At 66.5% G+C, this 44,470-nt stretch carries 39 protein-coding genes; 20 read left to right on the top strand and 19 right to left on the bottom strand.

Annotated features, from left to right (window positions below; translation table 11 throughout):
• The 3 genes from AC1DO7_RS08675 to AC1DO7_RS08685 form a co-directional block, all read left to right on the top strand.
• On the top strand, positions 1 to 3,150 hold a 3,150-nt coding region (locus tag AC1DO7_RS08675), incomplete at its 5' end, for an efflux RND transporter permease subunit (protein ID WP_477116003.1).
• Positions 3,151 to 3,154: 4 nt separating this feature from the next.
• Positions 3,155 to 4,384 (top strand): efflux RND transporter periplasmic adaptor subunit, encoded by a 1,230-nt coding sequence (locus tag AC1DO7_RS08680; protein ID WP_477116004.1) that lies wholly within the window; start codon positions 3,155 to 3,157, stop codon positions 4,382 to 4,384.
• Positions 4,381 to 5,883 (top strand): efflux transporter outer membrane subunit, encoded by a 1,503-nt coding sequence (locus AC1DO7_RS08685; protein WP_441614293.1) that lies wholly within the window; start codon positions 4,381 to 4,383, stop codon positions 5,881 to 5,883. Before AC1DO7_RS08680 ends, AC1DO7_RS08685 begins: the two co-directional genes overlap by 4 nt.
• A 114-nt stretch (positions 5,884 to 5,997) precedes the next feature.
• On the opposite strand, the gene AC1DO7_RS08690 is transcribed toward AC1DO7_RS08685, so the two are convergent.
• Positions 5,998 to 7,278 carry an amidase gene (locus AC1DO7_RS08690; RefSeq protein WP_441614295.1) on the bottom strand — a complete coding sequence of 427 codons (1,281 nt, stop codon included), beginning with the start codon at positions 7,276 to 7,278 and terminating at the stop codon, positions 5,998 to 6,000.
• A gap of 13 nt (positions 7,279 to 7,291) precedes the next feature.
• A complete protein-coding gene (locus AC1DO7_RS08695) occupies positions 7,292 to 8,281 on the bottom strand; it encodes a tripartite tricarboxylate transporter substrate binding protein (RefSeq protein ID WP_441614297.1) in 990 nt (329 codons plus the stop codon).
• Positions 8,282 to 8,415: 134 nt separating this feature from the next.
• Here AC1DO7_RS08695 and AC1DO7_RS08700 point away from each other — a divergent pair, with 134 nt between their 5' ends.
• Positions 8,416 to 9,339 carry a LysR substrate-binding domain-containing protein gene (locus AC1DO7_RS08700; protein ID WP_441614299.1) on the top strand — a complete coding sequence of 308 codons (924 nt, stop codon included), beginning with the start codon at positions 8,416 to 8,418 and terminating at the stop codon, positions 9,337 to 9,339.
• A 24-nt stretch (positions 9,340 to 9,363) separates the two neighbouring features.
• Here the strand turns inward: AC1DO7_RS08700 and AC1DO7_RS08705 are convergent, their stop codons facing one another.
• The 3 genes from AC1DO7_RS08705 to AC1DO7_RS08715 form a co-directional block, all read right to left on the bottom strand.
• Positions 9,364 to 10,185 carry an anti-sigma factor family protein gene (locus AC1DO7_RS08705; protein ID WP_477116005.1) on the bottom strand — a complete coding sequence of 274 codons (822 nt, stop codon included), beginning with the start codon at positions 10,183 to 10,185 and terminating at the stop codon, positions 9,364 to 9,366.
• Entirely contained in the window at positions 10,182 to 10,700 is a 519-nt protein-coding gene (locus tag AC1DO7_RS08710; protein ID WP_441614303.1) for an RNA polymerase sigma factor, read from the bottom strand. The genes AC1DO7_RS08705 and AC1DO7_RS08710 overlap by 4 nt, the downstream gene beginning before the upstream one ends.
• A gap of 74 nt (positions 10,701 to 10,774) precedes the next feature.
• Positions 10,775 to 11,491, bottom strand: coding sequence for an anti-sigma factor family protein (locus AC1DO7_RS08715; RefSeq protein ID WP_441614305.1), 717 nt, complete (start codon positions 11,489 to 11,491; stop codon positions 10,775 to 10,777).
• 147 nt (positions 11,492 to 11,638) lie between these two features.
• On the opposite strand from AC1DO7_RS08715, the gene AC1DO7_RS08720 reads away from it, so the two are divergent.
• From AC1DO7_RS08720 to AC1DO7_RS08730, 3 genes are all read left to right on the top strand, one after another.
• The gene (locus tag AC1DO7_RS08720; protein ID WP_441649857.1) at positions 11,639 to 12,145 is read left to right on the top strand and encodes a DUF305 domain-containing protein; all 507 of its coding nucleotides are present in this window, start codon (positions 11,639 to 11,641) and stop codon (positions 12,143 to 12,145) included.
• On the top strand, positions 12,142 to 13,620 hold the full coding sequence (locus tag AC1DO7_RS08725; RefSeq protein ID WP_441614309.1) for a YncE family protein: 1,479 nt from the start codon (positions 12,142 to 12,144) through the stop codon (positions 13,618 to 13,620). The genes AC1DO7_RS08720 and AC1DO7_RS08725 overlap by 4 nt, the downstream gene beginning before the upstream one ends.
• A gap of 128 nt (positions 13,621 to 13,748) precedes the next feature.
• Positions 13,749 to 14,171 carry a hypothetical protein gene (locus tag AC1DO7_RS08730; RefSeq protein ID WP_441614311.1) on the top strand — a complete coding sequence of 141 codons (423 nt, stop codon included), beginning with the start codon at positions 13,749 to 13,751 and terminating at the stop codon, positions 14,169 to 14,171.
• A gap of 388 nt (positions 14,172 to 14,559) precedes the next feature.
• Here the strand turns inward: AC1DO7_RS08730 and AC1DO7_RS08735 are convergent, their stop codons facing one another.
• On the bottom strand, positions 14,560 to 14,832 hold the full coding sequence (locus AC1DO7_RS08735; protein WP_441614313.1) for a DUF4148 domain-containing protein: 273 nt from the start codon (positions 14,830 to 14,832) through the stop codon (positions 14,560 to 14,562).
• 53 nt (positions 14,833 to 14,885) lie between these two features.
• Complete coding sequence (locus AC1DO7_RS08740; RefSeq protein ID WP_441614315.1) at positions 14,886 to 15,122, bottom strand: hypothetical protein; 237 nt, start codon at positions 15,120 to 15,122, stop codon at positions 14,886 to 14,888.
• A 699-nt stretch (positions 15,123 to 15,821) separates the two neighbouring features.
• Here AC1DO7_RS08740 and AC1DO7_RS08745 point away from each other — a divergent pair.
• Together AC1DO7_RS08745 and AC1DO7_RS08750 are read left to right on the top strand one after the other, a co-directional pair.
• Positions 15,822 to 16,094: a hypothetical protein gene (locus AC1DO7_RS08745; RefSeq protein ID WP_441614316.1), complete on the top strand. Its 273-nt coding sequence runs from the start codon at positions 15,822 to 15,824 to the stop codon at positions 16,092 to 16,094.
• 144 nt (positions 16,095 to 16,238) lie between these two features.
• The gene (locus tag AC1DO7_RS08750; protein ID WP_477116011.1) at positions 16,239 to 17,291 is read left to right on the top strand and encodes an alpha/beta hydrolase; all 1,053 of its coding nucleotides are present in this window, start codon (positions 16,239 to 16,241) and stop codon (positions 17,289 to 17,291) included.
• 197 nt (positions 17,292 to 17,488) lie between these two features.
• On the opposite strand, the gene AC1DO7_RS08755 is transcribed toward AC1DO7_RS08750, so the two are convergent.
• The 3 genes from AC1DO7_RS08755 to AC1DO7_RS08765 form a co-directional block, all read right to left on the bottom strand.
• Complete coding sequence (locus AC1DO7_RS08755; RefSeq protein ID WP_441614318.1) at positions 17,489 to 18,301, bottom strand: MetQ/NlpA family ABC transporter substrate-binding protein; 813 nt, start codon at positions 18,299 to 18,301, stop codon at positions 17,489 to 17,491.
• Between the two features lie 219 nt (positions 18,302 to 18,520).
• Positions 18,521 to 19,795: an O-acetylhomoserine aminocarboxypropyltransferase/cysteine synthase family protein gene (locus AC1DO7_RS08760; RefSeq protein WP_441614320.1), complete on the bottom strand. Its 1,275-nt coding sequence runs from the start codon at positions 19,793 to 19,795 to the stop codon at positions 18,521 to 18,523.
• Between the two features lie 202 nt (positions 19,796 to 19,997).
• Entirely contained in the window at positions 19,998 to 20,981 is a 984-nt protein-coding gene (locus tag AC1DO7_RS08765) for an aliphatic sulfonate ABC transporter substrate-binding protein (RefSeq protein WP_441614322.1), read from the bottom strand.
• A 677-nt stretch (positions 20,982 to 21,658) separates the two neighbouring features.
• On the opposite strand from AC1DO7_RS08765, the gene cyoA reads away from it, so the two are divergent.
• From cyoA to AC1DO7_RS08785, 4 genes are read left to right on the top strand one after another with little or no spacing between them, the layout of a single operon-like run.
• On the top strand, positions 21,659 to 22,624 hold the full coding sequence (cyoA, locus tag AC1DO7_RS08770; RefSeq protein WP_441614324.1) for a ubiquinol oxidase subunit II: 966 nt from the start codon (positions 21,659 to 21,661) through the stop codon (positions 22,622 to 22,624).
• An 8-nt stretch (positions 22,625 to 22,632) separates the two neighbouring features.
• Entirely contained in the window at positions 22,633 to 24,609 is a 1,977-nt protein-coding gene (gene cyoB / locus AC1DO7_RS08775) for a cytochrome o ubiquinol oxidase subunit I (RefSeq protein WP_477116006.1), read from the top strand.
• Positions 24,610 to 24,614: 5 nt separating this feature from the next.
• Entirely contained in the window at positions 24,615 to 25,256 is a 642-nt protein-coding gene (cyoC, locus tag AC1DO7_RS08780; protein WP_441614328.1) for a cytochrome o ubiquinol oxidase subunit III, read from the top strand.
• Entirely contained in the window at positions 25,256 to 25,618 is a 363-nt protein-coding gene (locus AC1DO7_RS08785; RefSeq protein WP_441614330.1) for a cytochrome o ubiquinol oxidase subunit IV, read from the top strand. The genes cyoC and AC1DO7_RS08785 overlap by 1 nt, the downstream gene beginning before the upstream one ends.
• A gap of 206 nt (positions 25,619 to 25,824) precedes the next feature.
• Here the strand turns inward: AC1DO7_RS08785 and AC1DO7_RS08790 are convergent, their stop codons facing one another.
• The 6 genes from AC1DO7_RS08790 to AC1DO7_RS08815 all read right to left on the bottom strand — a co-directional run bounded on the left by AC1DO7_RS08790 (position 25,825) and on the right by AC1DO7_RS08815 (position 31,982).
• Positions 25,825 to 27,186 carry an LLM class flavin-dependent oxidoreductase gene (locus tag AC1DO7_RS08790; RefSeq protein WP_441614332.1) on the bottom strand — a complete coding sequence of 454 codons (1,362 nt, stop codon included), beginning with the start codon at positions 27,184 to 27,186 and terminating at the stop codon, positions 25,825 to 25,827.
• A 28-nt stretch (positions 27,187 to 27,214) separates the two neighbouring features.
• Positions 27,215 to 28,165, bottom strand: coding sequence for a TauD/TfdA dioxygenase family protein (locus tag AC1DO7_RS08795; RefSeq protein ID WP_477116007.1), 951 nt, complete (start codon positions 28,163 to 28,165; stop codon positions 27,215 to 27,217).
• A gap of 38 nt (positions 28,166 to 28,203) precedes the next feature.
• Positions 28,204 to 29,043 carry an ABC transporter ATP-binding protein gene (locus AC1DO7_RS08800; RefSeq protein ID WP_441614336.1) on the bottom strand — a complete coding sequence of 280 codons (840 nt, stop codon included), beginning with the start codon at positions 29,041 to 29,043 and terminating at the stop codon, positions 28,204 to 28,206.
• Between the two features lie 160 nt (positions 29,044 to 29,203).
• Positions 29,204 to 30,007: an ABC transporter permease gene (locus AC1DO7_RS08805; protein WP_441614338.1), complete on the bottom strand. Its 804-nt coding sequence runs from the start codon at positions 30,005 to 30,007 to the stop codon at positions 29,204 to 29,206.
• Positions 30,008 to 30,031: 24 nt separating this feature from the next.
• Positions 30,032 to 30,880 (bottom strand): ABC transporter permease, encoded by an 849-nt coding sequence (locus AC1DO7_RS08810; RefSeq protein WP_441614340.1) that lies wholly within the window; start codon positions 30,878 to 30,880, stop codon positions 30,032 to 30,034.
• 4 nt (positions 30,881 to 30,884) lie between these two features.
• Positions 30,885 to 31,982, bottom strand: coding sequence for an ABC transporter substrate-binding protein (locus AC1DO7_RS08815; RefSeq protein ID WP_441614342.1), 1,098 nt, complete (start codon positions 31,980 to 31,982; stop codon positions 30,885 to 30,887).
• Between the two features lie 254 nt (positions 31,983 to 32,236).
• Between AC1DO7_RS08815 and soxC the strand changes: the two genes are divergently transcribed.
• The 6 genes from soxC to AC1DO7_RS08845 all read left to right on the top strand — a co-directional run bounded on the left by soxC (position 32,237) and on the right by AC1DO7_RS08845 (position 38,079).
• Positions 32,237 to 33,526, top strand: coding sequence for a sulfite dehydrogenase (soxC, locus tag AC1DO7_RS08820; RefSeq protein ID WP_477116008.1), 1,290 nt, complete (start codon positions 32,237 to 32,239; stop codon positions 33,524 to 33,526).
• Complete coding sequence (locus AC1DO7_RS08825; protein ID WP_441615107.1) at positions 33,513 to 34,067, top strand: c-type cytochrome; 555 nt, start codon at positions 33,513 to 33,515, stop codon at positions 34,065 to 34,067. Before soxC ends, AC1DO7_RS08825 begins: the two co-directional genes overlap by 14 nt.
• Positions 34,068 to 34,288: 221 nt before the next feature.
• Positions 34,289 to 35,203, top strand: a complete 915-nt coding sequence (locus AC1DO7_RS08830; RefSeq protein WP_441615105.1) for a TauD/TfdA dioxygenase family protein — start codon at positions 34,289 to 34,291, stop codon at positions 35,201 to 35,203.
• A gap of 84 nt (positions 35,204 to 35,287) precedes the next feature.
• A complete protein-coding gene (locus AC1DO7_RS08835) occupies positions 35,288 to 36,322 on the top strand; it encodes an ABC transporter substrate-binding protein (RefSeq protein ID WP_441615103.1) in 1,035 nt (344 codons plus the stop codon).
• 1 nt (position 36,323) lies between these two features.
• On the top strand, positions 36,324 to 37,172 hold the full coding sequence (locus tag AC1DO7_RS08840; protein ID WP_441615101.1) for an ABC transporter ATP-binding protein: 849 nt from the start codon (positions 36,324 to 36,326) through the stop codon (positions 37,170 to 37,172).
• A gap of 19 nt (positions 37,173 to 37,191) precedes the next feature.
• Complete coding sequence (locus AC1DO7_RS08845) at positions 37,192 to 38,079, top strand: ABC transporter permease (RefSeq protein WP_441615099.1); 888 nt, start codon at positions 37,192 to 37,194, stop codon at positions 38,077 to 38,079.
• A gap of 44 nt (positions 38,080 to 38,123) precedes the next feature.
• Here AC1DO7_RS08845 and AC1DO7_RS08850 read toward each other — a convergent pair whose 3' ends face one another.
• A complete protein-coding gene (locus AC1DO7_RS08850; RefSeq protein WP_441615115.1) occupies positions 38,124 to 38,651 on the bottom strand; it encodes a shikimate kinase in 528 nt (175 codons plus the stop codon).
• Positions 38,652 to 38,934: 283 nt separating this feature from the next.
• Here AC1DO7_RS08850 and AC1DO7_RS08855 point away from each other — a divergent pair, with 283 nt between their 5' ends.
• Complete coding sequence (locus AC1DO7_RS08855) at positions 38,935 to 39,702, top strand: class I SAM-dependent methyltransferase (protein ID WP_477116009.1); 768 nt, start codon at positions 38,935 to 38,937, stop codon at positions 39,700 to 39,702.
• A 72-nt stretch (positions 39,703 to 39,774) separates the two neighbouring features.
• On the opposite strand, the gene AC1DO7_RS08860 is transcribed toward AC1DO7_RS08855, so the two are convergent.
• Positions 39,775 to 41,295, bottom strand: a complete 1,521-nt coding sequence (locus AC1DO7_RS08860) for an efflux transporter outer membrane subunit (protein WP_441615095.1) — start codon at positions 41,293 to 41,295, stop codon at positions 39,775 to 39,777.
• Position 41,296: 1 nt separating this feature from the next.
• On the bottom strand, positions 41,297 to 44,470 hold a 3,174-nt coding region (locus AC1DO7_RS08865; protein ID WP_477116010.1), incomplete at its 5' end, for an efflux RND transporter permease subunit.

Genomic DNA, 44,470 nt, shown 5'->3' on the forward strand with positions numbered 1-44,470 from the left:
CTGCTGAAGATGCCGACCGACATCTTTCCGGAAATCAACATCCCGGTCATCAGCATCATCTGGAACTACAACGGCCTGTCGCCCCAGGAGATGGGCCAGCGCATCTCGGCGCAGAACGAGCGCAGCCTGACCACTACCGTCTCCGACATCGAGCACATCGAGTCGACGTCGCTCAACGGCGTGGCGATCATCAAGATCTTCTTCCAGCCCACCGCCAACATCCAGACGGCGATCGCGCAGGTGGTGGCGGTGGAGCAGTCGCAGCTGCGGCAGCTGCCGCCCGGCATCACGCCGCCGCTGGTGATCAAGTACTCGGCCTCGAGCATCCCGGTGGTGCAGCTCGGCCTGTCCAGCCCCACGCTGCCGGAGCAGTCGCTGTTCGACGCCGCCGTGAACCTGCTGCGCCCGCAGCTCATCACCATCCCCGGCGTGGCGGTGCCGTTCCCGTACGGCGGCAAGAGCCGGCTGGTGTCGGTGGACCTCGACATGCAGGCGCTGCAGGCGCGCGGCCTCGCGCCGGCCGACGTGGTCAACGCGGTCAACCTGCAGAACCTGATCCTGCCGTCGGGCACGGCCAAGCTCGGCGAGACCGAGTTCAACGTCAAGATGAACGGCTCGCCCGACGCGATCGCCGGCCTCAACGACCTGCCGGTGCGCACCATCGGCAACAACACCACCTACCTGCGCGACGTGGCCTACGTGCGCGACGGCTTCTCGCCGCAGACCAATATCGTGCGCCAGGACGGCCAGCGCGGCGTGCTGCTGTCGTTGCTCAAGAACGGCGAGGCCTCCACGCTGGACATCGTCAGCAACCTGCGCGCGCTGCTGCCCCGCGCGCAGCAGATCCTGCCGCCGGACGTGAAGGTCACGCCGTTGTTCGACCAGTCGGTGTTCGTGAAGGCCGCCGTCAAGGGCGTGGTGTTCGAGGCGCTGATCGCCGCCGGCCTGACCGCCGCCATGGTGCTGCTGTTCCTCGGCAACTGGCGCAGCACGCTGATCATCGCGCTGACCATTCCGCTGTCGATCCTGGCGTCGGTGCTGATGCTGCACGCGCTCGGCGAAACCCTGAACCTGATGACGCTGGGGGGCCTGGCGCTCTCGGTCGGTATCCTGGTGGACCAGGCCATCGTCACCATCGAGAACATCGAGCGGCACCTGCACCTGGGCAAGCCGCTGCTGGAGGCCATCGACACCGGCGCCGGAGAAATCGGGGTGGCGGCGTTCGTGTCCACGCTGTGCATCTGCATCGTGTTCGTGCCGATGTTCTTCCTCGAGGGCGTCGCGCGCTTCCTGTTCGTGCCGCTGGCCGAGGCCGTGGTGTTCGCCATGGCGGCCTCCTATATCCTGTCGCGCACGCTGGTGCCGACGCTGGTGATGCTGCTGATGGGCGGCGCGCACACGCAGGGCGGCGACGGCAAGCCCAGCTTGCTGCAGCGGCTGTACCGCGGGTTCGACCGCCGCTTCGAGAACGTGCGGCGCGTCTACACGCTGGCGCTGTCGGCGCAGCTGGCCAACCGCAAGCGCTTCGCCACCGTGTTCCTGGGCTTCTGCGTGCTGTCGTGCGCGCTGATCCCGTTCCTCGGGCGCGACTTCTTCCCGACSGTGGACGCCGGCCAGATCCGCCTGCACMTGCGCRYGCCSACCGGCACCCGCATCGAGGARACCGCSCGCSTSRCCGACMAGGTGGAGGCSGCCATCCGCGAGATGATCCCGCCCGCCGAGCTGGAGACCATCCTCGACAACCTGGGCGTGCCCAATAGCGGCATCAACCTGTCCTACAGCAATGCCGGCACCATCGGCACGCTCGACGGCGAGATCCTGATGTCGCTGCGGGAGGGCCACCGGCCCACCGAGGAGTACGTCTCGCTGTTGCGCGCCGAGCTGCCCAGGCGCTTCCCCGGCGTGGAGTTCTTCTTCCAGCCGGCCGATATCGTCACGCAGATCCTGAACTTCGGGCTGCCGGCGGCCATCGACGTGCAGTTCACGGGCAACAACCTGCAGGCCAACGCCCAGCTCGCCGGCGAGCTGGTCAAGCAGATCCGCCAGATCCCCGGCGCCGTCGACGCGCACGTGCACCAGCGCAACGACTATCCCGCCATCAACCTGGACATGGACCGCACGCGCCTGCAGCAGCTCGGGCTGTCGGCGCAGAACGTCGGGCAGAACGTGCTGATCTCGCTGTCCGGCAGCTCGCAGACCGCGCCGGCGTTCTGGCTCAATCCGGGCAACGGCATCGTCTACAGCGTGGCGGTGCAGACGCCGCAGTACAAGATCGACTCGCTCGACACGCTGCTCAACCTGCCGGTGGGCGCCGCCGCGAATGCCGCGAGCCCCGCGGCCCCCGCGAACGCCGCCACCAGCCCGGGTGGCTCGCAACTGCTGGGCAACCTGGTGCAGGCCTCCACGTCGCGCCAGCCGGCGGTGGTGTCGCGCTACAACATCCTGCCGGCGATCGACATCTACGTGAGCGTGCAGGGCACCGACCTCGCCACCGTGGCGGGCAAGGTGCAGAAACTCGTGGACCAGATGCAGGGCAAGCTGCCGCGCGGCTCGCAGCTCGTGGTGCGCGGGCAGGTGCAGACCATGCAGTCGTCGTTCATCGGCCTCGGTGTCGGGCTGGCGATGGCGATCGTGCTGGTGTACCTGCTGGTGGTGGTGAACTTCCAGTCGTGGATCGACGCGGCGGTCATCGTCGCGGCGCTGCCCGCGGCGCTGGCCGGCATCGCCTGGATGCTGTTCATCACCGGCACCACGCTGAGCGTGCCCGCGCTGACCGGTGCGATCATGACGATGGGCGTGGCCACCGCCAACAGTATCTTGCTGGTGTCGTTCGCGCGGCAGCGGCTCGACGAGGGCGTGCCGCCGCTGTCGGCCGCGCTGGAGGCGGGCGCCACCCGCATCCGCCCGGTGCTGATGACGGCGCTGGCCATGATCATCGGCATGATCCCGATGGCGCTGGGCCTGGGCGAGGGCGCCGAGCAGAACGCGCCGCTGGGCCGCGCGGTGATCGGCGGGCTGCTGTTCGCCACCGTGTCGACACTGTTCTTCGTACCGGTGGTGTTCGCCGCCGTGCACCGCTGGCTGGCCGGGCGCAAGGCGCACCGGGGCGGGGCGCATCCGCCGCTGGCTCCCACACATCAAGAGGGTTGAGGCAATGACCGAACAACGCCATGCAGAGCTGGGCCTGCACATGGGCGATGCCGGCGGGGACGATCCGCACGAGCATTTGAAGCGCCGCGAGGTGGCGCGGCGCACGCGTATCGCGGCGCTGGTGGTGCTGGCGCTGCTGGCGGTGGGCGCCGGGCGCACGCTGATCAGCCGCTATGCCGACGCCAAGGCCCTGCGCGCGGGCACCGAAGAGCGCGCCAGGCAGTACGTGCTGACCGCGTTGCCGCAGGCCGGCAGCAGCCAGTCGCTGGCGCTGCCCGGTACGCTGCAGGGTTTCGTGCAGGCGCCCATCGCCGCGCGCGCCAACGGCTATGTGAAGCGCTGGACCAAGGACATCGGCGCGCATGTGGAGAAGGGCGAACTGCTGGCCGAGGTCGAGACACCCGAGATCGACCAGCAGCTCAGCCAGGCCATCGCCGCGCGCGAGCAGGCCGCGTCCAGCCTGGCGCTGGCGCGCAGCACGGTAGAGCGCTGGGAGGGGCTGCGCAAGAAGGACGTGGTGTCGCAGCAGGAACTCGACGAGCGCCGCAGCGCGGTCACGCAAGGCGTGGCCAACGTGGCCGCGGCCGATGCCAACGTGCAGCGCCTGCGCCAGCTCGAAGGCTTCAAGCGCGTGGTGGCGCCGTTCGCCGGCATCATCACCCGCCGCAGCGTTGACGTGGGCGACMTGATCGATGGCAACCGCCAATTGTTCCTGCTCTCGCAGACCGACCCGCTGCGCGTCTACGTGAACGTGCCGCAAAGCTATGCCAATCTCGTCAAGGCAGGGCAGGAAGTGGTGGTGACGCAGGCGGAGCTGCGTGGCCAGGCCTTCAAGGGGCAGGTGGCGCGCACCGCTGCGTCGATCGACGCCGCCACGCGGACCATGCAGGTGGAGGTCACGCTGCCCAACCGCGACGGCGTGCTGCTGCCCGGGGCCTACGTCACGGTCTCGCTGCCGCTCAAGAGCAGCCAGGCGTTGCAGGCGCCGAGCAACACGTTGCTGTTCCGCGCCGAGGGCACGCGCGTGGCCGTGGTCGACGCGCAGGGCAAGGTGACGCTGCGCCCGGTCACGCTGGGCCGCTACTACGGCGCCACCGTGGAGGTCCTCGACGGCGTGGGCGCACAGGACCGCCTGGTACTGAACCCGTCGGACTCGATCGCCGACGGCGACCGCGTGGCGCTGGCGCCGGCGTCACCGGCCTCCGCGCCCGCCGCCACGGAGGCCAGGCGATGAGGCTGCGGCGCAGCGCGCAAGCGATCGCACCGGCCGTGGCGCTGGCCGCCTTGCTCGGCGGCTGCGCGGCCGGGCCCGATTACCGCAAGCCCGAGGCCGACATGCCGGCGGCATGGAAGCTCGAGCCGCCGTGGCGCGAAAGCACGCCGGGCGACAGCGTGGCCAAGGGCAACTGGTGGGAGCGCTTCGGCGATCCGCGCCTGGACGCGCTGGAGCGCCAGGCGCTGGCCGCCAGCCCGACGCTCGCCGCCGCCAACGCGCGCCTGCTGCAGGCGCGCGCGCAGGCCAATGCCGCCAACGCCGGGCTGTTCCCGCAGATCGGCATCAATGCGCGCGAGCAGCGCGCGCGGATCTCGGCCAACCGGCCGCTGACCAACTACGCCGCGCCGAACTACTCGACGGTGCAGAACGACTTCACGGCCTCGTTCACCGTCGGCTACGAGCTTGACCTGGCCGGCCGCGTGCGGCGCACGATCGAGAGCGCACAGGCATCGGCGCAGCAGTCGCTCGCCGATTTCGAGAACGTGCGATTGCTGCTGACCACGGATCTCGCCGCCAACTACTACAACCTGCGCGCACTCGACGTAGAGGTCGACGTGCTGCGCCGCTCGATCGCGCTGCAGCGGCGCGCGCTGGACCTGGTCAATGCGCGCCACGACCTGGGCGCCGCGTCGGGCCTGGACCTGGCGCAGCAGCAGGCGCTGCTCGACGCCACGCTCACGCAGGTGGACGTGCTCGCGCGCCAGCGCGGCCAGTTCGAGCACGCCATCGCCACGCTGACCGGCACGCCCGCGCCGCTGTTCACGCTGGCGCCGGAGGGGGCCGAGCTGGTGCCGCCGGCGGTGCCGCTCGGCGTGCCGTCCGACGTGCTGGAGCGCCGCCCCGACGTGGCTTCGGCCGAGCGCGCGATGGCGGCCGCCAATGCGCAGATCGGCGTGGCGAAGTCAGCGTTCTATCCCAGCGTGATCCTGGGCTCGGCCATCGGCACGGAGACGCGATCGTTCGGCTCGCTGTTCGACCTGCCGAGCCTGGTGTGGTCGCTTGGGGCGTCGGCGGCGGTGACGCTGTTCGACGGCGGCAAGCTGCGGTCCAACCTGGACTTCGCGCGTGCTGGCTATGACGGCACGGTGGCCAACTACCGCCGCGTGGTGCTGACCGCGATGCAGGAAGTGGAGGACGGCATCACGGGCCTCGCCGCGCTGTCGCGCGCCAACGACCAGCAGCAGCGCGCCGTGGGCAGCGCCAGCAAGGTGCTCGACATGGCCACGGCCCGCTACGACGGCGGCGCCACCGGCTACCTGGACGTGATCACGGCCCAGCAGGGTTTGCTGGGCGCCGAGCGCACCGCCGTCCAGTTGCGGGGGCAGCAGATGCTGACCGCAGTGTTCCTGGTGAAGGCGCTGGGCGGGGACTGGGGCGGGGCGTCGACGCTGGCCGATGGCGGGAAGTCCGGCGGAAAGACTGGCGGGCAGGCTGGCGGGCAGGTGGCCAGCAAGTAGCCGCGCGGGCCGCTGCTGCGGGTCATGGCGCGCAGCGGCGGATGCCTGTCCAGCAAGAAGCTTGTTTGGTTACTTCGCTGGGCGGCCCAAGGCGCGCTCTCCTACCCCCTTCGCTTACTGATCGTAGCCTGCAATGCGCGCCAGGGCGCTTGCAACCGCGAGCAGGCGTGCGTCATCCGCATAGCGTCCGATCAGTTGGGCTCCAATTGGCAGCCCGGCGGGGCCAGTCCCTATGCGCAATGAAACCGTGGGCAGGTGCAGCGCTGTCCAGAGTGCGCCGAAACGTGGCGAGCCCGAGTCTGCCAGGCCCAGCTCGGCTTCGCCGTCCGCGGCGGGGTAGAGCAGCACGTCGAGATCGCCGAACATGGCATCGGCTTGTCGGGTGCCGGCGTGCATGCGGCTTCGTATTTGCAGGTAGGCCTCTGTGCTCACGGTCTCCCCACCGGCCAGGCGCGTTTGCAGGCGCGCACTGAGCTGCTCGTGATGTTGCGTACGTTCATGGGCGAGCGATTGCCTGGCCTCGTAGGCGAACATGCTGCTCTGCAGATCGATCAAGGCTTCCAGTTCCTGCGGCAGCCTGCAGCGCAGCACGCTTGCGCCGGCCCGCTCGGCGCGGGCGGCGATCGCGTCGAGGGCGGCGTGCGTTTCGGGGCTGGCATGCTGCCACTGACTCGACAGGCACACGCCAATGCGCGGCCTCAACCCCGGTTGTTCGACGGCGCGTGCCTGCGCCGGGCCAAGGCAGAAGAAGGCGGCGTCGGCGACGGTGCGGGTCAGCAGGCCCACCGTGTCCTGGGTATGGCTGAGGGTCTTCACGCCGGCACTACTGATGAGGCCGAAAGTCGGCTTGTAGCCGACCACGCCGCAGTACGCTGCCGGGCGGGTGATCGACCCGGTAGTCTGCGTACCGAACGCGACCGGCACCATGAAATCCGCGACGGCGGCTGCGGAACCGCTGGACGAGCCGCCCGGCGTGCGTTCCAGGTCGAGGGGGTTGCGCGTTGCGCTCGGCGTCTGCGTGGCGAATTCGCTGGTGGCAACCTTCCCAAGTATGACGGCACCGGCTTCATGCGCAGACGCAACGCAGCCGGCGTCTGCTGCAGGGCGATGCCCGGCATAGATCGCTGCCGAGCCGTAGGCCGTGTCGTAGCCGACGGTATCGATGATGTCCTTGACGGCGACAGGAATGCCGCGCAGCGGGCCACCCGGGCGGCGATCCGCCGCACGCGCCTGGGAGAGAGCCAGATCGGCATTGACGGCGACGAAGGCCTGCACCGCGCCGTTGCGTTCCTGTATGCGCTCGAGGCAGGCATGCGTCAGCGTTTCGGCGGTAAGGTTGCCTCGCTCGATCCGGGTGGCCGCCTCAAGGGCGGTGAGACGATTGGGGGCGCGCATGAGCTGGATGCTCCTAGTTTAAGGTGATGCCGGCATTGCGGATGACAGCCGCCCAGCGATCATGTTCCTTGCCCACGAAGACGGCAAAGGCTTCGGGCGTATCGCCGACGGGCTCCGCGCCCTGGGCCAGCAGTTGCTCGCGTGTCTTGGGATCTTTCAGGATGCGGACAACTTCCGCATTGATGCGGCTGACCACTTGTTTGGGCACGCCGGCTGGCGCAAACATGCCGAACCAGCCTTCCACCACGTAGCCGGGCAGGCCCGACTCGGAAATCGTGGGAACGTCGGGCAGCAGAGGCGATTTCCGCGCCGAGGTCACGCCGAGGGCAATGAGCTTGCCGGAGCGGATATGCGGCAGGCATAGCGGGAGGTTGCAGAACATCATTTGCACGCGCCCGGCGAGCAGATCGGTCAGCGCAGGGGCACCGCCCTTGTAAGGCACGTGAAGGATATCGGTCTTCGACATGGACTTGAATAATTCGGCCGACAGGTGCTGGCTGCCACCGGCGCCTCCCGAGGCATAGCTGTATTGCTGCCTGTGCAGCAGTGCCAGCAGTTCCTTGACTGAGCGCGCGGGAACGCTAGGCGGAACCACAAGCACATTGGGCACGCTGGCCACATTGACCACCGGCACGAAGTCGCGTTGGGGGTCGAACTTGAGGTTGGTGTGGAGGCTGGCATTGATCGCGTTGGTGCTGGCCGCGCCAAAGAGCAGCGTGTAGCCGTCGCGCTCCGCCGCGGCAACATAGCCTGTGCCGATGTTGCCGTCGGCGCCCGCCCGGTTGTCAACCACGACAGGCTGGCCCCAGGCCTCACTGAGCCTGGTTGCAATGATGCGCGCCAGGGTGTCGGTCACGCTGCCAGCGCCGAACGGCACAACCATATGGATCGGCTTGACCGGGTATTGCGAATGTTGTGCCATGGCGGGCAAAGGCAGGAGGGCGCTGAAGCACACTGCGGCGATACTTCCCGCCAGGGTACGGAACAGGGCTTTGGGATTCATGTTGGAGTTCCTATGGGCAAGAATCGCGGGGCTTTGAAGGGGATATCGAAGGCAATCTTATGCTGGTCTATTCGATAGATCCAATATAATATTCCAGAGTATTCATTCATTTTTATGTATCAATGGCTCTCTCGTTGCACGCGTTGCGCCTCTTTGTTGTGGTGGCCGAGGAACTGCATTTCGGACGTGCCGCGGCGCGGCTCCATATGGCACAGCCGCCTTTGAGCCAGCAAATCCGACAACTGGAAGCCAACGTTGGTGCGGACCTGTTTGCGCGAACGACGCGGTCGGTCCAGTTGACGGAGGCGGGCAGGGTGCTCTTCGACCGGGCAAGGCAACTGCTGGCCGATGCGGACGCCGCCGGGCAGGCAGTGCTCAGGGCAGCGCATGGCGAGACGGGACGGATCTCGCTGGGATTTACAAGTACCGCCGCGTACCGCCTCTTGCCACGCATACTGTCTGCGTACCGCAGCGCCTATCCTGCCGTCGCATTCGACTTCACGGAGGCAACGTCAGCCGAGCAGTGGGATGCCTTGCGCGCCGGCAAACTCGACGTGGCGCTGCTGCGCCTGTCCACACCGACGGTGGAAGCGGATTTCGATGCGTTCGAAGCCGATCGTGAGCCGATGTTGCTGGCGTTGCCACTCGGGCATCCGCTCGCCGCAGACGCCACGGTGGCGCCAGCGGCGCTGGATCGCCTTCCGATGGTTGGATTCAGCGCGGTCGGCTCAGCCTATTTTCGCGACCTGAGCCAGAAGATCTATCATGCGGCCGGCGTGCAGCCACGCATCGATCAGGAGAGCGTACTCCCGACCATGCTCGCCCTGGTCGAGGCCGGGCTTGGCGCCGCGCTGGTGCCCGCATCGGCTGCGGAAATGCGCTCGGCACGCGTGACATACCGGCCGTTGCAAGCGGCAAAGTCCAGGCGCGGCGGCACCGTCGATGCCGTGTTGCACTGTGCACGCCCGCATGCCAGCACCAACATGGCCGCGCTCGCATTTGTCAGGCTGCTTGCCACGATGAGCGCGTCGTCGGCTCCTGCAGGCCAGGCCGGATGAACGGAGGGAGCGCAGCCTGCTCGACTATTCATTCTTTCCAGGTGTCAGTTGGGCATAGACATCGTGCGAGATGTCGAGCAGCACCGTGTGATCGATTCCGCCGCTGACGGCATAGCCGAAGTCACCGTCCAGCCAGTAGAAGACATTGACCGGTCCGTCCTGGTACAGCTGGAACGCGGTGGTGTTCGCGCTCGTGGTCCGGTGGGATATGTAGAGGGTGATCCGTTCGCCCTTGGCGTTGCGATACATGAATTGTGCAACGCCCCCACCGGCATCGGGCAGCAAACGGCCGCCGACGAGTTCGAAGCCGACCCGTGTCAGCACCGGCGGGTGCACGTTGGTGCCGAGTCGGTTTGCCAGCCATTGCACAAAATCCTGCTCACGATCGGAACCGATCTCGGCCGGGCGGACAACGTCGGGCATGTAGACCACATGTGCCACGGCCGCATTGCGTGCAAGTCCGTCCTGGCCCTGCAGGCTGCCGATCGGCTCATTGCTCGCGAGTTGACCCGTCATGCGCGGCATCATCTGACTCCCGACACCGAGTGCAATGCCCAGCACCAGCGTGGCGGCGATACCCGCAAAGCGAGGCCAGTTGGCCGCTTCGCCCCGGCCCGGGTGCCTTGCAGATGATGGCTGAAGGCGTTTGGGCACCGGCTCGGCCAGGACCCTGTCATAGCGCTCGTGGAGCAGACTGTTCAGCGAGAAATAGTCACTGATCCTTGCCGCGAGGGCCGGGTCCTGCTCCAGGRCTCGCTCAACCTGGGCGCGGCGCTCTTCCGACAGCGCCCCGTCGGCGTAGGCATGAAGATCGTCTTCGGAAATGGAAATCCGTTGTTCGCTCATTGCACCACCCTGAGTCTTGCGCTGGATTGCGAGCCCGCCATCAGTGCCCGCAACCGTTCCCGGCCACGCGACAGGCGGGACATCACGGTGCCAATCGGGACATCAAGCGCAATCGCTACATCGGCGTAGCTCATTTCCTCCAGACCCACCAGGAGGACGACTTCACGCTGTTCCACAGGCAGGCGCTGCAACGCGTAGTCGAGATCGCGAATTTCCAGCGAGCGCATTTGCTCCGGGGGCACTGCGTATTCGCCCTCATCCACGGAATCATCGTCGACCGATACGTGCACCACGCGCTCGGAGGCCCGGCGAATCTGGTTGATAAAAAGATTATGCATAATTGAGAACAGCCAGGCGCGCAAGTCAGAACCTGGACGGAACTGCTCGGTTCGGCCCAACGCGCGTTCCAGCGTGTCTTGTACAAGGTCGTCGGCCAGGTCGTGATTGTGGATCAATGCCCTGGCATACCTGCGCATCCGTGGCACATGCTCGACCAACTCATCCTGGATTTTCATGGCCCGCTCCAGTCGGGAACTGTCGTTGCCGAGGCGATCCCATCTCACTCTAGTCCTTGTCGATGCGCTCGACGTCAGCGCGAAGTCATGAGATCGGCCGCCTGCATCAAGCGCGGGGTATTGGCGCTACCGGCGAGCACGTAGTGAGTGGTACCGGTCTTCCAGGTCAGCAAACGAACATCGCCAACCCGGCGTGCGGACCAATGTGGCGTTGCCGGATCAAAAGGCAGGGCGCGGGCCTCCAGCAGGACGATACGCCGCTGATTCGGGCCTTCATAGACCGATTGAAGCACTTCAGACACCGGCCCGATGCGAACCGGCTTTCGACTCATAAGACTGAATCCGACCGAATTCAGGTCGGGCGAGGGCCTGCCTCCGGCCATGTCGATCGCACTGGGATAAGCAGGTGCACTTATTGCCTCGACCAGTGCAAGTACCGCCACACTGTCCAGCTCCTTGTTCGACGCGCTTGCGCCAGCCAGCCACCCGCCCACTGCCGCCAGCAGCACCAGGCCGGATACGAGCATGCGGGCAACCCTGCGGGTGTACCTCACGGGCCGCTTGCTGGCCGAGCGAGAATCAGCTTCCCGCGCAACGTCGTGATGAGAATACGATTGTTTGATCTGCTCGTTGAGGCGCATGTAGAAGGCAATCCTGCCAGCTTCGCTGGGGTAGCCTTCAAGATACCTGTGGAGGCTGGCGGCCTTGCCGGGGGGCAGGAGACCATCGGCATGCGCCTGGATATCGACTTCCGAGAGCCGTTCGGTGTCGGGGGCGTTGTCAAGGTGCATGGCAGCGTGCCGTAGTTAGTCAAGGGGTCTTGATTCGTAAACACGCTGGCTTCGCTTTTATTCCCGTTGGTCTCGCGGCGTCATTTGCATATTCTCCTAAGATATTGATGCCGCTCCGAGTGGCGGCTCCTGCGAGGGGTTGCCGAAATGACTATGTCCGCTGCCAGAATCGCGTCAAGCCTTGTGGCGATGGGGTGGCTGACGCTTGCCATCCATGCAATGCCGGCTCGCGCGGCCGGCAGCACGGCGGACGACGAGGGGGAGCGCGCGTTCCTGGCCGAAAACGGCGCGGCCATGACCGCCATGATGAGGCACATGGAAATCACGCCGAGCGGCAATATCGATCGGGACTTTGTCTCCACGATGGCGCCACACCACCAGGGTGCGATCGATATGGCGCAGGCCTATCTGCGCTTTGGCCACAATGAGCAACTGCGTCGTCTGGCGCAGGAGATCATCGTTGAGCAGCAGCAGGAGATCCTTGCCATGCGTCTGGCGGTAGGGCTGCCGCTACCGCCCCCGGTTGCGGCCCCCACCGACATCGGCAGGCCGACCGGCATATCAGTGCCTGTGGAGGAAGCGCACCGTGAAGGCGGTGAGCGCGTCTTGCCCGTGCATGGCCACCAACCAGAGCAGTCGCAGGAGTCAAGATGAAATTCGAATCGCTCCTTGTCCTCGTCCTGACGGTCAGTGCCCTGGCGGCGGCGGCACCGTCATTGGCTGGGCAGGCCCCCGTATCCCAGTCCGAACCGGATATCCCTGTCAGCCACCGTGACCGCCTCTATGCCGCCGAGCAATTTTCGAACACGGTTTCCGTGGTGGACCCGGTCGATCATCGTCTGCTTGGCCTGATCCGGCTCGGGGATCCTTCGCCCGGAAATTTCAGTCCGCTCTACCGTGGACAGGTGCTGGTACATGGCATGGGCTTCTCACCAGACCATCGGACCCTGGCCATTGTCTCCATCGGTTCAAATTCGGTGACGTTCATCGATACGCAAACCAATGCGGTCAAGCACGCTACCTACGTCGGCAGGGCGCCGCATGAGGCGTTCTACACGCCAGACGGCAGCGAGGTCTGGGTTACCGTGCGCGGAGAAAACTATGTTGCGGTTCTCGATGCCAAAACCTTCGAAGAGAAGACCCGTATTGTCGTGCCCGCCGGACCTGGCATGCAGATCTTCTCGCCCGATGGCAAGTACGGCTACGTGTGCTCTTCATTCAATCCGGAAACCGAGGTGATCTCATTGGCCGAGCACAAGATCGTGGGTGCGGTGAAGCAGGACAGCCCGTTTTGTCCGAATATCGCCGCCACGCCGGACGGCAGGCAGGTCTGGTTCACACTCAAGGATACTGGAAGGGTTCAGGTCTTTGACGCACGTCCTCCATTCGCCCGCATCAAGAGCTTCGAAACCGGTCCCCTCACAAACCACGTGAACTTCGCGCGCAATGCCAAGGGCAGTTTYGCCTACGTGACTGTGGGCGGGTTGAATCAGGTAAAGGTCTTTCGTACCGATGATTTTTCACAGGTGGCTACCATTCCAACGGGGAGCCTGCCTCACGGCATCTGGCCCTCGGGCGATGGCAGCCGCATGTATGTGGGTCTGGAAAATGCCGATGCCATCGCTGCCATCGACACGCTGAGCAACAAGGTGATCGCGACGGTTCCGGTAGGCCAGGCACCGCAGGCGATTGCATATGTACCGAACGCAGTGACGCAAGGGGATGGAACGCAGAACCTGGAGCCGCTTGGCATTGCCGGGCAGGCAAGCCACCTGACGCTATTGGCGCCGAACAAGGGGCAGCCGGGCGGGAAGGCAGCCGCCGCGAGCAGCATTACGTTATTCGACCAGGGGTTGGTGCAGGTGCTGCAGGCGGCGGTGACCGGCCTTCAGCCGAGGCAACCTTATGTATTGGCGCTTGCGAACAAAGCTGACGGCGGTGGGCCGCTCGAGCCGCTTGCCGTGTTCATGACGAATCCGGCCGGCGCGGCCATCGTCAATACCATCGGGCCGATCCGGCAGGTCGTTGCGCCGGGAACAAGCGCCGCAGAGGACATGCGCCGCTACCTCGTGGTAGCCCCGCAGATCTCGGGAAAGCCTGGCGCTCCGGTTCAGGTGCAGGCTCCCTGATCGCGGCGGGACCACCGGGTGGCATCAGCAGCTGTGGGTGACACGCGGTGGTTGTCGCGAGTCATCCGCAGCGCTGCAAGGATTGCTGTCATTCCAGTCTGGCGAGTGATTGAGGCCCGTTGTCAGGCATGGGTTCCGTCGATGTAGGGATCGGCAGCGCTTGCGGGAGAAATAGACGTGCCCGTGCGATCCATGCCTGCAAGGGTTCGAGCGGCGTCGATACGATCATTCAGCGCCGAATTTCAGGCACCATCGGTGAATGCGTCACGCTGTCCGATGCGGGCGCCATCGGTGAATGCGTCGCGCTGTCCGATGCGGGCACCATCGGTGAATGCGTCACGCTGTCCGATGCGGGTGCCATCGGTGAATGCGTCACGCTGTCCGATGCGGGCGCCATCGGTGAATGCGTCACGCTGTCCGATGCGAGCGCCATCGGCATAGACGTCGCGGGGCGAATTGACAGCCGCACCGGCGGCTTGGGAAGCAAGGGCGGCGGCTGTGGCAATCAGCAGGGCAGCGCCGGAGATGTGGCCGAGGCGTTTCATGAGTAGCTCCTTGGGGCATGGATGGAAAAGCTTCAACGACCGGATCCGTGCGGCCTGCAGGAGCCGCGCCATGTTGCGATCGTTACTACCGTATACGCGCCGTTATCGCGAAATATTCCCGACGTCAGACTAAAAGTTTGAGTCGGTTTCATGGATGCCTGGTGTGCATCCGATGTGCGAAGTGAGCGGACACGGCGAGCGGGTATCCCGGTTGCAGTCGCCAAAGTGATGGAAGCTCGGCGTGACAACCCCGCGTCCAGGTTGATTTCCGTGGGCATCGCGCGCGCTATCAAACGCTACCAGTGGATTGAAGCCGCCGCATTCACTAATGTCCCCTTCCGGGGCCATTGTGAACGAGGCAGCCGAGGATCCGCGCTCTTCGAGGCAAAGCACGTTACCGCGAGGGCGCCTGCGACACCAACGCTGCGCCGGTATTTCCCTGGTGCGTTTTTGCTAGTTGCTGTAGTGCCGTTTGCAGATCGGCCGGATATTTGCCTTCTCTGCTTGGCTCGTATCCCAGGGCCGCCAGTTCCTGGACTTCACGGAGCAAATCCGCTCGCGTGACGTTAGGGGCTGTGACTTGTGCGTACTGCGCGAACACTGGAGTGGCAATGAGGGCCGTTACCGAGATGACTGCTGCACAGACAATACGAATAGGGTCTTTCATGATGACGTTCCTTCACAAGATGTTTGCTATCGCGCGCTGAAAGCCGCCGGTGCTCAGTTGCGGGCCCCGTCCGTATAGCCATCCCTCGAACTGATCCGCGCACCATCGGAAAACACGTCACGTTGTCCAACGCGCGCGCCATCCGTGAAGACATCGCGCTGGCCAATACGCGTGCCGTCGGTATAGACGTCGCGAGGCGAAGTGACTGCGGCAACGGCGGCCTGCGAGGCGAAGGTGGTAACGGTGGCAATCAGCAGGGCAGCACCGGAAATTTGACTGAGGCGTTTCATGATCGACTCCTTGGCGAACGATTACAGAGATGACAGTTCAACGACCGGACCTGCGAGGCTTTATGTGCAGCGCCATGTTGCGATCGTTACTGCGTATACGCCGCGAGATCGCGGAGCATTCCCGATGCAGGATTGAAATTTCAAATTGGCGCCATAGTGCCGCGCCGCGCAGCGCACGGGCCACCACGCGAGGCTGTGATGAATGCGGAGAACGTGAAGCCGGCGCCCGTCCGGCAGCTTCCAGAATGAGACTGCCGGTCTCGTCGGGAATGTGAGATCGACGATACGTGACTCGCCTTCAGCTCGAAGGTCCTGGCCCCCATGCGCTTGGCCATGAAGCTCTGGAGGCCAGGGTTGATGGTCCGGCCGCCCAAGGAAAACCGCGGCCCACTCGGGTCCGTCAGATCGCCATAGATAGACGCGTCTTTTTCCTTGCCGCCATCCGCGCCTGCAGCTCTCCGTGTGGCTCTTTCCACATCCCATTCATCACCGCCTCGCGTCGTGACCCGTGTGCTGCACCGCACGGCCCGACCGCGTGGCGTTATGACGGCAAATCAAAATTTCGATCTGACGACGGGAATGATTTCCGATCGCGCAGCGTATACGGCAGTAACGATCGCAACGTGGCGCTGCTGCTGCAGGCCTCTCGGATCCGGTCGTTGACTGTCATCTCTCTGTCCGGTTTTCAAGGAGCTACTCATGAAACGTCTCAGCCAATTCTCTGGTGCCGCCCTGCTGATTGCCACGGCCGCCACCTTTGCCTCGCAAGCCGCCGTGGCCGCGGTCAATTCGCCTCGTGACGTCTATACGGATGGCGCGCGTATCGGCCAGCGTGATGTCTTCACGGACGGCGCACGCATCGGAGCGCGCGATGTCTTTACCGATGGAGCACGCGTCGGACCGCGCGACGTGTTCTCCGATGGTGCCCGCGTCGATTCGAGGAACGTCTACACGGACGGCGCTCGCAACTAGGCCCTGGCGCTTTCCACGCACCCGTTAGCCAATGCCTTGCCGGGGAGAGGGTTGCGTGGTTCGAGTAGCGATCTTGGCTTTGCCGTCAAAGGTATCAGGGCTACGCAAAGCTCAATGACCTCGCTTGACGAGGTGGAGAGGAATATGTCAGAAAATATCAATTCGCGTCGTCGCGGCTTCATGGGCATGACAGCCGTGGCGCTTGCCGCTGCCCAGTTTGGCGTGCCGCGTTCCGCCAGGGGCCAGACACGTTCGCCGAATTCGTCGGTCGTGCCTTCGGCCTWGCCGGGTGCCCATACATCGTTTGCGTCAATGAAGCAGGTCGACGCCGCGCTGCTTAATGTCGGCTACGCCGAGGCGGGGCCGGTCGACGGACCCGCGGTCATCCTGCTGCACGGCTGGCCCTACGATATTCATAGTTTCGTTGACGTGGCGCCGCTGCTGGCGTCGCGCGGGTATCGCGTGCTTGTCCCGTATCTGCGCGGCTACGGTACTACGCGTTTCCTGTCGCAAGAGACGATGCGCAACGGGCAACCGACTGCCGTGGCCGCAGATATCGTCGCGCTGATGGATGCGCTCAATATCCGGCATGCGACACTCGCCGGGTTCGATTGGGGGGCGCGCACCGCCGATATCATCGCGGTGCTGTGGCCGGAGCGTTGCAAGGGGCTGGTGTCGGTAAGCGGCTACCTGATCGGGAGCCAGAAAGGCGGTGCGTTGCCGCTGCCGCCCGAGGCAGAGTTCCAGTGGTGGTACCAGTTCTACCTTGCAACCGATCGCGGGCGGGCCGGCTACGAACAATATACGCACGATTTTGCCAAGCTGATCTGGAGGCAAGCCTCACCGGGATGGAAGTTCGATGACGCCACGTTTGAGCGGAGTGCATCGGCCTTCAACAATCCAGACCATGTCGCCATTGCCGTCCACAACTATCGCTGGCGGCAAGGTCTTGCCTCTGGCGAAGCAAAGTATGACGCCTTTGAGCAGCGACTTTCCCTGGCGCCGTCCATTGGTGTGCCGACCATCACCATGGAAGGCGATACCAACGGCGCACCGCACCCGGCGCCGAGCGCCTATGCGGGCAAGTTCACCGGGAAATACGAGCACAGGACTATCACGGGGGGCATCGGCCATAACCTCCCACAGGAAGCGCCTCAGGCATTCGCGCAGGCCGTGATCGACGTCGGCAGGCTTTAAGCCCGAATTGCGCGAAGCCTATGTCCAGTTCCATCGTTGCCCATGYCGACACCACCCCTTGCCGGGTAGGCAGCACTGTCGCGGTCATCGACGCCAGACCGAAGTGGGTCGATCCATCGGACGAGCACGCAGTCGACGCAGGTTGACAGCCTTCTCTCGTCCTTTCTTTCTCGGGCGAGGCCGTGAGGCCTCGCATCTCAGCGCTGGTACGACGGCGGCAGGAAGCCCGCGAAGCGCTGCTGCGTGGTCGCCTTGAACTCAGGCGACTGGTAGGCATCGCGGATGTCCTTGACGAAGGGCTTGCTCACGTCGGCGGTGCGCACGGCCACCAGATTCATGTAGTAGTCGGGGATCTTCTCCAGCGCCAGGGCTTCGGTCAGCTTGAGGCCGGAGGAGAGGGCGAAGTTGCCGTTGACGAAGGCGTAGTCCACGTCGTCGAGCGAGCGCGGCAGCTGCGCGGCCTCGAGCTGGATCAGCTTGAGCTTGTTCGGGTTGGTTTCGATGTCGCGCTCGCTGGCACGGATCGGGTCGGTGCCGGGCTTCAGCGTGACCCAGCCGGTCTGCTGCAGGATAGCGATGGCACGCGCCAGGTTGGACGGATCGTTGGGCAGCGAGACGGTGGCGCCCGCTTTCACTTCGGTCAGGGTCTTGTGCTTGCGGCTGTAGATGCCGATGGGGGCGGTGGGCACCTGCACGACTTCCGACAGCTGCAGCTTGCGGTCGCCGGAGAATTTCTTCAGGTAGGCCACGTGCTGGAAGGCATTGGCGTCGATGGCGCCATCGGCCAGCGCCAGGTTGGGCTGCACGTAGTCGCTGAACTCGACGATGGTGACCTTGTAGCCTTTCTTTTCCAGCAGGGGCTTGATGCCGTAGCGGATCTGGTCGGAGTACGGGCCGGCGGTGGCGCCGAAGCGGATTTCCTTCTTGTCCGGATCGGCCGCGCCGGCCGTCTGGATCACGCCCAGCGCGAGCACCGCGCCGATCAGTCGAATTCCTAGACCCAATTTCATCAAAGCTCCCCTTGTCGTTGGTATGTAGCGGGCCTGGGCGCGCTTGGCGCGAACAGGCAAGGGGCTCATTGTAGTGGGGGTCTTATGCGCAAGGAACGAGTTAATGCGCATGGTGATATTACGTCGGGGAATAAGCAGGCGATGCAGGCAGGCGATGCGCCTGGCCGCTTCCCCGGCCCTCTCCCGCCGGGCGGGAGAGGGGGCGGACCGGCAGCGGCGTCAGGCAGCTGCCAGCGCGCGGTCCAGGTCTTCCAGCAGGTCGTCGATATGCTCGATGCCGATCGACAGGCGCACCATGTCTTCGCTCACGCCGGCGGCCTTCAGTTCCGCTGCGTCGAGCTGGCGGTGCGTGGTGGATGCGGGGTGCGTGGCCAGCGACTTGGCGTCGCCGATGTTGACCAGGCGGGTGAACAACTGCAGCGCATCGAGGAAACGTGCGCCGGCTTCCCGCCCGCCGCTCTTGAGGCCGAAGGAGAGGATGCCGGGGCCGCGGCCGCCGAGGTAGCGCTGCACCAGGGCGTGGTCCGGGTGCTCGGGCAGGCCGGCGAAGTTGACCCATTCGACCTTGGGGCTGGCCTTGAGGTGGCGCGCCACGGCCAGCGCGTTTTCCGTGATGCGGTCCAGGCGCAGGGCCAGGGTCTCGATGCCTTGCAGGATCAGGAAGGCGTTGAACGGCGACAGCGCGGCGCCGGTATTGCGCAGGGGTACCACGCGCGCGCGGCCGATGTACGCAGCGGCGCCGAGCGCTTCGGTGTAGACCACGCCGTGGTAGGACACATCGGGTTCGTTCAGGCGCTTGAAGCGCGCCTTGTGCTCGGCCCAGGGGAACTTGCCGCTGTCGACGATGGCGCCGCCCACGCTGTTGCCGTGGCCGCCCAGGTACTTGGTGAGCGAGTGCACGACGATGTCGGCGCCATGCTCGAAGGGCCGGCACAGGTAGGGCGACGGCACGGTGTTGTCGACGATCAGCGGGATGCCGTGGTTGTGGGCCACCTTGGCAATGGCGGCGATGTCGACGATGTTGCCGAGCGGATTGCCGACCGATTCGACGAAGATGGCCTTGGTGCGCTCGTCGATGAGGTCGCCGAAGGCGGCGGGGTTGCGGCCGTCGGCGAAGCGTGTCTCGATGCCGGACAGCGGCAGCGTGTGGGCGAACAGGTTGTAGGTGCCGCCGTAGAGCTGGCTGGCCGAGATGATGTTGTCGCCGGCTTCGGCGATGGTCTGGATGGCGTAGGTGATGGCCGCCATGCCGGACGCCAGCGCCAGCGCGCCCACGCCGCCCTCGAGCGCGGCCAGGCGCTGCTCGAGCACGTCGTTGGTGGGGTTCATGATGCGGCTGTAGATATTGCCGGGCACCTTGAGGTCGAACAGGTCGGCGCCGTGCTGCGCATTGTCGAAGGCGTAAGCCACGGTCTGGTAGATCGGCACGGCCACCGCGCGGGTGGTGGGGTCGGGGGAGTAGCCGCCGTGGACTGCAATCGTCTCGATTTTCATAGTCTTTTCTTGTTGGATTTCCAGGTGGATTACGTCGTGGAAGACGTCGTGGATTACGTCGCGGATGACTTCTTGGATGACTTGGTGGCTGGACGCCGCCCGGGAGCGGGCATGGTAGCAGCGCGGGTTGGCGCTTGCCATGGCGGCGGCCGGTGATCGCACCCGGCGCCGGCCGCCATGCCCGGCCGGCGGCTGGCCGGGGTCATTGGCTGGCGAGCGGGAAGGTGGCCTGCCAGACGTTGTCCCTGACCTGGAGGGCGGCGGGAATCAGCTTTTGCTGGTGGAACAGGTCGGCCACCTGCTGCTGGACGGCCACCACTTCCGGCGTGACCGGGATCGCGCCGTAGGGCACGCGCTTGAGCCAGGCCTCCACCACCTGCACGTCCAGGCCCACGGCGGGGGCGAGCAGGGCGGCGGTCTCGCCGGGGTTCTTCGCCACCCACAGGCCGGTGGTGCGCAGTTGTTCGAGGATGGCGTTGACGACCTGGGGCTGTGCCTTGACGAAGCCGCCGGCGGCTTCGTAGAAGTTGAAGGGCGAGGGCACGCCTTCGTAGTCGGCGATGGTGCGCACCTTGAGCGCCTTCTGCGCGAGCGCATAGTACGGATCCCACACCACCCAGGCGTCCACGTTGCCGCTTTCGAAGGCGGCGCGCGCATCGGCGGGCGGCAGGTAGATCGGCTGGATGTCCTGCAGGCTCAGGCCGTTCTTCTTGAGCAGTTGCACCAGCAGGTAGTTGGAACTGGAACCCTTTTGCAGCGCGACGCGCCTGCCCTTGAGATCGGCCACGGTGCGCACCGGCGATTTGTCCAGCACGAACAGCGCCTCGTTGGTCTTGCCGCCGGGCTCCGCGCCGACGTAGACGAAGTTGGCCCGGGCGGCCTGGGCGAACACGGCGGGCGGCGCGCCGGTGTAGCCAAAGTCGATGCTGCCGGCATTGAGCGCCTCGAGCAGCTGCGGGCCGGCGGGGAATTCCTTCCACTCCACCTTGTAGCCCAGCGGCGCGAGCTTCTTGTCGAGCGAGCCCTGGGCCTTGAGCACGGCGAGCAGGCCGGCTTTCTGGTAGCCCACGCGCACGGACTGTTCGGCGGCGCCAGCGGTCGCGGACCAGGACAGGGCGGCGCAGGAGAGGGCGGCGAAGGACAGGGCGAGGCCAAGGCGGCGGGGCCAGTTGCGCAACAGGGTCATGCGATTTTCTCCGGGTGGGGTCGGGGATCGGGAGGGATCCGGGCCGGCCCCATGGTTGCGAAATCGCGGCGCGAGGGGAACGAAGCTTATTGCATTTGGATAGAACTGCCGGGGTCGCCGGGGGTCAGAGCGTGGGCCGCCGGCGCCGGCGCGCGACGCCGCGCGCACGTTGTGATTTGTGCAACTGCTTTCAAGGGTGCGCACCCTGCGACACCTTGACGCACTCGCAGAATTTTCTGACAAGCGAGCCGTTGGCGGCGTGATCGCGAAAGATGGTGCATTGTCCGATTAACCGAACAGTGTGTTCCAGGTTCCGGGTTTACCCTCGTTGCTGCAATGCGGTAGATTCGCGGCCACGATGTCTGACGTACCGCGATTCTCAGCCAGAAACCACGTTTGCCGCACCGGCAGGCGTGATGGGTATCGCGAGCGCGGCATCCTTCTGTGTGGACCGCCGCAGTCCCACGGTGCTCCGTCCTACAAGGACCGAGCCAGCCTGCTAGCCCCGTCCTACAAGGATCAAGCCAGTCTGCCGTTGATTGGCGCCTCGCCGGGCAAGCAGGTCGCTTAACCAGGTTTCCCGTTTTCCCCCAAGCCTTAAGGCTGCCTTTCGCTCGCGCCTAGGCGGCAAAACTGCGCCGCGCCGTCGTTCCGTGGCCTACACAACCAGTCGTGACATGAAGATACCCAAACTTCCGCGTTGGACGCGGTTCCTGCCCTGCGGCGGCCTGTTGCTGGCCGGCTGCAACATGACCGTGCTAGATCCCAAGGGCCAGATCGGCGCCGACGAGAAATCCATCATCCTGATCGCGACCTGGCTGATGCTGCTGGTGGTGGTGCCGGTGATCGTCCTGGTATTCACCTTCGCCTGGAAATACCGGGCCAGCAACAAGAACGCCCGCTACGAACCGAACTGGTCCCACTCCACCGGTATCGAGGTGGTGGTGTGGCTGATCCCGTGCCTGATCATCCTGGTGCTGGGCATCATCACGTGGAAGTCCTCGCACGACCTGGACCCGTACAAGCCCATCGAATCCGACGTCAAGCCGATCACCATCGAGGCCGTGGCGCTGAACTGGAAGTGGCTGTTCATCTACCCCGAACTGCATATCGCCACCGTCAACGAGATCGCGTTCCCGGTCAATACGCCGGTGAACTTCAAGATCACGTCCGATTCGATCATGAACTCGTTCTTCATCCCGCAACTGGGCAGCCAGATCTACGCGATGGCCGGGATGGAGACCAAGCTGCACCTGATCGCCAACGCAGCCGGCACCTACGACGGCATGTCCGCCAACTACAGCGGCGGCGGCTTCTCGGGCATGAAGTTCAAGGCCAAGGCCGTGTCGAACTTCGACTTCGAGCAATGGGTCAAGCAGGTACGCGCCTCGTCGCGCGAGCTGACCCTGGCTGACTACGAACAACTGGCCAAGCCCAGCGAGAAGGAACCCGTGGCGATGTTCGCCAAGGTCGATCCGCAGCTGTTCCACGGCATCCTGCACAAGTACATGGACGGCACCGGCGGCGCCATCGCCGGAAACGGTACCTCGTTCGGTCCTGTCTGCACCTCGCGCAACACCCTCGGCACCAGCCAGGTGTCCATGGCCGCGCCCGCCCTGCCGGCGCCGGGCTCGAATTCCTAGGAGTAAAGATGTTTGGCAAATTGAGTTTGGATGCCATTCCGTTCCACGAGCCCATCGTCATGGGCACGTTGTCGATGGTGGCACTGGGTGGTCTGGCGCTGTTCGCGCTGATTACCTATACCCGCAAGTGGGGTTGGTTGTGGAATGAATGGTTCACCTCGGTCGACCACAAGAAGATCGGCATCATGTATTCCGCCGTGGCGATGATCATGCTGCTGCGCGGCTTTGCCGACGCCATCATGATGCGCACGCAACTGGCGCTGTCCACCAACGGCTCGCCGGGCATCCTGCCGCCCGAGCACTACGACCAGATCTTCACCGCCCACGGCGTGATCATGATCTTCTTCGTGGCCATGCCGCTGATGACGGGCCTGATGAACCTGGTCGTGCCGCTGCAGATCGGCGCGCGCGACGTGGCCTTCCCGTTCCTCAACACGCTGAGCTTCTGGCTGTTCGTGGCCGGCGCCATGCTGGTCAACGTCTCGCTGGGCGTCGGCGAGTTCGCGCGCACCGGCTGGCTGGCCTATCCGCCGCTGTCGGGCCTGCAGTTCAGCCCTGGCGTGGGGGTGGACTACTACCTGTGGAGCTTGCAGATCTCGGGCCTGGGCACCTTGCTCACCGGCGTGAACTTCCTGGTCACCATCCTCAAGATGCGCGCCCCGGGCATGACCCTGATGCGCATGCCGGTGTTTACCTGGACCGCGCTGTGCACCAACGTGCTGATCATCGCCGCCTTCCCGGTGCTGACCGTCTCGCTGGGCCTGCTGGGTCTTGACCGCTATCTCGGCATGCACTTCTTCACGAACGAGATGGGCGGCAACGCCATGATGTACGTGAACCTGATCTGGATCTGGGGCCACCCCGAGGTGTACATCCTGATCCTGCCGGCGTTCGGTATCTTCTCCGAGATCATCTCGACGTTCTCCGGCAAGAAGCTGTTCGGCTACAAGGGCATGGTGTACGCGACCGCGGCCATCATGGTGCTGTCGTTCCTGGTCTGRCTGCACCACTTCTTCACGATGGGCTCCGGCGCCAGCGTGAACGCGTTCTTCGGCATCACCACCATGATCATCTCCATCCCGACCGGGGTGAAGATCTTCAACTGGCTGTTCACCATGTACCGCGGCCGCGTACGCATGACCACGCCGGTGCTGTGGACGCTGGGCTTCATGRTCACCTTCGTGATCGGCGGCATGACCGGCGTGCTGATGGCCGTGCCCGCAGCCGACTTCGTGCTGCACAACAGCCTGTTCCTGATCGCCCACTTCCACAATGTGATCATCGGCGGCGTGCTGTTCGGCTACCTGGCCGGCATCACCTACTGGTTCCCGAAGGCCTTCGGCTTCAAGCTCGACGAGCGCCTGGGCAAGTGCGCCTTCTGGTGCTGGCTGGTGGGCTTCTACGTGGCCTTCATGCCGCTGTACGTGCTCGGCTTCATGGGCATGACCCGTCGCCTGAACCACACCGACAACCCGGCCTGGAACCCGTTCCTGTACACGGCCGTGGCCGGCGCCGCGCTGATCGGCCTGGGCATCGTGTTCCAGGTGCTGCAGATCGTGGTGAGCGTGCGTAACCGCAAGGCGCTGGCCGACGTCACGGGCGACCCGTGGGATGGCCGCACGCTCGAGTGGGCCACTTCGTCGCCGCCGCCGTTCTACAACTTCGCGCACACCCCGGTGGTGCGTGACCTGGACGCCTTCGCCGACATGAAGGCCCGTGGCGAGCTGCCCAAGCAGGAAGCGCACTACGAGCAGATCCACATGCCGAAGAACACCGGCGCCGGCTTCTACATGGGCGCGTTCAGCTTCGTGCTGGGCTTCGCGGCCACGTGGCATATCTGGTGGCTGGCCGTCGTGGGCCTGGTGGGCATGATCGTGTCCTTCATCTTCCGCAGCAACGACGACCATATCGACTACTACGTGCCCGCACGCGAAGTCGAGGCAGTCGAAAAGACTCACTTCCAGCGCGTCGCGTCGCAGGCCTGAAACCTATGTCTACACAAGTCCTAGACCGTCATTCCGCGCATGCCGCCCCGGCGCATGCCCATGACCATTCGCACGACCACGCCCATCACGACACCAGCGCCAACACCGTGTTCGGCTTCTGGGTCTACCTGATGAGCGACTGCATCATCTTCGCCGGTCTGTTCGCCGCCTTCGCGGTGCTGCGCGGTGAAGTGGCGGGCGGCCCCTCGGGCAAGGAACTGTTCGAACTGAACTACGTCCTGGTCGAGACCTTCCTGCTGCTGTTCTCCAGCCTGACCTCGGGCATGGCGATGGTCGCCCTGCACAACGGCCAGAAGGCCCGCCTGCAGTTCTGGCTGGCCATCACCTTCCTGTTCGGCGTGGCCTTCATCGGCATGGAAATCAACGAGTTCCATCACATGATCGCCGAAGGCGCGGGCCCTGGCCGCAGCGCTTTCCTGTCGTCGTTCTTCACGCTGGTCGGCACCCACGGCCTGCACGTGGCCAGCGGCCTGCTGTGGATGGCCGTGCTGATCTGGCAGATCGCCCGCAAGGGCCTGACGCCGACCATGAACAAGCGCCTGGCTTGCTTCGCGCTGTTCTGGCACTTTCTGGACATCGTCTGGATCGGCGTGTTCACCGTGGTCTACCTGATGGGAGCGATGTAATGGAACACAGCAACGTCTCGACCGCCGGCCACGGCGCGCATGGCACCAGCGCCGGCGGCGCCAGCCACAGCAGCGTCAAGGGCTATGTCATCGGCTTCGTGCTGGCGGTCATCCTGACCGTCATCCCGTTCAAGCTGGTGATGGGCGGCACGCTGGACGGCGCCACCACGCTGGCCGTCATCCTCGGCCTGGCCGTGGTGCAGATCGTCGTGCACCTGGTGTACTTCCTGCACATGGACCGCTCCTCGGAGCAGCGCTGGAACGTGATGGCCCTGGCCTTCACCGCGCTGATCCTGGTGATCGTGGTCGCCGGTTCGCTGTGGATCATGCACAACATGAACAGCAACATGATGGTGCACTGAGAGTCTTCCTCCCGGTGTAGCGACAAAGGCGGCCTGCGGGCCGCCTTTGTCGTTTCCGGGGACGGACGGCGGCGTTCGCCGCCTTTTCCGGCTTTTCCGCCTTTCCTGCCTTGGAGCTTGTCCTGGATGAAGCGAAGCGGTCCCGGCCAGGAGAGCGGGCAAGGCAAGGCCGCGCAACGACGCCCGGCGCTTCTTGAACCGGCCTCCTACGCCGCCCGCTGTTGCGCCGCCGCGCGCGGATGCACCGGCCGCGCCAGCCCCAGGTGCTCGCGCAGCGTGGTGCCTTCGTAGCGCTCGCGGAACAGCCCGCGGCGGCGCAGTTCGGGCAACACCAGTTCGATGAAGTCATCGAGTCCGCCCGGCAGCCACGGCGGCATGATGTTGAAGCCGTCGGCGGCGCCGCCTTCGAACCATGCCTGGAGCTGGTCGGCGATGCTCTGCGGCGTGCCGTGGATGGACCAGTGCCCGCGCGCGGTGGCCACGCGCAGGTAGAGCTGTCGGATCGTCAGCCCCTCCTTGCGGGCCAGGCCCGTCACCAGCTGGAAGCGGCTCTTGGCGCCGTTGGGCTCGGGCAGGTCGTCGGGTAGCGGGCCGTCGAGCGGGTAGCCTGACAGATCCACGCCGCCGAGGTTCTGCGATAGCAGGGCGAGGCCGACGGCCGGGTGGATCAGGCTCTGCAGCTCCTCGAACTTTTCCTTTGCCTCGGCCTCGCTGCGGCCGATCACCGGGAACACGCCGGGCATGATCCTGAGCTGGTCGGGCGAGCGGCCATAACGCGCCATCCGGCCCTTGAGACCTTGGTAGAACGCGCGCGCGTCCTGGAGTGATTGCTGCGCGGTGAAGATGACTTCGGCGGTGCGCGCGGCCAGTTCCTGGCCGGCCTCGGACGAACCGGCCTGTACGATCACCGGATGGCCCTGCGGCGGGCGGGAGACGTTGAGCGGGCCGCGCACCTGGAAGTGCCTGCCATGGTGATCGAGCGCGCGCAGCTTGTCCGCGTCGAAATGCAGGCCGCTGTCCTTGTCGTAGAGAAAGGCGTCGTCTTCCCACGTGTCCCACAGGCCCGTCACCACGTCGACGAATTCCTCGGCGCGCGCGTAGCGGTCGGCGTGCTCGGGATGCTTGTCGAGGCTGAAGTTGCGTGCTTCCGCGTCGGACCACGAGGTGACCACGTTCCAGCCGGCGCGCCCGCCGCTGAGGTGGTCGAGCGAGGCGAACTTGCGCGCCACGTGGAAGGGCTCGTTGTAGGTGGTGGAGACGGTCGCCACCAGGCCGATGCGCTGCGTCACCGCCGCCAGCGCCGACAGCAGCGTGAGCGGCTCGAAGGTGGCGGCACGCGCGCTGCGCGGCAGGGTGGTGTCGTCGAGCGTGCGGATCGCCACGCCGTCGGCCAGGAATATCGTGTCGAAGGCGGCGGCCTCGGCGCGCTGTGCCAGCCGCACATAGTGGGCCAGGCTTTGCCCGGCATCGGGCTCGGCGCCGGGGTGACGCCAGCCGGCCACGTGGTGGCCGGTGGCTTGCAGGAAGGCGCCCAGGCTGAGCTGGCGCCGCGGTGTTGTCTGGCTCATCGATGACTCCGGGATCGGTCCGGGCCGCTTACGCAGCGGCGCGGGCGGCCCCCGCATGGTTGGCGGATTCGCCGTGCTTCGGGGCACCCGACTTGACCGATATGCTGTGCCGGCCGTCCACGCTGACCGGCACATCGCCGGCAATGGTGACCCGCCGCACCACGCGCTTGGCATCGCCGTAGTCGTTGATGGCGTAGTGCTGGGTSGMGCGGTTGTCCCAGATCGCCACGTCGCCCGCGCGCCAGCGCCAGCGCACGGTGTTCTCCAGCCGGTGCACGTGGTCCTGCAGCACGGCCACCAGGTGTTGCGAGTCGGAGGCCGAATAGCCCAGCAGCTTCTTGACGAAGTGCCCCAGCACCAGCGTGCGTTCACCGGTTTCCGGGTGCACGCGCACCACCGGGTGCTCGGTTTCGTAGATGGCCGAGGTGAAGACCTCGCGGTAGCGCTTGATGGCTTCGGTGCTGACCGTGTTGCGGGTGGCGGCGTAGTCGTAGTCGTTGGTGTGGAGCGCCCACAGGCGGTCGGCCAGCTCGCGCAGGCTTTCGGGCAGATCTTGGTAGGCGGCGGCCGTGTTGGCCCATACGGTGTCGCCGCCGGCGGCCGGGATGGTCACGCCGCGCAGCACCGAAACCTGGGGATAGGCCAGGTCGAAGGTGACGTCGGTATGCCACGAGTTGGCGCGCCCGCCGTGCTCGGAATCGAGTTCGAGCAGGAAGCGCGTGCCGTCGCGCGAAGGCACGGTGGGATGGGGCACCGGCGTGCCGAAGCGGCTGGCGAAGCCTTCCTGCGCGGCATCGTCCAGGTGATCCTGGCCGCGGAAGAACAGTACCTTGTGGCGCAGCAGGGCCGCGCGCACGGCGCCGAAGGTGGCGGAATCGAGATCCGGCGCCAGGCGCAGGCCGCGGATCTCCGCGCCGATGCGCCCGGCTACCGGGTGGATGTCGAGTTCGACTTGCGTTGCGGCTTGCTGCTGGGTCATGAGATTCTCCTGTGGGTATCTTGCGTGCGGCGGGTACGTCAGATCGCGAAGCGGATATGGGGCGGCAGCCGGGTGGCGTCCACATCCGGCTCGCGCTTGATCGGCGCTTCGGCGAGATCGGCCGGGCGCCCGGTGAACTCCTGCAGCACATCGTCCTTGACGCGCGCGAAGGACGCGGAGGCGCGGTCGCGCGGGTGTGCCAGCGGCACCGGCAGGATGCGCCGGATGCGGCCCGGGCGCGGCTCCATCACCACCACGCGGTCGCCCAGGTAGATGGCTTCCTCCACGTCGTGGGTGACCAGGATCATGGTGATGCCCTCGGCCTGCCAGATGCGGTGCAGCTCCTGCTGGAGATAGGCGCGGGTGAGCGCGTCGAGCGCGCCGAACGGCTCGTCGAGCAGCAGGATCTCGGGGCGCGTGACCAGTGCGCGCGCGATCGCCACGCGCTGCGACATGCCGCCGGAGAGCTGGTGCGGGAAGGCGGTCTCGAAGCCGGCAAGGCCCACCAGCTCGATATGCTCGCGCACGGTGCGGCGCTTGTCGGTCTCGGTGAGGTTGGCGTTGAGCAGGGCCATGCGGATGTTCTGCTCCACCGTCAGCCACGGGAACAGCCGGTGCTCCTGGAACACGATGCCGCGGTCCAGGCTGGTGCCGGCCACGCGCTTGCCGTCGAGCAGGATCTCGCCCTTGTAGTCCTCCTCCAGGCCGACCACCAGCCGCAGCAGGGTGGATTTGCCGCAGCCGCTGGCGCCGACGATGCTGACGAACTCGCCCGGGGCGATCGACAGCGTGATGTCCTCAAGAACAGGCAGGGGCGCGCCCTTGACCTGGTATTGCTTGCGCAGGTGCTCGATGCTGAGCGTGCCGGCGTGGGCCATGTGGTTCTCCGGAAAAGTGTTCGGTAGTGCGAAGAGGAATTGGGTGGGCGGCGCGATCAGAGAGAAGCGAAGCGGGCCCGGCCAGGCGCGCGGCCGCTGACAGTGCAGGCGGGTGCGGCAAGGCCGCGCAACGCCTCCGGGATCTCTCTGATCGTGCCTCCTAGAATGCCGCGACGGAGCGGCCGCGCCATGCCAGCAGGCGACCCTCGATGCGGCTGGCGAGCCAGTTCAGCGTGAAGCCGACCAGCCCCACCACGATCACGCCGAACAGCACCAGGTCCATCCAGAAGTTCTCGCGGCCGTCGACCATGGTGTTGCCGATGCCCTTGCCGGCCACCAGCAGGTACTCGGCGCCGAGCGTGGCCAGCCACGCATAGATCAGCGCCAGGTGGATGCCGGCGAAGATCGACGGCGAGGCCGCCGGCAGCACCACGCGCAGCAGCACCTGCCAGCGCGAGTACTTCAGCACGCGCGCCACTTCCAGCAGATCGGCCGGCACGCCGCGGATGCCCTCGAAGGTGTTGAGCACCACCGGAAAGAAGGCCGCCAGCGAGAGGAACACGACCTTGGCCGTATCGCCAAGCCCGAACCACACCGAGATCAGCGGGATCCACGCGAACAGCGAGATCTGCTTGACGGTGTGGAAGGTCGGCCCGGCCACCTGCTCGAGCAGGCGCGAGAGCCCCAGCGCGGCGCCGAACAGCAGGCCAACGCTGGCGCCCAGCGCGAAGCCGGCGAGGTCGCGCCACAGGCTGGCGCGCAGCGCGTCGAACAGGGCGCCGCTGCGCACCTGCTGCACCGCCGTGTCCCATACCTTGGAGACCGGCACCAGCAGCGGCGAGGTGCTCCAGCCGAAGCGCACCGCGGCCCACCACAGCACCACCAGGGCAAGCGGCAGGATCCAGCCGCGCAGCGGCCGGGGAATGCGCAGGGTGCGCAGGGTGCGCGCAAACGATTCTGTCATCTTGGGTCCTTCGCTTCGGTTGCTTCAGAGACCGGGCTTGCGCCAGCGCAGCACCGCCGCCTCGGCCAGTGCCAGCGCCTTGTCCAGCGCGAAGCCGACCACCCCCACCACGATCACCGCGGCGATCACCATGTCGAGCTGGAACAGCTGGCGGCCGTACACGATCATGTAGCCCAGCCCCTCGGACGAGGCCAGCAGCTCCACCACCACCAGTGCCAGCCATGCATGCGTGAGGCCGTAGCGGATGCCGTTCCAGATCGGCGCGGCGGCCGCGGGGAACACCACGCGCGACAACATCTGCCAGCGCGTGAAGCGCAGCACGCGCGCCACCTCGATATAGCGCGTGGGCACGTTCTGGATGCCCTTGTAGGTATTGAGCGCGATCGGCACCAGCGAGGCCTTGGCGATCAGGATGATCTTGAGCGCCTCGTCGATGCCCACCAGCAGCATCAGCAGTGGCAGCCATCCCAGCACCGGCACCTGGCTGAAGGCCTTGAAGGTGGGATAGACGTAGTCGCGGAAGTTCGGCGACAGGCCCATCGCCACGCCCAGCGCGAGGCCGCCGGCCAGGCCGAGGGCAAAGCCGCCGGCCACGCGCACCGCGCTCACGGCCAGGTTGGCCTGCAGCTCGCCGCTCGCGTAGAGATCGCTCAGCGTGTGCCACACCGCGTCGGGCGCGGGCAGTACCTGCGGGGGAATCCATTCGAAGCGTGCCGCCACGTACCAGGCCAGCAGCAGCGCCAGCGGCAACGGCCAGGCCAGCAGCCACGCCAGGTGTTGCCGCCCGGGGCGCCAGGCGCGCCCTGGCTCGATATCCGCTACGGAGGCCGCGCCGGCCTGCCCGGGCAGCGTCAGGGTCTCGTTGGCCGCCATTGCGTCAGGCTCCGAGGATCTTGCCGTTGGGCTGGTAGACCGGCCAGTAGCTCTGCAGGCTCAGGTCGTCCAGCGCGGCCTTGAGGAAGCGCGTGTCGATCCACTGGTCCACATCGAACTTGGCGCGCGACAGGCGCAGCCGGTAGGCCTGCTCGGTGGCATCCTTGTAGCGGCCCACCAGGAAGGGATCGAAATTGGGGTTCAGGCGCACGCGCAGCGGCTCGCCTTCATAGTCTTCCTTCCAGTGTTCGTACGGCGTGCCGGCGCGTGCCCAGGTGCGCAGCACGTCTTCGCGGTTCTTCTCGTCGGAGGACCAGCGCGCGGCCTGCACCGCGGCCTTGACCAGGTGCTGGGTGGCCTCCGGGTATTTGCCGGCGAAGTCGTCGGTTACCAGCACATGGCTCTGGCGCGTATAGACGGGTGACTGGTTCTTGCTCGAATAGAGGATGCGCACCGCGCCCTTGTCGCGCAGGCGCAGGATGTCCATCGCGCCGATGGCGGCATCCAGGTCGCGCGTGGTGAGCGCGGCGAGATAGCTGGCGGTGTCCAGGTTGAGCAGGCGCAGGTCCTTCTCGCCGAGGCCGTTGGCCTCGAGCAGGCGCAGCGCCGGCAGATGCATATTGGTGCCCTTGAACAGCGACACGCGCTTGCCGCGCAGGTCCGCCACGGTCTTGAGCGGTGAGTCCGGCGGCACGCCGATATAGATATTGGTGCGCACGCCGGTGGCCAGTATCAGCCGTGTCTTCAGGCCCGCCGCGCGCGCCACGATGGCGGGCAGGTCGCCCTGCATGGCGAAATCCAGTTGCTTCGTGCTGAGCGCTTCATTCACCGCCGGGCCCGCGCCCTTGAAGAAGAACCACTCGACGCGCGTGCCGGCTGGCTTGAACGCTTCTTCCAGCCAGCCGCGCGCATGCGCGATGGCCATCGAGCTGCCGGCGAAGCTGGGCGGGGTGCCGGTGGCGGGTTGCGCCACGCCGATGCGGATCACTTCCGGGCGGGCGGCGCCGGTGGCGCTGAATACGCTCAGCGGGCTGGACGCGGCGGCGGCACCGAGGCCGGACCAGGCAAGGCGTTTAAGCAGGCTTCGTCGCGTGAGTGCCATTGTGTTCGGGTTCCTGTGCAAAGCAGTGAGAAGTTCATCGACGGCTCCCAAGATACGCGGCGCCCGCGGCGCGGCAGAAGGAATGTTTTTGGCTTTGGTTATCGGCTGCGCGCATATGCACCGGTGCGGCGCGGCGCGGTGGCGCAGCGCATATGCGCATGCGTTTTCCTTCCTTCCGCGCGGGTGCGCGCTGGCTTAGAGTGCGCCATTTCCGATGCGCCGCCGACACGAGCCCACGCGCAAGAGCAAAGCCAATGACCAACGAGAACAACAAGAAAATGCCCCCGCAGCTCGCGCGGCGCCGCTTCCTGCGGCACGGCGCAGGCCTTGGCGCGGCCGGTGCCCTGGGCGCCGGCGCGCTTGCCGCCGGCGCGCCCGCGGCGGCGCAGGCGCAGGCGCAGGCGTTGAGCGTGCCGCCATGGTCGCGCACGCCCGGCGAGCCGGTGTTGTGGCGCGCCTACGGCCAGCCCTCGGACTTCGAGAAAAACGTGATCCGCCGCAACCGCGGCGCGGCACCGATGCCCGGCGCCAACTCGTCGATGACGCCGCTGCAGGACCTGCGCGGCATCATCACGCCGACCGGGCTGGTGTTCGAGCGCCACCACGCCGGCATCCCGCTGATCGATCCGGCGCAGCACCGGCTTGCCGTGCATGGCCTGGTCGACCGGCCGCGCATCTTCACCATGGAGGACCTGGTGCGCCTGCCTTCGGTGTCGCGCATCCATTTCCTGGAGTGCTCGGGTAATACCGGCCGCGAGTGGCGCGCGCCCAGCGCCTCCTCGGTGCAGCTCAGCCATGGCCTGTTGTCATGCTGCGAATGGACCGGCGTGCCACTCTCGGTGGTGCTGGAAGAAGTGGGCGTGCGGCCGGAGGCCGCCTGGGTCCTGGCTGAAGGCGCGGATGCCGCGTCCATGACACGCAGCGTGCCGCTGGCCAAGCTGCAGCAGGATGCGCTGCTGGTCTACGCGCAGAACGGCGAGATGCTGCGGCCCGAGCATGGCTATCCGCTGCGGCTGTTCCTGCCCGGCTTCGAAGGCAATATGAGCATCAAGTGGCTGCGCCGCCTGAAGCTGGGCCGCGCGCCGTTCATGACGCGCGAGGAGACCTCCAAGTACACCGATTCGCTGCCCGACGGCAGCGCGCGCCAGTTCACCTTCCTGATGGACGTCAAGTCCGTCATCACCTTTCCCGCACCCGACCATCAATTGCGCGACAAGGGCTTCTACGAGATCTCCGGCCTGGCGTGGAGCGGCCACGGCCGCGTGAAGCGCGTCGATGTCAGCGTCGACGGCGGGCGCAGCTGGAGCCAGGCGCAATTGCAGGATCCCGTGCTGGACCGCGCGCTCACGCGCTTTCGCCTGCCGTGGCATTGGGATGGCGGCCCCGCGGTGCTGCAGAGCCGCGCCGTCGACGAGGCCGGCAACGTGCAGCCCTTGCCCGATCAACTGGTCGCGCAGCGCGGCTACGAGTCCACCTATCACTACAACGCGATCCAGGCCTGGCGCGTGTCCGCCGACGGGAGGGTCGCCAATGCACGCGCCTGAGTCATCGCACCCGCGGCTCGCCGCGTGGCTGCTCGCGCTCGCCGCTTGCGGCGCGCACGCGCAAACCTACAATCTCGGCAAGCCCGCCAGCGCGCATGACCTGGCGGCCTGGAATATCGATGTCACCCCGGACGGCGCCGGACTGCCGCCCGGCAGCGGCACGGTCCTGCGCGGCAAGCAGGTGTACGAGAGCCAGTGCGCCGCGTGCCACGGCCTCAAGGGAGAAGGCAAGCCGGCAGACGCGCTGGTCGGCGGGCAGGGGACGCTGAACAACGCGCAGGAGGGAGGCAAGCCGCCACTGAAGACCATCGGCAGCTTCTGGCCGTATGCGACCACGGTGTTCGATTTCATCAACCGGGCCATGCCCTACAACGCGCCGCAGAGCCTGAAGCCGGAGGAAGTCTATTCGGTGACGGCCTACCTGCTCTACCTGAACGGGATCGTGCGGGACGACGCCGTGCTGGACGCGCGCTCGTTGCCGCGCGTGCGCATGCCCAATCGCGATGGCTTCGTGGTGGACGGCAAGGTCGGGGGATCCTGAGCGTATCGGCCAGGCGATATGCGATAAACAGATAAGACCCGCCACTATCCTTCGTTGACCGCACTACCCGGTGGTCACTAAAGTGCAAGGCTTGAAACCAAGCAGTGCGGGGCACTCCTTTTGCCGGAGCATGGCACCGCACCTACCGGTCCGCATAGATCCGCATAGATCCGCATAGATCCGCATAGATCAGACCGCACTTTCGTACCCCCGAGCCCGTCATGACGATTGGAACCCACACCGCGCCGAGCACGCCAGCCAGCGCAGCGCTTTCAGCCCGCCCCGGCACTTTCGAGATCCGTCCCTTCGATGCCCCGCTGGGCGCCGAGATCGTCGGCCTGGACCTGTCCGCGCCGCTCTCGGCCGAGGACTTCGCACGCATCCATCGCGCGCATCTCGACTACCACGTGGTGGTGTTTCGCGACCAGCGCATCACGCCCGACCAGCAGATCGCCTTCAGCCGCCGCTTCGGCCCGCTGCAGATCCATGTGCTGCATCAGTTCCAGCTGGCCGGACATCCGGAAATCCTGATCGTCTCCAACGTGCTCAAGGACGGCAAGCCGATCGGCCTGGGTGATGCGGGGCATTTCTGGCATTCCGATCTCTCGTACAAGGAGAAGCCGAGCCTCGGCTCGCTGCTGCATGCGCAGGAACTGCCCGCCGAAGGCGGCGATACCTTGTTTGCCAATATGCATGTGGCGTGGGACACCCTGCCCGCGCACCTGAAGACGGCGGTGGAAGGGCGCAAGGCCGAGCACACTTACCTGGCCAAGTACGCCGAGCTGCAGCAGCGCAGCCCGTGGCGGCCCAACCTGACGCCGGAGCAGATCGCGCAGGTGGCGCCGGTGCTGCAGCCGGTGGTGCGCACGCATCCGGAAACCGGCCGCCGCGCGCTCTTTGTCAGCGAGCACTTCACCACGCGCATCGCAGGTTTGCCGGAAGATGAAAGCCGCGACCTGCTGGCGCAACTGTTCGCGCACAGCGTGAAGCCCGAGCATATCTACCGCCATCAATGGCAGGCGCACGACCTGGTGTTCTGGGACAACCGCTCGCTGCTGCACCTGGCCGCCGGCTGCCCGCCGGAGATGCGCCGCGTGATGTACCGCACCACCATCGAGGGCGACCTGCCGGTCTGAGCCTTTCCCCGATGCCGGCGCCCAGGCGGCGCCGTCGTCTTCCTTACCCGGTCTTCCTGTCCAGAATCCAACGGAGTGTCCCGCATGTCCCTGTTTCGTTCCCGCTTCTTTCCCGCCCGCTGGCAGCGCGGCGCCGTCGCGCTGGCGCTGGCCACCGGCATGGCGGTCACGGGCGCGGCCCATGCCGAAGGCAAGATCCGCGTCGCCGAGCAGTTCGGCGTGGTCTACCTGCTGCTCAACGTGGCGCGCGACCAGCAACTGATCGAGAAGCACGGCAAGCAGCAGGGCGTGGACATCAAGGTGGAGTGGACCCAGCTCTCGGGCGGCGCGGCCATCAACGATGCGCTGCTGTCGGGCGCCATCGACATCGCCGGCGCCGGCGTGGGGCCCCTGCTGACGGTGTGGGACCGCACGCACGGCAAGCAGAACGTGAAGGGCGTGGCGTCGCTGGGCAACTTTCCCTACTACCTGGTCAGCAACAATCCCAAGGTGAAGACCATCGCGGACTTTACCGACAAGGACCGCATCGCGCTGCCGGCGGTGTCGGTCTCGGTGCAGTCGCGCGTACTGCAACTGGCCGCGGCCAAGCAGTGGGGCGACAAGGAATTCAATCGCCTGGACAAATGGACGGTGGCCGTGCCGCACCCGGACGCGGCTGCCGCCATCATCGCCGGCGGTACCGAGATCAGCGGCCACTTCGGCAACCCGCCGTTCCAGGAACAGGAACTGGCCGGCAATCCCAACGCGCGCATCGTGCTGAATTCGTACGACGTGCTGGGCGGCCCGAGCTCGGCCACGGTGCTGTACGCCACCGAGAAATTCCGTAACGACAACCCCAAGACCTACCGCGCCTTCGTCGACGCGCTGGCCGAAGCCGCGAAGTTCGCCACCGCCAATCCGGAAGCGGCGGCCGACCTGTATATCCGCGTCAACAAGGCCAAGATCGACCGCGCGCTGCTGGTCAGGATCCTGAAGAACCCGCAGGTGCAGTTCAAGGTGGCGCCGCAGAACACCTTCGCGCTGGCCGAGTTCATGCACCGCGTAGGCGCCATCCGCAATCAGCCGAAATCCTGGCAGGACTATTTCTTCCAGGATCCGGTCACCGCACAAGGTAGCTGATATGTCCGTGCAGCCTCTGCGCGTGGTTTCCACCCGCGCGACCACGGGCGCCGCGCCGCTGTTGCAGGTCGACGGTGTCTCGCTCGAGTACCGCACCCCCGAGCGCGTGGTGCGCGCCACCCACCAGGTCAGCTTCGACGTGCACGCGGCGGACCGCTTCGTGCTGCTGGGCCCGTCGGGCTGCGGCAAGTCGACGCTGCTCAAGGCGGTGGCCGGCTTCGTGCCGCCGTGCGAGGGCGAGATCCGGCTCGACGGCGTGCCGGTGCGCGCGCCGGGCCCGGACCGCATCGTGGTGTTCCAGGAGTTCGACCAGTTGCCGCCGTGGAAGACCGTGCGGCAGAACGTAATGTTCCCGCTGGTGCGTTCGCGCGGCATGTCGCGCCGCGAGGCCTCGGAATGCGCGCTGCATTTTCTCGAGAAGGTAGGGCTGGCGCAGTTTGCCGATGCCTACCCGCATACCTTGTCGGGCGGCATGAAGCAGCGCGTGGCCATCGCGCGCGCGCTGGCAATGCGGCCCAAGGTACTGCTGATGGACGAGCCCTTCGCCGCGCTCGACGCGCTCACGCGCCGGCGCATGCAGGAAGAGTTGCTGGCGCTGTGGCAGGACGCGGCCTTCACGCTGCTGTTCGTCACCCACTCCATCGAGGAAGCGCTGGTGGTGGGCAGCCGCATCCTGCTGCTGTCGCCGCATCCGGGCCGCGTGCGGGCCGAGCTGAACAGCCACCAGTACGACCTCGCCAGCCAGGGCGGCGCGGAATTCCAGGCCACCGCCCAGCGCATCCACCACCTGCTGTTCGACGAAGCGCCGCATGCGGCGAGCGCGCCGGCACGCACCGCGCAGGCGCGCTGAGCGCCCGCCAGGACCGATCATGAGCCAAGCGACCCCAAGCCTCGCCGCCACCACCGTGGTGCGCCCCGAATACGAGCGCAAGCTCGAACCCTTCACCGCCTTGCCGGTGGCGCGCGCCTTGCCCTGGCCGCAGCGCCTGTGGCAGCAGGGCTGGCTGCGCAAGACCCTGATCCTGGTGGTGCTGGCCTGCCTGTGGGAGGCCATCGCCCGCGTGCAGGACAACGACCTGCTGCTGCCCACCTTCCTTGCCACCGCGCGCGCGTTTGCCGAAGGCATCGGCAACGGGGAGCTGCTGTCCAAGGCGGGCGTGTCGCTCTCCGTGTTGCTGCAGGGCTATGCCGGCGGCATCGTGCTGGCCTTCGTGCTGACCACGGCGGCCGTTTCCACCGAGCTTGGCCGCGATGTACTGGATACCCTCACGTCCATGTTCAATCCGTTGCCGGCCATCGCGCTGCTGCCGCTGGCGCTGCTGTGGTTCGGGCTCGGCAGCAAGAGCCTGGTGTTCGTGCTGATCCACTCGGTGCTGTGGCCGCTCGCTCTCAATACCTATGCGGGCTTTCGCGGCGTGCCGGCCACGCTGCGCATGGCCGGGCGCAACTACGGCCTGCGCGGGTTGCGCTACGTGCTGCTGATCCTGGTGCCGGCGGCGCTGCCGGCCATCCTGTCGGGCCTGAAGATCGGCTGGGCCTTCGCCTGGCGCACGCTGATCGCGGCGGAACTGGTGTTCGGCGCGTCGTCGGGCAAGGGCGGGCTGGGCTGGTACATCTTCCAGAACCGCAACGAGCTGTACACCGACCGCGTCTTCGCCGGCCTGGCCATGGTGATCCTGATCGGCCTGCTGGTGGAGAACCTGGTGTTCCGCACGCTCGAGCGCGTGACGGTGCGGCGCTGGGGCATGCAGCATTGATGGATGCCCCCGGGGCGGCCTCTCCCGGCGCCGGCGCCGGCGGGTCAGCCTGGCTCCGGATCCGTGTGCGGCAATCCGGCCTGGCCGTCGAGCCCGAGCCCGAGCCGCTCGATCACCCTGGTGGCTGCATTCGCCACGCTATCGCCGTGAGAAGGCATGACCAGGTGCGCCGTCTCGCGATAGAGCGGGTCGCGCAGCAGGTAAAGGGCTTCGAGCGTGGCGCGCGGATTGGCGCCTCGCAACAGCGGCCGGTTCTGGTTGCGRCGCGCGCGATGCCATAGTTCGGCGGACGAGGCGCTGAGGTAGACCACGCAGCCGCGCGAGCGCAGCATCGCGCGGTTTTCCGCGCGCAGCACCGCGCCGCCGCCGGTGGCCAGCACGATGCCCCGGTGCCGGGTCAGCTCGTCGAGCATGCGGGTTTCGCGCTCGCGGAAGCCTTCCTCGCCCTCCAGCTCGAAGATCGTCGCGATGCGCACGCCGCAGCGTGCTTCGATTTCGTGGTCGCAATCGAAAAAAGGCCGTCCGAGCCGGCGCGCCACCTTCCTGCCGATGGTGGACTTGCCGGCTGCCATGAAACCAATGAAGAACAGGTTGTCGAGGTCCAATTGGGGGCGGTCAGCCACGGGCTTCCGATGCAGTCTGCGCTACGGTAGCACGAGATGCGCGCGCCGCAAAACCCGGCCGGCCCTTGCGATTGCGGCCTGAACGGCGTAATTTCTCGGCTTGCCGCCGCCGCGACGGCAAGACTCCCCGGGTTTTGACCGCGCGCCGCCCGGCGCCGCCGCTTCCCGGGCCGTCCTCGCAGCGCATTCGGCCCGGAGCGCCCATTTCCCCGCATCCGGAGACCGCGCACCCATGACCGACATCCACCACGCCGCCGCCCAGGGCTTTTCCAGCCAGGCCGATACCTACGCCCGCGGACGCCCGGACTATCCGCCCGCGCTGGCGGGCTGGCTGGACCAGGAACTCGGCTTGCGCGCAGGCAGGACCGTGCTGGACCTGGGCGCCGGCACCGGCAAGTTCAGCCGTCTGCTGCAGGCCACCGGGGCCACGGTCGTCGCCGTCGAGCCGGTTGCCGCCATGCGCGCCCAGCTCAGCGCCGCGCTGYCGGCCGTGCAGGCGCTCGAGGGCACCGCCGAGGCCATCCCGCTGCCGGATTCCAGCGTCGACGCCGTGGTCTGCGCGCAGGCCTTCCACTGGTTCGCCAACCACGCCGCCATGGCCGAGATCGCACGCGTCCTGCGGCCGGGCGGCAAGCTTGGCCTGGTGTGGAACGTGCGCGATGAGTCGGTCGACTGGGTGGCGCAGCTGACCGCCATCATGACGCCTTACGAGGGCGACGCCCCGCGCTTCTACAAAGGCGACTGGAAGGCGGTGTTTCCCGCCCCAGGGTTTGGCGAACTGGGCCTGGCCAGCCTGCCTTACGAGCATGTCGGGCCGGCGCAGCAAGTGATCATCGACCGGGTGATGTCGGTCAGTTTCATCGCCTCGCTGCCCGCCGCCGGACAGGACGCGGTGCGGGCGCGGCTGCAGGCCGTGATCGACGGCAGCCCGGCACTGGCCGGCAAGGCCAGCGTGGCCTTTCCGTACCGGACCGAGGCCTATAGCTGCCAGCGCCTCTAGGTCTGCGGCAGGCGCGGCCCCGGAGCCTCAAAGCCCGCGGCGCGCGGACCGGCACGGACATCTTCCCCGCTTCTAAGGCGCTGTGGACGTCCCCTGCGCCTGCGCGCTGCTGTAGTCCGCCGGCGCATCCGCTGGCCGTGGCGCGTCGCCGGCCCGTTCGATCCACCCGCCGCCGAGAAACTGGTACAGGTCCACCAGGTTGGTCAGCCGCTGCAGGCGCGCGGTAATCAGCAACTGCTGCGCGTTGTAGAGGTCGGTCTGCGCGGTCAGCACGGCCAGGTAGCTGTCGACGCCGTTGCGGTAGCGCAGGTCGGACAATGCCAGCCGGCGTTCCTGCGAGCCGGTGAAGCGCTCCAGCGAGCGGATCTGCCTGTCGAAGGTGCCGCGCGCCGCCAGGCCGTCGGAGACTTCGCGGAAGGCGCTCTGGATGGCCTTCTCGTAGTTGGCGATCTCGATGCGCTTCTGCACCTGGGCCAGGTCGAGGTTGGCGATGTTGCGGCCGCCTTCGAAGATCGGCAGGGTGATCTGCGGGGCGAACGACCAGGCGCCGGAGCCGGGCTTGAACAGGCCGCCCAGCGTGGGCGAGAGCGTGCCGGCGCTGCCGGTGAGCACGACCCGCGGAAAGAAGGCCGCGCGCGCCGCGCCGATATTGGCGTTGGCGGCCAGCAGCGATTGTTCGGCGGCGGCGATGTCGGGGCGCCGTGTCAGCAGGTCCGACGGCAGCCCCGCGGGGATATCCGTCAGCAAGGCCTGACTGTTGAGCGGCAGGCCGGGAGGAAGGTCGCCCGGCAGCGGTTCGCCCACCAGCAGCACCAGGGCATTTTCCGCCTGCGCGCGCAGGCGGCTTTGCGACTCCAGGTTGGCGCTGGCCTGTTCGACCACGCCTTCGGCCTGGCGCAGGTCCAGCTCCGAGCCGGTACCGACCTCGAACTGTAGCTTGGTGATGCGGAACGACTCCTGCGCGCTCACCAGCGTATTGCGCGTGACGGTGAGCGCGTCGTCGAAGGCAAGCATGGCGAGGTACTGGTCCGCGACCGACGACAGCAGCGCGATCTCCGCCGCCTTGCGGGTTTGCGCCAGCGCCAGGTATTGCGCCAGCGCCTGGTCCTTGAGGCTGCGGATGCGGCCGAAGAAATCGATCTCCCACGACGCGCTCAGCCCGACCGAATATTCGCTGCTGATGGTCCTGCCGGCGATGGAAAGATTCTCGGGCGTGCGCGCACGGCTGCCCGAGGCCACCGCGTCCAGCGCGGGGAACAGGGCGGCGCGCGTGATCTGGTACTGGGCGCGCGCGGCTTCCATATTGAGCACCGAGACGCGCAGGTCGCGGTTGTTCTTCAGCGCCAGTTCGAGGATGCGCTGCAGGCGCGTATCGGCGAAGAAGTCGCGCCAGCCGATCTCCGGCGCCGGCGTGGCGCCCGCGCTCACGGTGCCGCCGGTGCTGTCCTGCGCCGGGCCTGGCTGCTGGTCGTAGACGCCCCCGCTGGGGAAGGCGGGCGCCACCGGCGCCGCGGGGCGCTCGTACTTCGGCGCGAGCGTGCAGCCGGCGGCCAGGATGGCCGCGGCGGCCGTCATCAGTGCGTGCCTGCGCATGTCAGTGGCCCTCCCGCGRCGCGCCGCCGCCGTCGCTGCCGCCGCCCGGGTCGTCCGGCGCCGCCGGGGCCGCGGGGTGCGAACCGGGCTTCGCCTTCACCTTGCTGAACTTGCCGATCACCACGAAGAACATCGGGATCATGAAGATGGCCAGGAAGGTGGCGGTCACCATGCCGCCGATCACGCCGGTGCCGATGGCGTGCTGGCTGCCCGAGCCGGCGCCGTTGCTCACGGCCAGCGGCATCACGCCGAGGATGAACGCCAGCGAGGTCATCAGGATCGGGCGCAGCCGCTGGCGCGCGGCTTCCACCGCGGCATCCAGCGTGCTCATGCCCTGGTCGCGCAGGTCGCGCGCGAACTCCACGATCAGGATGGCGTTCTTGGCCGACAAGCCTACGGTGGTCAGCAGGCCGACCTGGAAGAACACGTCGTTTTCCAGCCCGCGCAGGGTGGCCGCCAGCAATGCGCCAAGCACGCCGAGCGGCACCACCATGATCACGGAGAACGGGATCGACCAGCTTTCATACAGCGCCGCCAGGCACAGGAACACAAAGAGGATGGAAATGCCGTACAGGATCGGCGCCTGCGAGCCGGACTGGATTTCCTGGTAGGACAGGCCGGTCCATTCGTAGCCGATGCCGGCCGGCAGCTTGGCGGCGATGGCTTCGATGGCCTGCATGGCCTGGCCGGTCGACTTGCCGTGCGCGGCGGCGCCCTGGATCTCGACGGCCGGAATGCCGTTGTAGCGTTCCAGCTTGGGCGAGCCGTAGATCCACTTGCCGGTGGCGAACGCGCCAAACGGCACCATGCCGCCGGACTGGTTGCGGATATACCAGGCGCCGAGGTCCTCGGGATTCATGCGAAAGCGTGCTTCGCCCTGGATGTAGACCTTCTTGATGCGGTTGTCGACATCGAGGAAGTTGTTGATGTACTGCGAGGCCCAGGCCGTGGAAAAGGTCTGGTCGATGTTGATGGCGTCGATGCCCAGCGCATTGGCCTTCTCGCGGTCGATACTGACCTTGAACTGCGGCGTGTCGTTCAGGCCGTTGGGGCGTACCTGCGCCAGCAACGGATCCTTGGCCGCCATCCCGAGCAGCATGTTGCGCGCTTCCATCAGCTTCTCGTGGCCGACGCCGGCGCGGTCCTGCAACTCGAAGTCGAAGCCGGCTGCGGTGCCGAGCTCCGGGATCGAGGGCGGATTCAGCGGGAAGATATTGGCGTCCTTGTAGGACGCGAAGTGCCCGAAGATGCGGCCCACCAGCGCCGGCGCCTTCAGGTTGGCGGATTCGCGTTCCTTGAAGTCTCTCATGCGCACGAACACCAGGCCGGAGTTCTGGCCGCGGCCCGCGAAGCTGAAGCCGTTGACGGTCAGCACCGCCTCCACCACGTCCTTCTCCTGCGTCAGCAGGTAGTCCTGCACGTCCGCCAGTACCTTGGCGGTCCGTTCCTGCGTGGAGCCCACCGGTGCCTGCACCAGCACGAACATCGTGCCCTGGTCTTCCTCGGGCAGGAAGGCCTTGGGCAGGCGCAGGAACAGGTAGCCCACCGCCACGATCACCAGCACGTAGATGACCAGCCAGCGCCCGGAGCGCCGGATCACATGGATCACGCCGCCGTGGTACTTCTGCTGGCCCCTGGCGAAATTACGGTTGAACCAGCCGAAGAAGCCGGTCTTCTCGTCATGATGGCCCTTGGGAATCGGTTCGAGCATGGTGGCGCACAGCGCCGGTGTGAGGATCAGGGCGACCAGCACGGACAGGATCATGGCGGCCACGATGGTCAGCGAGAACTGCCGGTAGATGGCGCCCACCGAACCGCCCGAGAACGCCACCGGCACGAACACCGCGGACAGCACCAGGGCCACGCCCACCAGCGCGCCGGTGATCTGGTCCATGGCCTTGCGCGTGGCGTCGCGCGGGGACAGTCCTTCTTCGGCCATCACCCGCTCGACGTTTTCCACCACCACGATGGCATCGTCGACCAGCAGGCCGATGGCCAGCACCAGGCCGAACATGGACAGCGTGTTGATCGAGAAGCCCACCACCGACATCACCGCGAACGTGCCCAGCAGCACCACCGGCACGGCAATGGTGGGGATCAGCGTGGCGCGCAGGTTCTGCAGGAACAGGTACATGACCAGGAACACCAGCACGATGCCCTCGATCAGCGTCTTGATCACTTCCTCGATGGACAGCGTGACGAACGGCGTGATGTCGTACGGGTATTCCACCGCCAGCCCGTTCGGGGCGTAGCGCTGCAGCTCGGCAATCTTGGCGCGTATGGACTTGGCGGTATTCAGCGCGTTGGYGCCGGTGGCCAGCTGGATGCCGAAGGCCGCGGTCGGTTGCCCGTTGTACTTGGTGTCGAAGTTATAGGTCTCGCCGCCCAGCTCGATGCGGGCCACATCCTTGAGGCGCACCTGGGAGCCGTCGGTGTTGACCTTGAGCAGGATGTTGCCGAACTGGTCCGGCGTCTGCAGCAGCGTGGCTTCGGTGATGGTGGCCTGCAGCATCTGCCCGGGCACGGAAGGCGTGCCGCCCAGGCTGCCGCCGGCCACCTGCACGTTCTGCGCAAGCACGGCGGCCTTCACGTCGAGCGGGGTCAGGCTGTAGTTGTTGAGCTTGGTGGCATCGAGCCAGACCCGCATGGCGAACTGCGAGCCGAACAGCGTTACCGTGCCCACGCCGTCGATGCGGCTGATCGGGTCCAGTATCTTCGAGGCCACGTAGTTGGTCAGGTCGTAGCGGTTCATGCTGCCGTCCTGCGACACGAAGGCCAGGATCAGCAGGAAGCTGCTGCTCGATTTCGTCACCTTGGTGCCGAGCTGCTGCACCACCTGCGGCAGCAACGGCGTGGCGAGCTGCAGCTTGTTCTGGACCTGCACCTGCGCGATGTCGGGGTTGGTGCCGGCGGCGAAGGTCAGGGTGATGGTGGCGGTGCCCGAATCGTCGCTGGTGGAGGCCAGGTAGAGCAGGTGGTCCAGGCCGCTCATCTGTTGCTCGATCACCTGCGTGACGSTGTYCTCCASCGTCTTGGCCGATGCGCCGGGGTAGGTCGCGCTGATCTGGATGGCCGGCGGCGCGATGGTCGGGTACTGGGCGATCGGCAGCGTCACCGTCGCCGCCAGGCCCGACAGCATCAGGATGATGGCGATCACCCAGGCGAAGATCGGCCG

This window comes from Cupriavidus sp. 05N40, assembly GCF_056397305.1.

Bases quoted from the DNA above. Each gene is read 5' to 3' on its own strand.
- AC1DO7_RS08730 (WP_441614311.1), top strand. From the start codon at position 13,749: ATGGGTTCCGTCGATGTAGGGATCGGCAGCGCTTGCGGGAGAAATAGA.
- AC1DO7_RS08760 (WP_441614320.1), bottom strand. From the start codon at position 19,795: ATGAAAATCGAGACGATTGCAGTCCACGGCGGCTACTCCCCCGACCCC.
- AC1DO7_RS08815 (WP_441614342.1), bottom strand. From the start codon at position 31,982: ATGGCACTCACGCGACGAAGCCTGCTTAAACGCCTTGCCTGGTCCGGC.
- AC1DO7_RS08685 (WP_441614293.1), top strand. From the start codon at position 4,381: ATGAGGCTGCGGCGCAGCGCGCAAGCGATCGCACCGGCCGTGGCGCTG.
- AC1DO7_RS08740 (WP_441614315.1), bottom strand. From the start codon at position 15,122: ATGAAACGCCTCAGTCAAATTTCCGGTGCTGCCCTGCTGATTGCCACC.
- AC1DO7_RS08790 (WP_441614332.1), bottom strand. From the start codon at position 27,186: ATGAGCCAGACAACACCGCGGCGCCAGCTCAGCCTGGGCGCCTTCCTG.
- AC1DO7_RS08755 (WP_441614318.1), bottom strand. From the start codon at position 18,301: ATGAAATTGGGTCTAGGAATTCGACTGATCGGCGCGGTGCTCGCGCTG.
- AC1DO7_RS08735 (WP_441614313.1), bottom strand. From the start codon at position 14,832: ATGAAAGACCCTATTCGTATTGTCTGTGCAGCAGTCATCTCGGTAACG.
- AC1DO7_RS08860 (WP_441615095.1), bottom strand. From the start codon at position 41,295: ATGCGCAGGCACGCACTGATGACGGCCGCCGCGGCCATCCTGGCCGCC.
- AC1DO7_RS08840 (WP_441615101.1), top strand. From the start codon at position 36,324: ATGTCCGTGCAGCCTCTGCGCGTGGTTTCCACCCGCGCGACCACGGGC.
- AC1DO7_RS08830 (WP_441615105.1), top strand. From the start codon at position 34,289: ATGACGATTGGAACCCACACCGCGCCGAGCACGCCAGCCAGCGCAGCG.
- AC1DO7_RS08720 (WP_441649857.1), top strand. From the start codon at position 11,639: ATGACTATGTCCGCTGCCAGAATCGCGTCAAGCCTTGTGGCGATGGGG.
- AC1DO7_RS08810 (WP_441614340.1), bottom strand. From the start codon at position 30,880: ATGGCGGCCAACGAGACCCTGACGCTGCCCGGGCAGGCCGGCGCGGCC.
- AC1DO7_RS08825 (WP_441615107.1), top strand. From the start codon at position 33,513: ATGCACGCGCCTGAGTCATCGCACCCGCGGCTCGCCGCGTGGCTGCTC.
- AC1DO7_RS08745 (WP_441614316.1), top strand. From the start codon at position 15,822: ATGAAACGTCTCAGCCAATTCTCTGGTGCCGCCCTGCTGATTGCCACG.
- AC1DO7_RS08800 (WP_441614336.1), bottom strand. From the start codon at position 29,043: ATGGCCCACGCCGGCACGCTCAGCATCGAGCACCTGCGCAAGCAATAC.
- AC1DO7_RS08695 (WP_441614297.1), bottom strand. From the start codon at position 8,281: ATGAATCCCAAAGCCCTGTTCCGTACCCTGGCGGGAAGTATCGCCGCA.
- cyoC (WP_441614328.1), top strand. From the start codon at position 24,615: ATGTCTACACAAGTCCTAGACCGTCATTCCGCGCATGCCGCCCCGGCG.
- AC1DO7_RS08710 (WP_441614303.1), bottom strand. From the start codon at position 10,700: ATGAAAATCCAGGATGAGTTGGTCGAGCATGTGCCACGGATGCGCAGG.
- AC1DO7_RS08715 (WP_441614305.1), bottom strand. From the start codon at position 11,491: ATGCACCTTGACAACGCCCCCGACACCGAACGGCTCTCGGAAGTCGAT.
- AC1DO7_RS08690 (WP_441614295.1), bottom strand. From the start codon at position 7,278: ATGCGCGCCCCCAATCGTCTCACCGCCCTTGAGGCGGCCACCCGGATC.
- AC1DO7_RS08805 (WP_441614338.1), bottom strand. From the start codon at position 30,007: ATGACAGAATCGTTTGCGCGCACCCTGCGCACCCTGCGCATTCCCCGG.
- AC1DO7_RS08765 (WP_441614322.1), bottom strand. From the start codon at position 20,981: ATGACCCTGTTGCGCAACTGGCCCCGCCGCCTTGGCCTCGCCCTGTCC.
- soxC (WP_477116008.1), top strand. From the start codon at position 32,237: ATGACCAACGAGAACAACAAGAAAATGCCCCCGCAGCTCGCGCGGCGC.
- cyoA (WP_441614324.1), top strand. From the start codon at position 21,659: ATGAAGATACCCAAACTTCCGCGTTGGACGCGGTTCCTGCCCTGCGGC.
- AC1DO7_RS08845 (WP_441615099.1), top strand. From the start codon at position 37,192: ATGAGCCAAGCGACCCCAAGCCTCGCCGCCACCACCGTGGTGCGCCCC.
- AC1DO7_RS08785 (WP_441614330.1), top strand. From the start codon at position 25,256: ATGGAACACAGCAACGTCTCGACCGCCGGCCACGGCGCGCATGGCACC.
- AC1DO7_RS08835 (WP_441615103.1), top strand. From the start codon at position 35,288: ATGTCCCTGTTTCGTTCCCGCTTCTTTCCCGCCCGCTGGCAGCGCGGC.